The 41,165-nt window shown below is 42.7% G+C and carries 39 protein-coding genes; 11 read left to right on the forward strand and 28 right to left on the reverse strand.

Annotation, left to right across the window (positions count from 1 at the left end):
* Positions 1 to 144: 144 nt before the first annotated feature.
* From ACRBG0_RS00635 to ACRBG0_RS00650, 4 genes are all read right to left on the reverse strand, one after another.
* A complete protein-coding gene (locus ACRBG0_RS00635; RefSeq protein WP_431485000.1) occupies positions 145 to 909 on the reverse strand; it encodes an SDR family NAD(P)-dependent oxidoreductase in 765 nt (254 codons plus the stop codon).
* Positions 910 to 1,015: 106 nt separating this feature from the next.
* Entirely contained in the window at positions 1,016 to 1,735 is a 720-nt protein-coding gene (locus ACRBG0_RS00640) for a FadR/GntR family transcriptional regulator (RefSeq protein WP_431485001.1), read from the reverse strand.
* A 339-nt stretch (positions 1,736 to 2,074) separates the two neighbouring features.
* Entirely contained in the window at positions 2,075 to 3,373 is a 1,299-nt protein-coding gene (locus ACRBG0_RS00645) for a RagB/SusD family nutrient uptake outer membrane protein (protein WP_431485002.1), read from the reverse strand.
* Positions 3,374 to 3,475: 102 nt separating this feature from the next.
* Positions 3,476 to 6,655 carry a SusC/RagA family TonB-linked outer membrane protein gene (locus ACRBG0_RS00650; protein ID WP_431485003.1) on the reverse strand — a complete coding sequence of 1,060 codons (3,180 nt, stop codon included), beginning with the start codon at positions 6,653 to 6,655 and terminating at the stop codon, positions 3,476 to 3,478.
* Between the two features lie 595 nt (positions 6,656 to 7,250).
* Between ACRBG0_RS00650 and ACRBG0_RS00655 the strand changes: the two genes are divergently transcribed.
* Entirely contained in the window at positions 7,251 to 7,811 is a 561-nt protein-coding gene (locus ACRBG0_RS00655; protein ID WP_431485004.1) for a fasciclin domain-containing protein, read from the forward strand.
* A 196-nt stretch (positions 7,812 to 8,007) separates the two neighbouring features.
* Positions 8,008 to 8,652, forward strand: coding sequence for a LysM peptidoglycan-binding domain-containing protein (locus ACRBG0_RS00660; RefSeq protein ID WP_431485005.1), 645 nt, complete (start codon positions 8,008 to 8,010; stop codon positions 8,650 to 8,652).
* Between the two features lie 11 nt (positions 8,653 to 8,663).
* On the opposite strand, the gene ACRBG0_RS00665 is transcribed toward ACRBG0_RS00660, so the two are convergent.
* From ACRBG0_RS00665 to ACRBG0_RS00715, 11 genes are all read right to left on the reverse strand, one after another.
* Positions 8,664 to 10,556 carry a CBS domain-containing protein gene (locus ACRBG0_RS00665; protein ID WP_431485006.1) on the reverse strand — a complete coding sequence of 631 codons (1,893 nt, stop codon included), beginning with the start codon at positions 10,554 to 10,556 and terminating at the stop codon, positions 8,664 to 8,666.
* Positions 10,557 to 10,663: 107 nt separating this feature from the next.
* Positions 10,664 to 10,903: a cytochrome C oxidase subunit IV family protein gene (locus ACRBG0_RS00670; RefSeq protein ID WP_431485007.1), complete on the reverse strand. Its 240-nt coding sequence runs from the start codon at positions 10,901 to 10,903 to the stop codon at positions 10,664 to 10,666.
* A gap of 9 nt (positions 10,904 to 10,912) precedes the next feature.
* The gene (locus ACRBG0_RS00675; protein WP_431485008.1) at positions 10,913 to 11,488 is read right to left on the reverse strand and encodes a cytochrome c oxidase subunit 3; all 576 of its coding nucleotides are present in this window, start codon (positions 11,486 to 11,488) and stop codon (positions 10,913 to 10,915) included.
* Positions 11,489 to 11,496: 8 nt separating this feature from the next.
* Positions 11,497 to 13,248 carry a nitric oxide reductase activation protein NorD gene (locus ACRBG0_RS00680; RefSeq protein ID WP_431485009.1) on the reverse strand — a complete coding sequence of 584 codons (1,752 nt, stop codon included), beginning with the start codon at positions 13,246 to 13,248 and terminating at the stop codon, positions 11,497 to 11,499.
* Positions 13,249 to 13,258: 10 nt separating this feature from the next.
* Positions 13,259 to 14,041, reverse strand: coding sequence for a CbbQ/NirQ/NorQ/GpvN family protein (locus ACRBG0_RS00685; RefSeq protein ID WP_431485010.1), 783 nt, complete (start codon positions 14,039 to 14,041; stop codon positions 13,259 to 13,261).
* Between the two features lie 3 nt (positions 14,042 to 14,044).
* Positions 14,045 to 15,313 (reverse strand): alginate export family protein, encoded by a 1,269-nt coding sequence (locus ACRBG0_RS00690; protein WP_431485011.1) that lies wholly within the window; start codon positions 15,311 to 15,313, stop codon positions 14,045 to 14,047.
* Positions 15,314 to 15,453: 140 nt separating this feature from the next.
* Complete coding sequence (locus tag ACRBG0_RS00695; protein ID WP_431485012.1) at positions 15,454 to 16,173, reverse strand: SCO family protein; 720 nt, start codon at positions 16,171 to 16,173, stop codon at positions 15,454 to 15,456.
* Positions 16,173 to 16,946 (reverse strand): formylglycine-generating enzyme family protein, encoded by a 774-nt coding sequence (locus ACRBG0_RS00700; protein WP_431485013.1) that lies wholly within the window; start codon positions 16,944 to 16,946, stop codon positions 16,173 to 16,175. Before ACRBG0_RS00700 ends, ACRBG0_RS00695 begins: the two co-directional genes overlap by 1 nt.
* Positions 16,946 to 18,400: a copper-containing nitrite reductase gene (gene nirK, locus ACRBG0_RS00705; protein WP_431485014.1), complete on the reverse strand. Its 1,455-nt coding sequence runs from the start codon at positions 18,398 to 18,400 to the stop codon at positions 16,946 to 16,948. The genes ACRBG0_RS00700 and nirK overlap by 1 nt, the downstream gene beginning before the upstream one ends.
* A gap of 46 nt (positions 18,401 to 18,446) precedes the next feature.
* Positions 18,447 to 19,781 carry a cbb3-type cytochrome c oxidase subunit I gene (locus ACRBG0_RS00710; protein ID WP_431485015.1) on the reverse strand — a complete coding sequence of 445 codons (1,335 nt, stop codon included), beginning with the start codon at positions 19,779 to 19,781 and terminating at the stop codon, positions 18,447 to 18,449.
* Between the two features lie 76 nt (positions 19,782 to 19,857).
* A complete protein-coding gene (locus ACRBG0_RS00715) occupies positions 19,858 to 20,298 on the reverse strand; it encodes a c-type cytochrome (RefSeq protein WP_431485016.1) in 441 nt (146 codons plus the stop codon).
* Positions 20,299 to 20,508: 210 nt separating this feature from the next.
* Between ACRBG0_RS00715 and ACRBG0_RS00720 the strand changes: the two genes are divergently transcribed.
* Positions 20,509 to 20,700, forward strand: a complete 192-nt coding sequence (locus tag ACRBG0_RS00720; protein WP_431485017.1) for a hypothetical protein — start codon at positions 20,509 to 20,511, stop codon at positions 20,698 to 20,700.
* 138 nt (positions 20,701 to 20,838) lie between these two features.
* Positions 20,839 to 22,374, forward strand: a complete 1,536-nt coding sequence (locus tag ACRBG0_RS00725; protein WP_431485018.1) for a hypothetical protein — start codon at positions 20,839 to 20,841, stop codon at positions 22,372 to 22,374.
* 169 nt (positions 22,375 to 22,543) lie between these two features.
* Here ACRBG0_RS00725 and ACRBG0_RS00730 read toward each other — a convergent pair whose 3' ends face one another.
* The 9 genes from ACRBG0_RS00730 to ACRBG0_RS00770 all read right to left on the reverse strand — a co-directional run bounded on the left by ACRBG0_RS00730 (position 22,544) and on the right by ACRBG0_RS00770 (position 32,466).
* The gene (locus ACRBG0_RS00730; RefSeq protein ID WP_431485019.1) at positions 22,544 to 23,920 is read right to left on the reverse strand and encodes a vanadium-dependent haloperoxidase; all 1,377 of its coding nucleotides are present in this window, start codon (positions 23,918 to 23,920) and stop codon (positions 22,544 to 22,546) included.
* Between the two features lie 29 nt (positions 23,921 to 23,949).
* Positions 23,950 to 24,468, reverse strand: coding sequence for a hypothetical protein (locus ACRBG0_RS00735; protein WP_431485020.1), 519 nt, complete (start codon positions 24,466 to 24,468; stop codon positions 23,950 to 23,952).
* A gap of 110 nt (positions 24,469 to 24,578) precedes the next feature.
* Complete coding sequence (locus ACRBG0_RS00740) at positions 24,579 to 26,255, reverse strand: SulP family inorganic anion transporter (protein ID WP_431485021.1); 1,677 nt, start codon at positions 26,253 to 26,255, stop codon at positions 24,579 to 24,581.
* A 36-nt stretch (positions 26,256 to 26,291) separates the two neighbouring features.
* Positions 26,292 to 26,774 (reverse strand): hypothetical protein, encoded by a 483-nt coding sequence (locus ACRBG0_RS00745; protein ID WP_431485022.1) that lies wholly within the window; start codon positions 26,772 to 26,774, stop codon positions 26,292 to 26,294.
* Between the two features lie 111 nt (positions 26,775 to 26,885).
* Positions 26,886 to 28,268: a HAMP domain-containing sensor histidine kinase gene (locus ACRBG0_RS00750; RefSeq protein ID WP_431485023.1), complete on the reverse strand. Its 1,383-nt coding sequence runs from the start codon at positions 28,266 to 28,268 to the stop codon at positions 26,886 to 26,888.
* An 8-nt stretch (positions 28,269 to 28,276) separates the two neighbouring features.
* Positions 28,277 to 28,963, reverse strand: coding sequence for a response regulator transcription factor (locus tag ACRBG0_RS00755; RefSeq protein ID WP_431485037.1), 687 nt, complete (start codon positions 28,961 to 28,963; stop codon positions 28,277 to 28,279).
* A gap of 171 nt (positions 28,964 to 29,134) precedes the next feature.
* Positions 29,135 to 29,878 (reverse strand): succinate dehydrogenase/fumarate reductase iron-sulfur subunit, encoded by a 744-nt coding sequence (locus ACRBG0_RS00760; RefSeq protein WP_431485024.1) that lies wholly within the window; start codon positions 29,876 to 29,878, stop codon positions 29,135 to 29,137.
* A 7-nt stretch (positions 29,879 to 29,885) separates the two neighbouring features.
* A complete protein-coding gene (locus tag ACRBG0_RS00765) occupies positions 29,886 to 31,796 on the reverse strand; it encodes a fumarate reductase/succinate dehydrogenase flavoprotein subunit (protein ID WP_431485025.1) in 1,911 nt (636 codons plus the stop codon).
* Positions 31,797 to 31,806: 10 nt separating this feature from the next.
* Complete coding sequence (locus ACRBG0_RS00770) at positions 31,807 to 32,466, reverse strand: succinate dehydrogenase cytochrome b subunit (protein WP_431485026.1); 660 nt, start codon at positions 32,464 to 32,466, stop codon at positions 31,807 to 31,809.
* A gap of 225 nt (positions 32,467 to 32,691) precedes the next feature.
* Between ACRBG0_RS00770 and ACRBG0_RS00775 the strand changes: the two genes are divergently transcribed.
* Together ACRBG0_RS00775 and ACRBG0_RS00780 are read left to right on the forward strand one after the other, a co-directional pair.
* A complete protein-coding gene (locus ACRBG0_RS00775; RefSeq protein ID WP_431485027.1) occupies positions 32,692 to 33,138 on the forward strand; it encodes a hypothetical protein in 447 nt (148 codons plus the stop codon).
* A gap of 102 nt (positions 33,139 to 33,240) precedes the next feature.
* Complete coding sequence (locus ACRBG0_RS00780; RefSeq protein ID WP_431485028.1) at positions 33,241 to 33,939, forward strand: nitroreductase family protein; 699 nt, start codon at positions 33,241 to 33,243, stop codon at positions 33,937 to 33,939.
* A 124-nt stretch (positions 33,940 to 34,063) separates the two neighbouring features.
* On the opposite strand, the gene ACRBG0_RS00785 is transcribed toward ACRBG0_RS00780, so the two are convergent.
* From ACRBG0_RS00785 to ychF, 3 genes are all read right to left on the reverse strand, one after another.
* Entirely contained in the window at positions 34,064 to 34,558 is a 495-nt protein-coding gene (locus ACRBG0_RS00785) for an endonuclease V (protein ID WP_431485029.1), read from the reverse strand.
* Positions 34,555 to 35,148, reverse strand: coding sequence for a pseudouridine synthase (locus ACRBG0_RS00790; RefSeq protein WP_431485030.1), 594 nt, complete (start codon positions 35,146 to 35,148; stop codon positions 34,555 to 34,557). Before ACRBG0_RS00790 ends, ACRBG0_RS00785 begins: the two co-directional genes overlap by 4 nt.
* A gap of 109 nt (positions 35,149 to 35,257) precedes the next feature.
* Positions 35,258 to 36,355 (reverse strand): redox-regulated ATPase YchF, encoded by a 1,098-nt coding sequence (ychF, locus tag ACRBG0_RS00795; protein ID WP_431485031.1) that lies wholly within the window; start codon positions 36,353 to 36,355, stop codon positions 35,258 to 35,260.
* A 77-nt stretch (positions 36,356 to 36,432) separates the two neighbouring features.
* Here ychF and ACRBG0_RS00800 point away from each other — a divergent pair, with 77 nt between their 5' ends.
* Positions 36,433 to 37,014 carry an ACP phosphodiesterase gene (locus tag ACRBG0_RS00800; protein ID WP_431485032.1) on the forward strand — a complete coding sequence of 194 codons (582 nt, stop codon included), beginning with the start codon at positions 36,433 to 36,435 and terminating at the stop codon, positions 37,012 to 37,014.
* A gap of 250 nt (positions 37,015 to 37,264) precedes the next feature.
* Here the strand turns inward: ACRBG0_RS00800 and rseP are convergent, their stop codons facing one another.
* Positions 37,265 to 38,605 (reverse strand): RIP metalloprotease RseP, encoded by a 1,341-nt coding sequence (gene rseP / locus ACRBG0_RS00805; protein WP_431485033.1) that lies wholly within the window; start codon positions 38,603 to 38,605, stop codon positions 37,265 to 37,267.
* A 139-nt stretch (positions 38,606 to 38,744) separates the two neighbouring features.
* Here rseP and ACRBG0_RS00810 point away from each other — a divergent pair, with 139 nt between their 5' ends.
* The 4 genes from ACRBG0_RS00810 to ACRBG0_RS00825 all read left to right on the forward strand — a co-directional run bounded on the left by ACRBG0_RS00810 (position 38,745) and on the right by ACRBG0_RS00825 (position 41,144).
* On the forward strand, positions 38,745 to 39,455 hold the full coding sequence (locus tag ACRBG0_RS00810; protein WP_431485034.1) for a 16S rRNA (uracil(1498)-N(3))-methyltransferase: 711 nt from the start codon (positions 38,745 to 38,747) through the stop codon (positions 39,453 to 39,455).
* A 65-nt stretch (positions 39,456 to 39,520) separates the two neighbouring features.
* Positions 39,521 to 40,174, forward strand: a complete 654-nt coding sequence (locus tag ACRBG0_RS00815) for a DUF4159 domain-containing protein (protein WP_211213978.1) — start codon at positions 39,521 to 39,523, stop codon at positions 40,172 to 40,174.
* 190 nt (positions 40,175 to 40,364) lie between these two features.
* Entirely contained in the window at positions 40,365 to 40,994 is a 630-nt protein-coding gene (locus ACRBG0_RS00820; RefSeq protein WP_431485035.1) for a hypothetical protein, read from the forward strand.
* Between the two features lie 3 nt (positions 40,995 to 40,997).
* Positions 40,998 to 41,144: a hypothetical protein gene (locus ACRBG0_RS00825; protein WP_431485036.1), complete on the forward strand. Its 147-nt coding sequence runs from the start codon at positions 40,998 to 41,000 to the stop codon at positions 41,142 to 41,144.
* Positions 41,145 to 41,165 lie beyond the last annotated feature (21 nt).

Below are 41,165 nucleotides of genomic sequence, written 5' to 3' on the forward strand. Positions count from 1 at the left end.
TTTCACTAATAGAAATCACGGGGTTTCGTACAAAAAGTCAGATAAATCACCTTTTTCAGATGTTTAATGACCCTTTCTAAATTAAAGTCAGGCTGGATTTTGGCTGAGGCCAAAATTCGGGATGACTCATGTTAGATATTAAAATTATATGCCCAATGCCTGGCCACCGCCAACTTGGATTGTTTCTGCGGTTAAGAAGGCTGCATCTTTACTCGCCAAGAAAGAGACAACACCAGCAACATCATCTGGCTGACCTAGTCTTCCAAGCATGATATTATTTGCCCAAGAAGCAAAAACTTCTGGTTTCGTTGATTTGATTTGCTGGTGGAATGGGGTGTCAATAGTACCCGGAGATACTGCATTTACTCTAATGCCGTATTCTGCCAAATCCTTTGCTAATGCTCGGGTAATTGTCTGAACACCAGCTTTTGATGTTCCATAAATCCCAGCTCCAGGCCCTCCTGCGTTCCATGCTGCATTTGAGGTATAGTTAATTATGGTAGGATTATCTCCTTTCTTCAGAAAAGGGATCGCTGCTCTTGATGCGAAAAACACAGAATCCAGATTTAATGCCATCACAAATCTGTAAAACTCTGTTGTCATTTCTTCAAATCTAGACCTTCCACCTAGACCACCTGCGTTATTTACAAGCACATCAATTTTTCCATATTTTTCACCAATTTTGGTGATATTTTCCGTTACGGCTTCTTCTTTTGTAACGTCGAATCCATAATATTCAGCCTTAATTCCTTCTGCTACAAGTTCTTCAACTCTTTTAGCTCCTGCTTCATCTTCAATACCGTTCAATACTACAGTATATCCATCTTTGCCTAATCGTTTAGCTACTGCGAAACCAATACCGCCAGTGGCACCAGTTATTATAGCTACTTTCCCATTTGAGTTACTCATCACGTGAAATTTGTCTTGTTTAATTAATTATTGTTCTGATGTAATCAATAATCGGAGCTTATCCGACTATGATCAAAATGTATTCTTCCGTAAAAAGATGAACAAATTAGTCGTTCAAATTTTCTTCAAAATTGTTGCAAAATTCAAGTAGCTTTTCAAAATGCAACTGCATGCTTTCAATTGCTTTTGCTACATTTTTATTTTTTATAGCCTCAAAAATAGCTTCATGTCGTTGGAGTTCTAAAACAAACTCGTCTTCATCACAAACACGATTATTTTCAAATACTGAAACTATTTTTGGTGTGATCTGCAACATTAATGCGTTCATGGTACTGTTACCACTCGCTCTTGCTATAGCTAAATGAAACAACAAATCTTCCTCCAACGCATCCTCACCATTTAGCTTTTTTACCTTGTAGCTGTTAAGCGCTTCTTCGATCAGCTCCAAATCTTCAGCCGTTCTTCTTTTCGCGGCCAATTCAGTTGTTTTTAACTCTAATAGTATTCTTGTCTCCACCAAAGAATTAAAATCATGCTTTTTCAACCTTAGTATGTCATTAATCATACCGTTCAAGGCAACTTGTCCAATATTGGCCACAAATGTTCCCGATTGGGGAATTGATTTTAGCAGCTCATAAAACTCAAGTTTTTCGATTGCCTCTCTTACATTTCTTCTACTGACGCCAAATCTTTCAGCCAATACCCTTTCTGAGGGCAGCTTGTCTCCTGGTTCCAGGTTCTTATAATTGACCAAATCCCTGATTTTTGATATAATCAGGTTCTGTACTTCGCCATTATCGCTTTTTGCAGGTATATCTAGTTTCATGCGGGGAAAATAACCTATATAAATGAGTTAGCAAAATTGGTTCACCAATTTTGCTGAAATAATTGGTTTCCGAACACTTATCGTGTTGTTACGCGGATCGTAACCCCTTCAAGCTTCTGAAATTTATGAAATTTTGCAGAAGGACTATTACCAGTAGATTAGTTGGATAAATTTGCTCACACTTTCATTTCGCATGAGTATAGAAGCGTTTTATCGACTAAAACAGTCAATAAAACGCTTCCATATTAAATTATCCTTTGCAATTAGTTACTAGACTTCATGCTAGTACTAGGGTTGTGAGTTAAGTTAGGAGATTTCTCACTAACTCTTCGCCACTCTCTAGTAACCAGCATTTTGTGTGATTACACCAAAACTCGCTAGCACTTCTGAGATTGGGATTGGAAACACATAATATTTACTATCAACTGTTTCTCCCATTTCAGCGTTAACAGTACCAGTTCTAACCAAATCAAACCATCTCTGACCTTCAAAAGCCAGCTCAAGTCTTCTTTCGTCAGCAATAGCTGTTCTAACTTCAGCTTGTGAAGTTGCAGTTGAATTAGCTAAACCAGCTCTAGTTCTAATCTTGTTTAATTCTACTAATGCTGCAGGAGTACTTCCGTTCTCATTCAATGTTTCTGCATACAATAGAATAACATCGCCTAATCTCAGTTCGATCCAGTCGTGATCAGGACCTCCTGTTTGTGGATATTTTGGAGACCTCAAAAGTGTCTCGTCAATATTTACCGCTCTTCTCAAATCACCAGGACTTGCATCAAAAGCAGCAATCAAATCTGTATCTAATGGCTCCAAAGATTTTGTATCAAGGCCACCATACCACGACCAAAACTCAGAGTCTCCATATTCATCAGAAATAGAGCTTGAAATTTGGGTGGCGTATATGATTTCTGAATTCAAATCATTGTCTACACCAAAAATGTCAGCATAGTTGTCTTGCAAACTAATTTCTGCAGCGGCAGCTCCGTTTACAACAGCAGCCAGATGTGATTCCGCTTGGCCAAAATCGCCCATTTGGACCAATACCTTACCTAGCAATCCTTGAGCTGCATATTTAGAAGCTCTGCCCTCTACAATTTTAGTGTCCAAAGCCGCTATTGCGTCTTCCAGATCAGGAATGATGACGTTATTGTAAACATCGGCAGCCGGTTGTCTTACTAAAATAGATCCATCTGTAGTACTTGGGGAAGCAGATAAGTTCACTGTAACATCACCAAATACGCGTACTAGTTTGAAGTAAGACAAGGCCCGTAGAAATTGGGCTTCACCTACTTCAGTAGCGACTTTGGAATTTTCAATTACATTGTTCGCACTTAAGATAGACTTATATAAAGCCGTATAGAAAGGGCCGAAAAATTGATCTTCCATAGCCGTTAAATTAGGGCCATAGATATCAAACTCCGTATATGGCGGCTCTAACATTAAAGCATTATCAGCTCTGAAATCACCCATTACTGCCATTGGTGTAGCAGATCCATGCTGGTAGAAATATGCCGCATTCAGAACTCCTTCATAATCTGTCAAAGATCCTGAGCTGGCAATATTTGGGGGGAATTGTTCCAAATCTTCACATGCTGTCAACAGCAGTAATGACCCCAATATGATATATAATGTTTTCATTATTTGTTTCTTTAAAAATTAGCGATTAGTTTGAGTCAAAAATTGACGCCTCTCTTTCAGGTTGAAATCGGGAACTAATTATTTGACCGCTACTTTAATTATTTAGAAATTGACATTTAGCCCCAGCGTTAAGCTTTTTACAACCGGACTTGCACCCACTTGTACACCGTATGTTGTTGGCCCTAAATAATCACTCTGTGTGATTTCTACACCCTCTGGGTTAAGGGAAGTATAGTTATCTCCCATTAGATACAACAAATTGGTACCTGCTGCATATACCCTCACAGAACTTAATCCCGCTTTGCTAGTCAAACCTGAATTAAAGGTATAACCTACCGTGAAGTTTCTCAATGCGATATAAGAAGCATCTTGAATCTGCGCATCCAATTGATTTCTTGACTGCGTGTAATGCTGTCCATTGTGATCTGCAATACCATCACTATCAGCATCAAAGCTAGAGCGCAATCTTCCGCCAAATTCTGATCTCCAGTAGATTTCGTCGATGTTGAAAACATCCCCTCCCTGAGCACCTTGAATCTGCAGCGACAAGTCAAAATCTTTGTAAGTCACTTGGCTATTCAAGCCCCAGTAGAAATCTGGTGTATTTTGTCCGATTTTGACTAAGTCTCCACCATCTTCAACGGTTCTTGTATTATCAATTACACCGTCACCATTCTGATCGACAACATAATATTCAGAACTACTGAGACCAATATTTCTGGTCGGGTCGCTCATGAACTCTGTTTCAACCATGCCATTGGTTTCTAATCCCCACATCTCACCAATTTCTCCACCAACGTAATTTCTAAAGACAGGACCTCTACCAGACTGGCCATAAATTACTTGAGGTAATTCATCCAGACCACCTAGATCGGTAATTTCTGTATTAACGGTAGAGAGGTTAGCGCTAATATTCCAACGAAGCTGCCCCTTGTTGATCACTGTTGCACCTAGCTCAAATTCCACACCAGAACTTGTAACATCACCAGAATTAAGTACGATAGAAGTAGTACCCAATACCTCAGAAACACTTTGGTTAATTAAGATATCTTCAATATCAGAAGTGTAGTAATCAATACCCAACGTGAAACGGCTACCCAGGAAACCTAAGTTAATACCATAGTTGGTCTCTGTATTGGTTTGCCAGGTTAAATCCTTGTTTTCAATATCTGACGGGATTAAGAATCCAGTTCCGAATACCGTTGCTTGAGGATTTAAAAGGCTCAAGGAGCTGTAAGACCCTAAGAACGAAGTCGTTCCTAAAGAACCCGTACTGAAACGGAGTTTCAAATCCGTCAAAAAGTCGGAGTTGTAGAAAGCTTCGTTATGTACATTCCATCCTAAAGAAACCGCTGGGAATACTTCGAACCTTTTATTAGCCCCGAAGCGAGAATCACCGTCTCTTCTGGCGGATACCGATGCTAAATAACGATTGTCATATGCATAGTTGATACGGCCAAAAACGCTCTGTCTTGCAACCGTCTCGTTTCTTTCCGTAACGGCAATATCTGCAGGATCAAGCAGCGCATAGTTTAGCGGCTGACCGTAAGGCACATTGGAAGCATTTAAAGCGATACCGTTGATGTAGAAATTTTGAAACTCCACCCCAGCTACTGCAGACAGGTCATGGTTGCCCAGTACTTTCGCATAGCTCAAAGTCGTTTCACTCAATACAGAAGATCTTTTTACATCTGTTTGATCCAATGCTGTTTGATTGGTACGTGCCCTAGAATCAAACTCAAGTGTTCTGGAAAAGAAATCACGGGTATCTCTAATATCTGCACCCAAAACGGTTTTCAAATTCAACCCTTCCAGGATACTGTATTGCAGGTAGGAACTAATGTTACCGAAAAGCGTCTTTTGAAAACGGTCGGTGTTATCAAGCTTTGTTGCAGGGCCTGCATCGCCTGAGCCACCAATACCATTACCGCTTCTTCCGTAGTGCCAGTCTTGTGCTGTCATGCCAGGTTCTAAGGTATAGATACTGTTATTGAATGGTGCATCTCCTCCTCTATAACCATCATCAAATGGAGCAAGTCCTAAGGACTGCGCTTGCTGATCCAAATCCTGAACAAAAGCAATAGATGCTTCTGTATGGTAAATCGGAGAAATGCTATAAGCTCTCAAAAGATCTCTCATATCATGACCTACGATATCTCTATCAGACACAAATCCGTTGAAATTTACGCCAGTTTTGAAGCGCTCTCCCAACTTAGCATCGACATTCAAACGTGCATTGTATCTTTTGAATCCTTGAGTGATTACGATACCTTCTGCATCCAGGTAACCAACGGAAGCAAAATAATTCACATCATCAGTACCTCCGCTCATGCTGAAGTTATGGCTCATGCTGTTGCCATTCTGGAAAAGCCAGTCTTCTACCGCTAAAACATCAGGTGCATTTTTGTAAGCATTTATTCTGTAGCTCAATAAATCAGGATCTACTTCAGAAACGTCATAAGTGCCATTGGCTATGCCAGCTTCTAATTCATTAGCCCATTCTCCAGCGGTCTTAAGCTGTTCAACGTCTTTTACATACCGACTAGAGGTACTCGCGTAAGCATTGTAGCTAAAAGTAGCTTTACCTGATTTTCCTTTTTTGGTGGTAACCAGAATAACGCCATTCGCGCCTCTAGAACCATAGATAGCAGCAGAAGCCGCATCTTTCAACACTTCCAAGCTTTCAATATCGTTTGGATTAACTGTAGCCAAACTTCCTGAAATCGGGTATCCATCCACAACAATCAGTGGGTTTGAGTCACCTGAAATAGAAGAAGCTGCTCTAATCTGAATCTTTGGATCTGCACCAGGAGCTCCATCTTGATTTTGAATTAGGACACCAGCTAGCTTACCAGCTAAGGCATCATCTACACGAGTAGCCTGAATAGCTGCAACGTCGGCGCCTCCTACCTGTGCAATTGCACCAGTATTGTGCGATTTTTTACGTGTACCGTACCCAACAACAACAACCTCATCTAGTAAGGTAGCATCGCCTGCCATGATAATGTTTAGTGTTGTTTGGTCTCCGACTGCAATTGTTTGGGGTGCGTATCCCGTATAAGAGAATTCGAGTATATCGCCTTTCTTGACTTGCAATTCGTAATATCCATCAAAGTCGGTAACCGTACCTGTTGAGGTACCAGTTACAAGTATATTGACACCGATAAGTGGGATATCATCTGTATCCGTTATCGTACCGGTCAATAAACGTGCATCTTGCGCCATTAATGAAATATTGAGAAACAATATTCCGACTAAAAGCAGTTTGATCCTTAAATTCATTTGTAAATGTATTTCATTAAGAAGTGAGTTGTATAGTCGATGCTCTATCACCTGCTCAAGGGTATAAAGCATACAGACTTATTATTTTGGTGCTTACAGGTTCATTAAACCTGGTCAACCAAACTGGTTCGCTTTTCTGGTGAACCAGTTTGGTGCCCCAAATATATGCTCTTTTTTCAATAAACCTATCTTTTTAAAACTTTTAACAACCCGTATTTGGCAAATTTTATATCAAAACCAGTAATCGTACCCAAAATCAGAAGGTATACACCTGCCTTGTGATGCTTTTCCTAATTAGGGGTACGGCCTATGTTTTTCGTGAATTCGTTAAAAAAGCCATTGGGTTTGGCCAAACGTAAAAGGACTTCAGTAACCTCCGCTAGCGCCTTAGAGATCTAAATACGCAAACCAATTAAGTTCGTTAAAAAATCATCAGTATGATGTGATTTTCGTCACTGGGTGGGTTGATTTTTGATAGTAATAGCGATCAAAAACATACCTATTCTTGTATAAAGCTATCCAAGTAGCAGGAGTATAAACCCTCTTTTATTGCTTCACTTCTAGCTCATTTACCCACTATAAAATTACCTGCAAAATGGCACTACGAATTTCAATTTACACACTGATCATCCTGTTTAGTATTTCCTCTTGTACTTCATCCACGACAGATGCGACTGCCGCTGAAGGTGGAGGCATCGATCAAAATGAACTCACTGGCCAATCTGGGGTTGATGATGGAGTTTCAGAGAAAAACATCCTTCATGTCGCAATGGGTTCTCCGGATCATACAACCTTAGTTGCTGGAGTCAAAGCGGCAGGTTTGCAAGATGTGCTAACCAATGCTGGCCCTTTGACGGTATTTGCGCCAACGAATGAGGCATTCGCTAAATTACCGGAAGGCACACTAGACAACCTATTGAAGCCGGAAAACAAAAGTACGCTTGCTAATATTATCACCTTCCACGCCGCACCAGGCAGCTATGGCGAAGACAATATCAAAGGCGTAATGGGAATTGGGCAAGCAACAGGAGACAAGGTAGTCGTAACCATAGAGGATGGCATTACCTATGTAAATGGAGCCAAAGTATTAGGAACAGTTAAGGCTTCAAACGGATATGTCCATGTCATAGATGCTGTATTACTACCACCAGAATAGTAAATTGGCATAAGCTTTCAATAAGTAACAGACAACCCAAATGGTCCTTGTGATCATTTGGGTTTGTTTTTATACCAAGTCCGAACAACGAGAAAAGCTTCAAATGTATTATTTTGCTGATATTGTAGCCATAAAGGAAAAAGACATCCAGTTTGCAGCGAAGGCAGACGTGCTAATAAATTTGAAAACTAGAGACATGAAATCAAAAACGAGCCTGATAGCTGTATTTCTTTTTAGTTGGCTATTCACCGTACCAGCTTTCGCTCAAACATTGAATAGCACCTACACCATTCAGCAAGGTGATTGGTTGAGTAAGATTGCCCAAAAAGCATACGACAATCCACATTTGTATTATCGTATTATTGAAGGAACCAATAAGAAAGCGGCCTCCGATGATAGTTTTGATAATATCGGAAGTGCCAATGATCTTCAGGTCGGCCAAAAAATCTGGATACCTGCGCTGCCCTCCAATGATAATTTAACCGGTGTTCCGCAAACGAATTGTGAGATTCGCCTCTGGTACAATTTCCAAATAGTAGCAGTTGGGATTATCAATAAAAAGTGGGAGCAAGATGGAATTGACCTGGAAACGCGTGCACACAAGGCCTATGAGATGCGGCACGAAGCTCGCGTCAATGCGCGTTTCATGATGCAAAACAAAGAAGAGGTCCGCGTATTGCAGGCGCGAGACATGGAGAAATACGGCAACCCCAACGGCCCTACTTTTGAATATTTACTGAAAAAGAATATGGATGCAGGCCTTACTTTAGCCGATGCCTACCAATCAATTATTGATAGCAGCAGCAGGACGGATACCCGATACAATGCTGATTGCCAATAAAAGAATCACTTTCACTCCGAATATCCAACACGCGTACCTGGATCAACCTTCGCCAAGTCTGTCAGCGTAAGCATACCCACCAGCTTCTTATCGTATGTTACTGGTAACCCGCTTAGCTTGAATTTTTCAAATACGGACTTTATTTTCTCCATTGAATCTTGCGGCTGAACAGTAACCAGGTCTGTCAACATGATGTCTTTTGCAAAACAGCACAATTTAGCACCTTCTTTCTCCAGCCGCTCTACAGTGCCGTCGGTGATCAACCCTACAAGATCCCCGTCTAAATCTTCTACAGGAAGGTGGTGAATCTTATTCCAGTTGAGTATACTTTTTACTAACTCTACGCTATCACTTTCGCGGACAGAATAAATGTCGGTGCTCATCAGCTGCTCTACCGTAGGATTTTTTTCTGCGAGTGAGTACTCTTTGATCGCAACATCTTCCCAGGCATGCAAAGGCGTGTTTGCCTTTTGATACTTAAGGCTTTGGTTCACCAATTCTTTTTCAGCAATTGCCTCCCCATAATGTTTTGACAGTGACCTGAAGTTTCGGATCGTCCAATCTGATCCGGTCGTTTCAGCAGCTACTCTTTTTTCAATAACGGATAAGTATTTTTCAATATCAGCAGGAAGAACACCGGATTTTTCCAATCCCTGACGAGCCATAGGCAATAGTTGCTCCAGTATTAGCTGTTTGGCCGGAACGTTTTTGCCATACCAATCAAACACCGTATTCAAACCATAACGAGCGGCTCGCAAAAAGTTGTTCTTGGCGGATTTGAAGCTTTGGTTTTTCCAAAACTCGACGCCTCCTTCCGGTTCGCTTTTCATCAAACCGATCCAAAAAGCAAAATTGGCGATCTCATCAATAGCAGTAGGGCCTGCTGGAAGATAGCGGCACTCAATACGGAGGTGTGGCTTCTTTTTTGAAAAACCATAACACATTCTATTCCACGTATAGGTCGTGCCATTGTGTAGTCGGATACCTCGGAGGTCAGGAATCTCACCTTTCCTCAATGCTTCTTTTGAATCTGATAAATCATCCGAAGTCACCACCAGAGGAAAGCGCATAACATCATTTTTCCAAAGTTCGGCAGGGGAGTCTTTTAGCCAGCCTCTGCCAAAATATACCCGAGGCAACTTCATCCTCAAAAACTTCTGAGAGCTACGGGTATCCAGGCTTTGCTTAAACAAAGCAATACGTGTTTCCGCCCACAATTCATTTCCAAATAACAAAGGAGAGTTTACACAAGCAGAGAGCACTGGCCCCGCAATCATTTGTGACCAGTTGTGTTGATCGACAAATTCATCAGGCTTGATTTGGAGGTGCAACTGAAAACTGGTGTTACAAGCTTCAAATAAAACAGAGCCTAAGGACATAATGAGGTCATCTACCCCTTGCATATAAACCTCGAATTTGCTGCCTCGAATGGCCGACAATGCTTGGCTCAGCGTCTCATAACGCTCAATTGGCGTCATATAATCCGCATGGAGATGATGGTAGTTTAAGGTCGGGAGAATACCCGTCATCAGAATGTGCTCATTGTGCTTTTTAGCTACGTTGTAGCCTTTTTGCATCAGGTTAATCAGCGATGATTCCATCTGGGAAAAACATGTCCCGTGAAGGGGTAGGGGATCAAGGTTGATCTCCATATTAAACAATGCCAATTCATTGGTGTAATGCTCATCGTCAATCTTATCCAATAGATCGAGTGCTGATGTAGTGGGATCGTAATGCTTGTCTACAATACACAATTCCTGTTCTGCACCTATCCAGGGGTCACCATCTTCAAACATCTTTTCTTTGAGCATAAACTCAAACGCTTCAATATCATTCAGAGCATGCTGGTACATTCTTCTGCGATCATGCTCATCCGCGATCTTTCGTACATGGAAATCTCCCATAAGTGCAAGGTTTTCAATTTACGAAAGGAAGATATACCGAAAACCATCAATTTCTGTTGACATAAGTTAACGCAAATGATGATAAATGTCAGATTAGCAGACTGTTATCAATTAAGCGAAAAAACAAAGCCTGCGTACACAATCAACATCAAACTCAAAACTGCCAGCCATGCCAGATGTGCTACCTTTAATTCCATAAAATAAATGACGACCAGGAGTACTTTGAGAAGTACAAAAAGGATAAGAAACGCCAAGTTTCCAGAAGCTCCAGATTCTTCAGAAAAGAAGTAGCTGCCTACGGTTAATAGGATGAGTGCAAATAAAACGGAAGCATTATTTATTTTCATAACAAGCGATTATATCAGGTATAGCACGGGGAACAGCAGCAACCATATCAGGTCGCACATGTGCCAAAAAGCGCCACCAGTCTCTATATCCAGAGAATTACTTTGGTGGTAAACACCTTGCCGCATCTTGAGGGTGAGCATCAATAAAATCACCAAACCCGTCAGAACGTGCAAAAAATGGAAACCTGTGAGCAACCAATAATAGGTAAAGAAGGTGTTATGGCTTAAGTCAAATCCATGCTGGATTTTACCTACGTATTCTACACCTTTCAGCACTAGAAAGCCAACACCCAATAGCATGGCTACCCACATCCACTGCTGGCTTTTAATGGTATTTCCTGCTTTCAGAAAACGTACTGCTTCAGCTACAAAGAAACCGCTCGTTAAAAGGAGTAAGGTGTTTACCAAGCCAATTTTGGTATTGAGCATTCCCTGGGAAGCCTCAAATACTTCAGGAGACAAGCTGCCCTCCCAAGCGAAGGCAATGATACCGGCACTAAAAGTGATCACTTCAACCAGGATAATAATCCAGATCAGAATACCCCCCGGAGGATAGAAAAATTGCTTGTGATTAATGGTTTCCATGAGTGTGTTTAACCGTTATTTATTCGACGATAAAGTAGGGCCAGAGAAGGAATCAACATATCTGTATGCGACAAAATATTGTAGTGGTTTTGACCAAACATCTGCGGTAGATAATATCGGGCAATCGATTCAATAGCAATGGCGTAAGTGCTGATGTGTCGTTCGTGCATTTCGCGCAACGCTTGCTTTACATCAGCAACACCATATTTTCCTTCATATTTGTCATAATCGTTTGGCTTGCCATCGGAAAGGAGGATGACCCATTTTTGCCGCGCTTCATGTTTCTCAATCAGGCTTTTCGAGTGGCGCAAAGCAGGCCCAATACGCGTATATCCCTGCGGCTCGATAGCACCGATATTTTGTTTGCCTTTTGTCCAGCTTTCTCCAAATCCCTTTAGGGAGTGATAAACGCAGTTATTTCTTGTTTTGGAGTAAAACCCACTGACGGCAAAATCAACATTATACTCTGACAGTACTTCACCAAATAAGATGACAGCTTCTTTTTCAACATCTAAAACCCTGTTTCCGTCGGCATAACTATCTGTAGACAGACTTAAGTCCAAGAGAAATAAGATGGCCAGATCAGGTTCTCTTTTTCGTTTCGACAGGTAGATATTGTCCGAAGGCGTCCGTCCTGCTTTTAGTTCTGCATACCAGTCTACCAGTGTGTCAATATCGATAGACTCACCATCCTGCAATTTCCTGACTGTTCTTCTTGTTTGGTGAATTTGGGCAAACTTCCGACGTAGGGCGTTCAAATTTTCTGAATGCTCAGCAATACATTTTTGCGCGTAGCTCAGGTCGTCGCCTTGGTTCTTCTTCAGAAAGACTTTGCAGTAATCAGGCTTGTACCTTTTCTTAGAGAAATCCCACTCTTTGTAGCTCACACAAACATCACTTTCTTCTGATGCTTCACTTTCTGCAATGTTAGCGAGGTCTCTAAAATCTGCCTGATAAATGGAGTTGGCGACCTCATCTGTTCGGACAAGGTGCTTGAGGTTGAGTTCGTTTAGTGCATCTTGATCTTCCTGTAAGCTATCATCGCCATCAAAGCCCCGCCAAACACCACTAAACTCCTCGGCCGTTTCCACTTTTTCAAAATTATGGATAAGCATAAAATCTTCCTGTGTTTTCTTATCAACCGTGAGGATTTCAACTTCCTCTACCGCTTTAGACTTTATTTCAGTGGTTGGATTGAGGGATGGGTTTGTAGCAGTATTCTGGTCAAAAGCAGTTCCATTTCCATTTTCAAATACATCCCGATTCGACATGTATTTTCCATACAGCCAAAACGAGGAACCTTCTTCTTCAGGGAAGCGCTCTTCAATCGTTTGATAAAATGCGGCGACAGGAGGGTACTCTTCTTCCATTTTCTGTAAAACAAGCGGTGCGATTGTTTGGGCTTTTTCGCGCGATTCTTCAACAGACGGGGGAGTGTCTTTGGCCTCCCAATTCAAACCTTCTCCCGATTGAATACTTAAATAAGCAATCCTGAAAATATAGAAATTCAGGTTCTCTTCTATGGTGGGTAATAAGGAAAAAGAGGTTGGAAGGTAAAAGATTTGCCCTTTCCAGCCGCCCTCTGTTTCCGCAGGAAAGATATCAATATTTTCTCCTGTCAACGCCCTTGCAATAAGGGTAAGCCGACTACTGATATCTTTCAAATGAATAGTCCTGGAAAGCTCCTCTTCCGAGTTCTTTCCATTCCATTTTTCAAAAAAGACGAACAGCTTCTTAAATAATACTTGATCCAGTTCCAAAACAGTTCTTTTATATCATCAAATCCGCCAGGTCTTTCAACGCGGTAAGGGTTTCTTCATCGTCGCTCAGCGGTTGAATCATGCCTACTTCGACAGACAATCGTTTGGGTAAACCAGATTGTATTAGCTTGGCAGTATCTACAATCAGACGCGTCGAAACAGTTTCCATCAATCCGAGTTCGTTGAGGTTCCTGATCTTGGAAGCAATCCGCACCAGCTTTTTCGAATTGCCAGCATCAATACCTGACTCTTTTTCGATGATTTCCTGCTCCGACTTTTCAACAGGGTAGTCAAAAGCCAGGGAAACAAATCGCTGCCGTGTAGAAGGCTTTAATTCCTTAAATCCTTTTTGGTAGCCTGGGTTGTAAGATGCCACAAGCATAAATGTATCCGCGGCCTTAATTTCTTCTGGAACCTTATCCAAAAACAATTGCCTTCTGTGGTCTGTCAAAGAGTGGATCGCAACAATTACGTCAGGGCGCGCTTCGGCGATCTCATCCAAATAAATAATGCAACCATTTCTCACGGCTGTAGTGAGCGGGCCGTCCTGCCACACTGTCTCTGTTCCTTTAAGGATATAGCGACCGGTCAAATCTGTAGCAGAAGTCTCTTCATGGCACGCTACCGTAATTAGCGGTAAGCCAAGCTTATGGGCCATGTATTCAACAAATCGGGTTTTGCCCGTACCTGTAGGGCCTTTTAAAAGTACGGAAAGCTTATTGTTGTAACAATGGGTGAAGACGTCCTCTTCCTTGCCCATTGCTTTATAATAAGGTTGGTCTTGAATCAGCATAGCCTAATTTTCTTTTTTGTAATTAAAAAGCTCCGGCTTACAAGTGAAGGATAACCAAAACCAGTGATTGGCTTCGTCTTTTGAACCTCCTTTGAGGGCTTCCATGGTGTCTGTAGCAAACATTTTGGAATATCCACTGGTCAGGACAACACTCTTTGAAATTTTGTAAGACAAATTCAGGTCTACTTCCGTACCCAAATTGCTATCCGTCTCTTTACCCACTCCGTCGACAATTACTGCCGGCGCCATGAAGAAGTGGGGCGTCAGTACAAACGCAAAATCATTCTTTTTAAAAGTTAGGCTACCATAAACATCTGTCAAACCGACTGAGTTAGCGTGATTTCCTACATAGAAATAATCCATCAGCCCATTAAACTTATGGTTGGTTCCATATAGAGGAGCGAAGGATTTTAGCTTATTGTCCGTGGCGTTTTCGTCGGTGCCTGAGAGGTATTCAAAGCCAAGTTTGGCCGCCCAGTCTGTATGTAATTTATATTGTAGGCTACCTGCCAGGTAATTTGCACTTAAATCAGTGGTGACAACCTTTCCTCTCTGATGATAGAAGGCAAAATCGGCACTTAGCTTATTTTTTGAAAATGTTATTCTTGGCCCCAGGGTTTGGGAGTAGGCAGTTTCTAACTCTCCTGTGTTGTTCTCAAATTGAACTCCGTTGTTCAATACCAGAAGACTAGTATTGAGGTTGTCATTGGCTTGAACGTTATACCAGAGGTATTGAAATGATTTGTAGTTGTTTACCGTGTATGGTACTTCAAAAAGAGTTTCTCTATTTGCGTTGAGTGCCAGGCCTACATCAAATTTGTGTTGACCGTTCTTAAATTTAGCGATAAGCGCATCATGGCTTCTAGCTTGCTGTGCCCAACCTACAGAGCCAAAAATACGATGGTCATCATAAATGATCTCCTGTCTGCCTGCCTTTAAAGAAAATGATTCATTAAGCAGTATTTCTGCCCATCCTTCATGCAGTGCGTTTCCGTTAATATCTGCTAATGAAAGTGTATTTACATCTCCCCATACCCGAATATTCTGGAGGGACATTCCAAACTTTATCTTTTCTTCTTCATTTTGAAAAGCAAACTTCAGGCGTGATCGTTGAGATACAAAAGCTGCCGCTTCGTTGTTTGGGCTACTTAAAGTCTTGAAACCGTTCCTGACTTCTACCCTTGGCCGAATTTCAGCAGAGAGATTAAACTCTTGCGAGTAGATATAGCTGATACACAAAAGGCACAGCACCGTGATAATTGTCTTTTTCATCTTTAGCTCTTTTAGAGGGAGTATCCCAAATAGTGTGCCTCGCGCAGAGACGCAGAGGCGCAGAGTTTTTTATTGCTGGTTATCAAGTAGATACATTTCGACGATTTTAGTTAGACACCGTTGACTGGATACTCTCCCTATTAGCGGCTTGAGGCGTTTACTGCTTTCGATAATTCCATGATCGTAGATACCGTTTCCTCATTGTCTACACCAAGTCCTTCCTGTTGGTGTACTAAAACTCCTTGTTGATCAAATACAGAAATGATATTGGAGTGAGAGAAATCAAGTGGAGATATCTTTTTGTACTTAACTGCCAAAACATTGGAGAATTCTCGAACATCATCAATTGTTCCCTGTAAGAATGTCCATTGATCATTGTCCATTTCGTTTTCTATGGCAAATGCTTTTAACCGTTCAGGTGTATCGGTTTCAGGGTCAATACTCACCAGAATGTATTTGGTGGTTTCGTCATCTACACTTGCGTGAATATTTCGCATATCTGCTACCAACCTTGGGCAGGCTGCCTTGCAGGTGGTATAGATCATCACGATGACTAAAACATCTCCTTTCAGGTCTTTTAGTTCTATGGTTTCATTGTTTTGGGTATTCCACTTTGAAGTCAGGTTAAAGATGGACGTTTCTAAAATTTCATCATCACTTTCATCTTGCACAACCCGGGTTTCAATTGACTTTAAGTCCATTTTACAAACCGGGCAAGTCCCTATTTCTGCATAGGTCTTTTCACCCTCGCATTTCATTGGACATTGATAGGGTGGGGCACCGTCTACTTCACTACCGCAAGCAACCATGAAGAGTAGAGATGATAGTGTAACAAAGAAAGCTAGTGTGTTGATTTTCATTATTCTTTTAGGTTTTTGGCACACCTGAAACCCAATGTTTGGATACAATAATTTGCCTTTATACTACCACGAAGCGCATAGCGCATAAACGCTGCATAATCCATTAAATCCGATGCGTTAACAGAACCGCCGGCACAGAATAGATTGTTATCTGTATCCACATCTTTTCTGGATTCGCCTGAGATTAATACAGAATTAAAGTCACTTGTCCACTCCCACACCAAGCCATGTAGATCATAAATGCCCCAGTAGTTTTTGAAAGTACTGCCTACTTTATTCTTGTACGTTCGTGGGGTTTCATAGCCCTCTATGATGAGTTGATTAAATAAGCTATCGCCTTGAGCATTGGGTTCTGTTGCACTGGCCATAGCGGCATATTCCCATTCATCCATTGTGGGGAGCCTTTTTCCCTGGCACTCACAGTAGGCTTTTGCTGCATACCAGGAAACATTCGTGATCGGCGCATCAGGAAGCGATTCTGGATTAAACGCTAGGTCATTTTGCCATTTGATTAAATAGTTTCCATCCGCGAATAGCCTGATTACTTTCGACCTCTGCCACTTGGAGAATTTTTCCACGAAAGACAAATATTGCTCATTCGTGACAGGATAAACATCTAGCATAAAATCCGCTACCGAAACGCTCGCAGCATCAGAGCCATAGAGGGGGACAAAGTCCCCCCCCGTGATTTTTTTCATACTAGAATTATCCTGAGCCCCAAGGGCTGCCTGGATAAAAAGAATACTTAATATTATGAGACGAATCTTCATCATTAGTGCTCGCTTCTTACTCTGGTAACATCCATTGCAGTAACCTCTTTCTTGCTGTTACCCCAGTTATTGAGAACGTAGGTCATCACACTAGCTACTTCCTGGTCACTCAATACCTGCTTGGTCATTATGCTGTTATACTTCTCGCCATTTACCGTAATCTCGCCAGATTTCCCAAAAAGGACGATACTGATAGCTCGGTCTATATCTGCATTCAGGTAGTCGGAGTTAGCCAGTGGAGGGAACGCACTTGGAATGCCTTCTCCTTCGGGTTGGTGACAAGCCATACAGGTTTTGCCATAGACTATTTTGCCCAGATCCATTCGCTCCTGAAGACTCATTGCTTGTGCAACAACGGTTTCCGCTTCATCCCCAGGCATTTCCTGAATAGTTCCTCCTTCAGGTTGGTAAATTCCTTCCTGTTCTTTGCCAGAGTAAATCGCTTTAACGTCAGCTCCACCAACTTTTAGCATCCCAAGGGCGCCTTTATTGAAAGCTCTGAAAATAGAGTGGTCGACTAAGATAAATGTACCAGGGACATCTACTTTAAACTCTACAATTGCGGCTCCCCCCGCAGGAATCAACGTCGTTTGAACATTTTCATTGACAAAACTGCCCCCTTCTACGAGTACCTTGTCGAAGATCTCTCCGATTACGTGGAAAGAAGAGACGAGGTTTGGTCCACCATTACCTACATACAATCGAACTGTTTCGCCAACCTCAGCATGAATGGCATTGTCTCCTGTCAAGGCATCAACACTTCCATTGAATACGACATAGTCAGCGTCTTCATCTACCGCTTTCTGCATGTCAAATGGCTGAAGACCTTGGTCTCCGTTTTCTCCTTTGGTATAGAAATCGCCCTGCATGATGTAGAATTCTTTGTCTACTTTAGGAAGACCGCCAGCAGGTTCCACCAAGATCAAACCATACATACCATTAGCAATGTGCATCCCCACAGGTGCCGTAGCACAATGGTAAACATATAAGCCAGGGTTAAGCGTTTTGAACGAGAAGGTAGCCTGATGGCCTGGTGCCACGAATGAAGATGTTGCTCCACCTCCAGGACCGGTCACCGCGTGCAAATCTATGTTATGCGGCAGTTTGTTGTCTGGGTGATTTTTCAACGTAAATTCTACTTCATCCCCGACTCGTGTCCGGATAAAGCTACCAGGAACGCTTCCGCCAAATGTCCAGTAGACATACGTGACACCGTCCGTCATTTCGCCTTCTTTTTCCAGAATCTCCATGTCCACTTTCAGCTTGGTCGCTTGCCGTGAACCAACGGGTTTAGGAACCAGAGGTGGCGCTGTTAGTTCCGCTTCCATTTCGCCTTGAACAGCGATTGTACTTGCATCTTCCTGCGTTGAGTTATCCTCGCCTGCACCTCCACAACCAGAGAGCAGAAGTAACAAAAATGCAAACAGGGAAATTCGTTTTAATGCTGTAATAATCATATTTGAATTTGTTTTAGACTTGTTTAACTGAGGGAGAGCCCATTACTTAAGCAGGCTCTAAGGCCTCATCAGTAGGCATCCCGTATTTGAAGAAATTGATGATGTATAAAATAATTCCAGTGGTAAAGAGCGCTGCTGCTGCTATCAGAATAAGGAAGTGAACCTCCATTTCTTGCTGAACATCGATAAAGTCCATCCCCACTTTTCTTTCCAGATAAACTTGGGTTACCCCTGCAGCGGCAAAAGCGGTTGTCATGCCAATCATACCGATATTGGACAACCAGAAAGCGTAATTGGCACCTGGCTTGGTGTACATTTTTCTTCCCGTCATCAAGGGCATCGCATAGGTGATCATACCTAACACCAACATGCCATAAGCTCCCCAAAAGGCCAAGTGACCGTGCATGGCCGTTACGAAAGTGCCATGCGTCCACATATTTACAGCAGGTAAAGTGTGTGCAACACCTAATAAACCAGCACCAACGAATGAAATAATAGCGGTACCAAGCGTCCATGTCAAGGCCATCTTATTCGGGTGCCTTTTTTCTCCTTTGCGATACATCGCTACTGCAAATAATGCCATTCCTAGAAAAGCAAGCGGCTCCAATGCAGAGAAAATACCGCCAATCATTAGCCAATACTTGGGTGCGCCTATGTAGTAATAATGGTGCCCAGTACCCAGAACGCCTGAAAGGAAAGTCAGCCCCACAATTACATACAGCCACTTTTCAATCACCTCTCTATCTACCCCCGTCAGCTTGATAAGTAAGTAAGCAAGAATACCACCCATGATGAGCTCCCATACTCCTTCTACCCAAAGATGAACTACCCACCAACGAAAAAAGGAATCTGTTGTTTGATTATCAAACCAAACCATCCCTGGCAGATATAGCAATGCCGCAAAGAACAAGCCCATCGAAAGCACTAATGAGGTTGTGGTTCTCCTCTTTCCCTTGTACAAGGTCATCAAGAGGATGTACAAAAACAGTAAAACATTTGCCACTACCAGGTAGTCAAGTGGGCGGGGTATTTCCAAGAATTTTCTTCCTTCCCACCAGCCAACGTGAAACCCAATAACAGCAACTACGCCCACTATAGCTAAACTCCAGAATTGGAGTTTTACCAAAGGAATAGAGATTAATTCATTGTCAGCTTCATCTGGTATGATAAAATAGGCGGCACCCATAAAGCCACTTAATATCCAAACAACCAACAGGTTCTTATGGGTAGCTGTTGCTGCATTGAAAGGTATAAGATCATGCAACCCGTCATAGCCTAAATGAGCGAAAGCCATTATGAAGCCATAGGCGATTTGCAAAACCAGTAGCACCATACTAAGTGCAAAAAACCAATAAGCTACTCGTTGAGATTTATATTTCATTTCGAATTAATTTTAGAGATGTGAAGTCATTTGTATTGACATCCTAAATTTTTAAGCTAAAAATGCGTCCGCATTACTATTCTGTTGGCAACTTGCCTTTCAAGTCTGGCTCCGGAGGAAATCCATTCAAGTCCATTTCTCCAATCCATTTCAAGAATTCGACAACATCATTAGCTTCTTGCTCCGTCATAGCATAAGCAACCATCTTCCTTCCTTTCGGCTGCCAGGGTTCCTTACTCATCAGTACAATTTTGCAATACTCTGCACCTTTCCTGTCAATGACTTTCGTTAATTCGGGAGCATAGTAGGCTCCTTCCCCCAGGATGGTATGGCACCCCATACAGTTGTTTTTGTCAAAAAGTTCTTTGCCTCTTATCACAGACTCAGTCAAATTTTCTTCATGCGTTTGCTTTGGAACTTCCAAGGATAAAGTATGCCAGGAGAGGCCCAAAAAAATGAAGAAAAACACAACCGTTCCTCCTAAAAAGAAAGTCCTTGCTTGATTTTTCGTTAACATATTTGATGGTATTTTGTAAGGAATAAGCACCTGTTGGTAGATCAAAAGGTGGGCATTCAATAAAATAATGGCCAATATACGCAAGAAGAAGATAAAAAGATAGATTTATCTTTTTATTGGTAAAAAAATAAATAACTCTGTTAACAGACGGAATTTATCTGGAGATACCTTCATCGTATTAATCAATGGAACAAGCCTATATTAACCGGGATGCTTACTGATAACGTAGACGCTGAAATTTTGACATCCGTAATCTCCGTCCAGTCGTTTTATCAAACCCTGGTCACTTCTGCACTTGCAATTGGCATTGGTATTGCGGCAGATTACTATGGCATAGGCCTGGTGCTGTTTTCTATTTCGTTGGTACTGATTTTGGGAAACTTGGCGATGTATCGGAAATGAAAGTGCCCTGTTTGCTTTCATCCTGCTCTTTTTGAGTATTGGTATGGAATAATTATGAATGATAAAACGTTACTTCACCGTTTGTGACCCCAATCCAGATAGGACCCAGAATAAACCTATTTTAAACTTCAAACAGCAATGCGAAACAACTGTTATTATTTTCTCCTAGTTATCTGCGCTTTATTTCTTTCCACTACCTCTTTTGCTCAAGGGGGGAACTTTGACGAAACCTGGAAGGAATTCTTGGACAATGACAAGATTTCCAACATGAGCGAATTAGTTAAACCTAATATGGCTTATGAAAAACCGAAATACGCCAAATATTTACTGATGAATACCAACTCCTGCCTGTGCCAAAGCCAGGTAGAAGACGCAGAGAGATTGATGACCGAAGTCCAGGGGATAGATGCAGCAGTACGTAAGTCAATTCCAGGATTTATGGGAAAGATGGACGAGCTGGATTCAAAAATAAAAGCCTACTACAGCGTTGATGAAATTTGGAGAGATTTTCTAGCCACCAAAGAAGTCAAGCTGGAAGAATTAGAGGCTATTAAAGAAACGAAAACGATCTGTGAAAAAAGGACGTTAGCGAAATACTCCTATATGACAGCTTACGCCCAGTTTTGCCGAGGCGATGTGGCGGGATCAAAGGATATTTTCGAAAATCGGACCCTCCGTTTAACAGAAAAAACCACCTTGCGGGTAGAAGATGTTCACGGCTTGGCAGGGGAGGTTGCTCGAATGAAATCCTTCTTTCAGGACATGTCCAAATTGGATGCTGCGTGGAAGACCTATATGACTACTGGCGTATCACCTGGCTTCGACATCGAGCTGCCTCTGTTTCCATGTAACCCTATGCCAAACATGAAGGCATTGGTTTTAAAAGGAGCATTAGACATCTGTAATTTAGCCCCGTTAATGCTGGAGGAAGTCTATCAATTGCAAACCGACAGTGGGGTAAATCCCAACGGAGAGTTGAGGGGCAAGATAAAAGAGCTAGAAGGAGCCATTGCCCTAAAAGAGAGCGATGTTGCTACTTTAAACGAAGCATGGGAAGCCTTTATCCCCGATAACAAGGTGAAGCACATGGGCATGTATGGCTATGAATATTGCGAAAAAGAGCCATTGATCCGAGCCTATATTATGGATGGTTTCGCTTACCTCTGCGAAATGGGAGAAGACATGCTGCAAAGAATTGACGAGCTCCAAAGGTTGGATAGAACGCCCCTCGAAGAAATCACGATGATCAAGATCAATGAATTAGCTGCCTTAAGTGATGAATACAAAGAGAATGGTGGAAAAATTGAGATGATCTGGCGCAAGTTTGTCGCACAAGGGGATGTTCTCCTGGAGAATTATCAATCGGCAGACTTTTACTGTGACAATATTCACCAGGTTAAAGACTGGACCATGAAGGGGCTTTCAGGCACCTGTGAAGAAAGTACTCAATACTTGGAGCAGATTGAATCGTTTCAACGAACTTTTGAGTTCAACTTCCTTCCTGATCTGGAATGCCGGGTTCAGCGTTTACGCATTAAAGTTTGGGAGTGTCGCCATCAGGCATTGCTGAAATTAGCCCAGATAGAAGCTCCCGATGATTACGAAGCAAGATTGGAAGTATTGATGCAGGAATATGGGGTAGGAGCAAGGCCAGATGAATGTTCTGGGAATTAATTTTGAACATGAGTCATCCCGAATTTTGATTGTCATCAAAACTCGGGATGACCAACCGCAAAACTTATAATTACAAACGAAACCCCATGATTTCTAGTGAAATCATGGGGTTTCGTACAAGAGTTAGCTAAAACACTCTTTTCAGATGCTTATTTAGCTCCTGTTTTAGCTATTGCCAAGGTAAATCTACAACCCTGGCACCAATAATATTGCCTAGTTCAATGCCCGCATCGGAGTCTGATATAAAATGCACACCGAGCGGCACACGGCTATAGGCATTTTCTGCCGCCATTTCGCTGAATGAATTGAATGTTCTTGGGCTTCCACGAAACTCTGTCCTTCCTTCGTGGCTACGATCAGTGAAAGTGTAATTGCTTCCAAAAATATCTTCTAAAACAACTGCGGCAGCTCCAGCGAACGTAGCATGCCCAGAAGGATAAGTTGGGAAATTAGGCGTGTAAAATCCACCTGACCCGTCGGGACACATCACCGTATTCCAATTTGGTTCGCCCATATATGCACGGATGTAGTCAATAGGGCGAAGACAATTATAGCGGTATTTTTCACTCCAACACCTGACGCCGGCATCTGACAAGGCCATACCTACTTTGGCATAGGTCACTACCGTCTCCAGCATGTCTAATCGTTCAATAGCAATGAGTTGGTTGGTAATGCTAACCAGCCTCCCAGCTGGCGTAAAAGTAAGAATTGGACAATCGTCGCTCCAAAATTCAGCGATCCAATAATCCTCTTCATTGTTCCCTGCTTTTATCTCGTTGACCAGGTCACGAACCTCTAGCGCTTCCTCATGGAGTTGCGAACCGGGGAAGGTGCTGAATGAAGGAGGGGGAGGAGCTACATCGTTAGGGTTTGCCGCAAAAGTTCTTACTTTACCCCAATGAGGTAACAAGGGAGGCAGGAAATCAGGATAAGTTGGCTTCCATAAATTTGCGCCTGGTGGTACCACGTAGTCAGGATCTGTATTAGACAAGTAGCCTTCGTGGCCCCAATCATCTTCTGTTGACCAGTCGTAGACCGCTTGAGCAACATATTGACCATATTCAACTGACCGCTGATAAACATCGGTTGCAACAAATGACTGCAATTCTGTTCGCAAAATATGGCTGACATCAAGCATTTGAAACTGCTGCTCGGCTGGAGCAATTGGAAAGAACAATTCAAATGCTTTTTCGTAGGCTGCATTGAGGCTTATTTCCCAATTGTATTCTACCCCATATTCAGGAGGAGTAATGGTCAACCCTGAGTAATGGCCGGAAAAACTTTTGTACTTCTCATTACTTCCATGCACTATAGCTTCGTAAGCTATAAGGTTGATATAACCAAAATTCCGAGCAGAAACAGGAGGTCTATAACCAGGCGTATACCTCTCAACCTCCAAGAACAACTGATTCCAAGTCAAAGGAATATTGAAGGAGTACTGCGAGGCCGGACTACTGTTTACAATAATAATGTCATCATCATCCTTTTGGCAGGAACTTACCATTAATAATGATACCGTAAATAATAGGTAAAGATTTTTTTTCATAGGATTATAAAATTTATTGAAGCGTTCTTTTATTCACATTCCCGAGCTAGCACTTCTTCGTTTAGGCCCTTAATTCTAGCGACTTCTTCTACTCCCTTCGTTTGGTTTATCTTTTCAAAGAGTGCTATTTTTTGTAATTCTATTTGGTTAGCCTCTTTTTTCAAAGAAGTGATTCGTTTCGTCATCTCCTGGTCTATCCGCTCTGTTTTGTTTAAGGCCATTTTTACTGTTTCGTCTGTATCATCAAAAGACTGGAACATCCTAATCAAGCTAGCATTCCTTACTTTTAGCATATTTGCTCGCTCCTCTTGGGGCATATCATCAGGGAGGGTCTTTTCCAGTAGATTATTGATGTTATCCCATTCCATTGTAATACTGTCTTTCATCAAAGAGAGATTACAATTCAGATCTTTTTCCTTTTGGAACAACTCCATCAAAACAGCTTCATCACTTGATGATTTTTCGCAACTAAAAATGCCGATCAGAGGAAAAAGTAAAAAACAGAAAACAGGTTTTAGCACACAATGCCCTTTTATTGCTTTGCACATGAAGTCGTTTGTTATTAACGTTTTATACCTGATATGAAGTGACTTTTACGCACTAGAACCGGGTATGTTTTTAGAAGAAATGACAATATAAAACACTAGAAAATAGATAGTTATCCGTTTCTCAATTCTCCGACCTTCAGTATATTCGAAGGTATCTTGATCCCGTTAGCTGCCACATTAGGAGAAATAGGGCTACCTGTATCGGGTATGATCGAAGTTACATATGAAGCAGAATTTTCAATATCATACTCCTTCCGAAAACCAATCGTCTCCACTGCTATGCTTCGATCTACAGCTCCTTCATTTACAAATTCCTTTATTAGCTGAAGGACATCGTAATCAATATATACCGTGCTTGAAGCGTCTATAATGACTTTACTTTCATCAGGTAGATGGGCAAATGTTTGTTTTATAGCTGCTTTGTTCAAAAAAGATACTTCCTGTGCTAGCTCCATCTGTATTGTTTCTCCTTCCTGATGCTTATCCTTTTTAAAGAAATAAGCTAGCTTCACATTTCCACGTAAAATGAAGTAAACACTCACAGCCAGGCCGATGCTTACGCCTACCAATAAGTCAGTCATGACTATTGCTATCACAGTGACCACAAAGGGGATAAACTGGAATTTTTTACTATTGCGCCACATATGAACAAATATGCGAGGACTAGCTAATTTATAACCAATCACCAATAATACTGCTGCAAGTGATGCTAGAGGAATCTTATTCAGCAACGATGGGATTGTTATTACAGCAAGCATCAAAAACACACCGTGTGATATTGCTGCAATTTTGGTTTTTCCACCCGCATTTACATTTGCAGAAGTCCTTACGATTACCGAGGTAACAGGAATGCCACCTATTAAACAGCTAAGCATGTTGCCAACACCCTGGGCTTTTAATTCCCTATTCGTGTTCGTATATCTTTTTAATGGATCCATCTTGTCAGCAGCTTCAATGCATAATAAAGTCTCGATGCTTGCAACTGCAGCAATGGTAAACGCCACAATCCAGATTTCTACATTCGTTATTTGCTTGAAATCCGGCAAACTAAATTGACTCCAAAATTGTCCCATCGTTTCCGGAATAGGAAGGCTTACCAAGTGGTCTTGACTGATTGCAAGTGAAGAGTCTGTTGCTTTAAAAAGCTCATTTAAAGCAATGCCAGCCAATACAGCTACCAATGCACCTGGAATGGATTTTATTTTTTGTAAGACAGGCACTTTCGTAAATGCTATCAAAATAGCTAAAGAGGTCAATACGACAATTACGGCTCCGGGATGAATGTAGTTAATTGCATTGGCCAGGGTTACAAAAATTTGATGTTGCCCATCTGTATTGATGAAAAAGTAATCTCCTTCGTGCATTTCGTCAAAACCTACTGCGTGTGGCAACTGCGATAGAATAATGATAATACCTATTGCGGCAAGCATGCCTTCTATCACATTAGATGGCAAATAATTGGAGAGAACGCCAGCTTTTAAAAAACCAAGAACAATCTGTATAACTCCTGCGAGCACCCCCGCTAAGAGGAAGGCTTCAAACGATCCTAAACTTGCTATTGCAGCCAAAACGATTGCCGTCAACCCTGCTGCGGGGCCAGAAACACTCAATTGCGAACCACTAAGCGTTCCTACGACGATACCCGCGACAACACCAGCGATGATACCCGAAAACAGTGGTGCGCCACTAGCAAGAGCAATCCCCAAGCATAAGGGCAGTGCGACCAAAAAGACAACTAATCCTGATTTGATATCAGACTTCAAATACTTTTTTGTGAAATTTTCCATAAGATTGTATAAACGACCTTTTCTTTTGGTATGAGGTTATAAATTAAACAAGCTGGTTATTGAAAACTTCCTCTTGGGCACTTCTTTGGTACGTTCAATAGGAACTTCAATAACATTTTTTACATTCTCTTTGATAAACGAGGTAGGGTCAAACCATTTTTCACTTCGATAATGCAGCACGCTAGCTGCTGGAACGACAGCATCTTCCACCCCGTGTAGCTCTAAGAAATTTCGAAAAGCATAGGAGTTAATCCCCGTAAATAATTCAAAAGATATATTAACAATACTCTCCTTATGGTCAAGTAACAGACGGCGCTGGAACTCCTTGAACCTAGAATTAAGTTGTCCCCAAATTTCTTTCTTGGGGTTCAAATGGATAAGATCCCAGCGTTTATCTGGCGACCGAAATCCTGCTAATAAGATAATATTCAGTTGAGTGGATGGGTGATTTAAAACGGCATATTCCACAAGCTCTAAAGACTCAGGGGTGAAGTCTGTGGGGATAAATATTTTTTTCACTTTCAAAATTTTCGGTGAAATTAATTATCCGATATTAGAGCTCTATAAGAGCGAAATTAGAATGAGATTAGATTTTTGATCGGCTGATAGAATTATTACCTAAACATGCTTTTAGTGCCGAGTATAGGCATTCTTGTTAGGAAGGCTTATTTTTATTATAGTACCCTTGTTTACTTGAGAGAGGACTCGTATTTCTCCAGAATGCATCTTGATGATACGATAGGCTAGAGGAAGGCCAAAACCAAAACCTTCTATTCCTCTGACATTAGAAGCTCTAAAAAAAGGTTCGTAAATATTCTGTAATTCGTTATTAGGGATTCCTACACCTTGATCTTTGATAGCAAGTAAGATACAATCAGTATCAGCTATTATTTTAAAAACTACTTTTTGGTTATTCGAAAACTTGCAGGCATTTTCCAATATATTGCTCAATGCAACATTTAAAAGAGATTCACTTCCCAAGAGCGTAATGGCTTCTTCGTTTTCGGGTAATCCCTCAAAATCTAATTCAATATTATTATCAGGAATCGCTACATCAAGGTTCTTTTTTATGTCCAGAACCAATTCATCTAAACGTATGACATCAATGACAAGCCCTTGTGAATCAAAATCTGCTTTGGCTAGTTTTAAAAGACCATTCACTAGAAAATCAAGACGAGATGCTTCAAGGTTTATATTCTTGAGAATGGTATGATAATCCTCTGCGCTTCTGTCTTTATTGAGTGTAATTTCGGTTTGACCTAAAATTGCAGTAAGTGGGTTTCGGAGTTCATGAGAGGCGTTGTTTATAAAATTACTTTGTAGGTCAAAAGATATCTGTAGCCTATCCAGCATATTATTAAAAGTGCGTGAAAGTTCACCAAGCTCATCCTTACTATTGTCCGTGTTTAGTCGAAGAGATAAGCTTTCAGCACGTATTGTATTAACCTCTTCGATTATCTTTGTAATGGGGCTTAAGGCTTGCGTTGCATAATATCTTCCCAAGATGAAAATAAAAATAATACTTGCGAAAAATGCAGAGACAAGAATATTTCTCAAATTGTTAAGCTTCCCAAATCCATAGAGATCGGTAGCCGATAGCACCACAATGAAATCTCCCTTATTGTGATGAAACAATAGCCCTGTATAAAAATATTCACCTAGTTTTAACTCTGCATATTTATTCTTAAATATTTTTTCAAAAAAAGACGCAGGTTGCTCTTGGCTGAATTCCGTTAGAGGTCTTTGGTTTTTAATATCTACAGGATAAATCACCTCCTCCTCATTCGGGAGGGTCTGCAAGTGGCGTATCCTGATGTCTTCATAAATATCTGTGTTTAATTCATCTTTATCTAAATAGGCTTGGGCGGCAATGGTCGCCCTTTGGCTCAAGCGTAAATAAAATTCACTTTCTGTATATTCTTTTGACGAGTAAAAAATAATAATAAAAACACCAGTTAGGAACAAACTAGTTAGTACAATGAAAACAGATGTTATTTTTGTTCTTAAATTCATAAAGTGAATTACTCTCTTTTAAGCACATAGCCCATTCCGATTACAGTGTGTATTAATTTCGTGCCATAATTCTTATCTATCTTGTTTCTAAGATAATTGACATAAACATCTACCACGTTCGTTCCCATATTAAAATTAACATCCCATACATTCTCAAGAATATCTATTCGGTTCAAAACCTTGTTCTTGTTTTTCAAAAGATATTCAAGCAAACGAAATTCTGTCGAGGTCAATTTGATTTCTTCACCAGCTCGCTTTACTATTTTAGCATCACTATCCAGCTCTAAATCCTCTATTCTTAATATATGATTCTTGCTTAAAATCTTGTCTTTGTTTCTTGTTCGTGCACGGATTCTAGCCAGTAATTCCTTAAATTTAAATGGTTTAACGAGATAATCATCTGCTCCGGCATCCAATCCTTTTACAATATTTTCCGTTGTTCCCAAAGCCGTGAGCATAATTATAGGAAGATTGTAATAGCCCATTTTCCTGATTTTTTTTGCGACCTCCCGACCATCCATGCCAGGCAAAATAATATCGAGAACCACTAGGCTTATGTTCTTTTGGCTCAATAAGTCCAAACCATTTTGCCCATCATAGGCTACAAATACATTATAACCTGACTCCTGGAGTCCTTGGCTTATAAACGCAGCCACATTGGGTTCGTCCTCTATGACTAATATTTGCTTTGCGATTTTAGCAGATTTATGTATAAATGAGAAAACATAAAGATAGGCGATTGGTGTAACTGCCGCCCTTTGTGGACGTTAGAATTACATTAGAATTTTGCATCAGACAACAAGGCCAAACATAAGAGCATGTTTGGAACCTATTCCTACAGCGATGATCAACACAGGTAAACGCTCTTAGCTAAACAACTTCGCTTTAAGGTACCTCGCATTCATTTCTGCGATGTTGACAATAGAAATTCCTTCTGGGCATTCCACTTCACAAGCCCCGGTAAAAGTACAGTGACCAAATCCTTCTTTCTCCATTTGAGCCGTCATCTCAAGTACCCGCTTATGAGCTTCTGGCTGGCCCTGCGGCAAGGAGTTTAAGTGATTTATTTTTGCGGAAGTAAACAAGGCTGCGGAAGCATTTTTGCACGTTGCTACACAAGCCCCACATCCAATACAAGCGGCAGCATCCATAGCACGGTCGGAAATTTCCTTGCCAATGGGAATAGCATTTGCCTCGGGGGCAGTTCCTGTTTTTGCGCTAATGTAACCACCTTGCTCAATGATCCGGTCAAAGGCAGAACGATCAACAATGAGGTCTTTAATGATGGGGAAAGCATCTGCTCGCCAGGGTTCAATAACAATCGTCCCCCCGTCTTCAAAGCTGCGCATGTGCAACTGGCAAGTAGTGATGTTTTCATGCGGACCGTGAGCCCGGCCATTAATGTATACCCCGCATTGCCCGCAGATGCCTTCGCGGCAGTCGTACTCAAATGCAACGACTTTCTCATTGCGAAGCACCAGTATTTCATTCAAATGATCCAAGGCTTCCAGGAAGGACATATCAGCATTGAGGCCATCAACCTCATAATCTTTGAAACTTCCTTGTTCATCGGGAGTGTTTTGTCGCCAAATTCGAAACGTAACTTTCATAAGGGGCCTATTTATAACTTCTAACAGTGGGTTTAACAAATTCAAATTCCAGTTCCTCTTTGTGTAATTGGAAGCCACTATCCGTGTATTCCCAGGCCGATACGTAGGCGTAGTTGTCATCCACTCGAACAGCTTCTCCATCTTCCGTTTGGTACTCTTCCCGGAAGTGGGCGCCACAGGATTCTTCTCTTTGCAAGGCATCTGTACACATCAAAAGGCCCAGTTCGATAAAATCGGCCAGGCGGAGTGCTTTTTCTAATTCTGTATTCAGTTCCTGACCATGGCCGGTAACTTTTACCGTTTTCCAAAAATCATCCTTGATCTCCTTAAGTTGATTAATAGCTTTTTCCAAGCCGGCCTTGCTGCGGCTCATGGCACATTCTTGCCACATTACTTTCCCAAGCTCCCGATGAAAATGGTCAACCGTTTTGGAGCCGTCGATGGACAATATACGCGCGATGTGTTCCTTCACCTCCTTCTCCGCCTCCGCAAAAGCAGGATGATCGGCAGAGACGGATGCTTCCTTGATCTCCGAGGCCAGATAATTGTTGATTGTATTGGGAAGAATAAAATAACCGTCGACACTGGCCTGAAGCAGTGAGTTTGCGCCAAGGCGATTAGCTCCATGATCCGAAAAATTACATTCACCAATGGCGTATAATCCAGGAATGGTGGTCATCAGCTCATAGTCTACCCAAAGGCCACCCATCGAGAAGTGAGCAGCTGGTGATATCTGCATGGGTTCCTGATAGGCATCTACGCCCGTGATTTTTCTATACATTTTGAAGAGGTTCCTGTAGCGGTCTTTAATCGTTTCCAGTCCCAGGCGTTCTATCGAATGTTTGAAATCGAGGTAGACGGCATTTTTCAGGCGGCCTACACCATGCCCTGCATCAATTCTTTCTTTGGCGGCCCTGGAGGCGATATCACGCGGGGCAAGGTTGCCAAAACTAGGGTAGCGTCTTTCCAGATAATAGTCTCTTTCTTCTTCCGGAATCTCATTTGCTTTTCGCGAATCTCCCTTCGTCTTGGGCACCCATATTCGGCCATCATTGCGTAGCGACTCCGACATCAAGGTCAGCTTCGATTGTGCCTCACTAGACTGGGGTAGGGCAGTGGGGTGTATTTGCGTAAAACTCGGAGCTGCAAAAAGAGCGCCTTTCTTATGTGCTTTCCAAATCGCAGAGCCGTTACAGCCGATGGCCAATGTCGATAATCGGAATACACGGGAATAACCACCGGTAGCCAACACCACTGCGTCTGCAGCGTAGCGTTTAATTTCTCCGCTAACCAAGTCGCGGGCGATAATCCCTTTTGCTTTGCCATCCACGACTACCAAGTCCAACATTTCTGTGCGCGGTAGCATGGTCACTTTTTTAGCGCGGATCATTTTATAAAGCTGCGAGTAGGCCGCCAATAGCAGTTGTTGCCCTGTCTGCCCACGTGCGTAAAAGGTTCTTTGCACTTGCACGCCGCCAAAACTTCGGTTGACCAATACGCCGCCATATTCTCTGGCAAAGGGTACTCCTTGTTGCGTAAAATGATCAATCAAGGGTGCTGATAACTCTGCAAGTCGGTAGGTGTTGGCTTCTCTGGAGCGAAAATCTCCGCCTTTAAGGGTGTCGTGAAACATACGCCAAACACTATCACCATCGTGCTGATAATTCTTAGCCGCGTTGATACCGCCTTGCGCCGCAACAGAGTGCGCACGACGAGCAGAGTCCTGGTAACAAAAGCATTGCACATCGTAACCTAGCTCTGCAAGCGTAGCAGCTGCCCCAGCTCCAGACAAGCCAGAACCGACAACAATGACGTTGAGTTTTTTCTTATTGGCAGGATTTATCAGTTTACTTTTTATCTGATAATTGCGCCACTTCTCCTCGAGTTTTCCTTCCGGGATTTTTGCATCCAATCTCATAAGACAATAGCTATTTGAAGTAAACGATAAAAGGGATTATCCCAAAACCAACAGACATTATCGCAGCATAAACCACTGCGATTTTCGCTAGTAAATTAAGCCCCGATTTATGATAAAAACCAAGTGTCTTAAAGGCTCTTTTTAATCCATGATGAAGATGAAGCCCCAAAGGAATCATTAGTAAAGAATAAAAGATAACGTAGTAGATATTGTGAAATAAACTACTGGTTACTTCATAAACATCTACGTAGCCGAAGGCATCAGTACCTACAGCTTCTCCCATTCCCAGTTTTATCCTTGCCCAGAAATTGGCTAAATGCACAACAATAAAAAGGAGAATAAAAATGCCAATCAACCCCATATTCTGTGAGGCCCAACTACTGTTTTCATTACTATGGTTGACAGCGTACTTTGTTGGCTTTGCTTTCCGATTACGAAGCGTTACCAAGAGAGCATAAACCACATGCAGTATTATAGAAAGGTACAAGGCATAGGCCACCAATTTTATCAGCGGATTTTCCCGTAGGGTAGTAGAGTAGGAGTTGTACAACTCTCTGGCAATATCCTCTGGCAACAGTAAGATGCAATTGGCAGACAGGTGAACAATAAGAAAAATGCAGAGAAACAAGCCAGTGGCGGCAATGATACTCTTTCTGAAAAATAATTCCATACTAGATCGTGTTTGGCGAAGACCTTGTTTTACAGAGCTCTCAAGTTAAGCGCAAAATAGGTGCCGCAAGGGTGACAAATATCACCTTGATGACTGTATTACGTAAGCTGCATACTGAAGAATAAAGCACAGATAAATATTAAGAAAATCAACGGGAGCTTGTTGGAATCAATTGATGGTTATTTGCTAATTTGAGGGATATTAGACAACATTAATATTTACCTAATGCGCACTACTTTAATAATAACAATTTGCCTGTTATCTCTTTTTGCACTGGGTGTTTCTTGCAGCGAAGACAGCAAGGATTGCTCCAGTACAGAGGAGCAAATCCAAAAGCCTTTGAACCCCAATGGAGATAGTGAACTGGCGCTTCTAATGCGAGCCATGTTTGATGAAGCTCAAAGAATTAAAAAACAAATAGCAAACAACGAGCCCGTTACGCTAACCCTCGACCACGATAAAATACTGACCGCTCACGCTACTGAACCCGAAAAGGCGGCTTCTGAAGAATACAAGGCATTTGCGGCAGCCTACTTGCAAACCATCGAAAGCTTGGAAACCGCCAGCCAAGCCCAGATAATAGATGTTTATGATGGTATGATCAACAACTGTATGACTTGTCATAAAGCGCTGTGTCCCGGCCCAATGGCTAGGATTAAGAATTTGCAGTAGGTTTTTCAGCCTACCATTCTACCGCCAACACGACTTTTTCAAAGACGGAAATCTATTACCTTTACCTCCCGACAATTACTGGATCAACAGCCCAACTTTATCATGACCAACAATCACACCATAGAAATAGAAGGACACCGCCACGTCTCTTTTCACCTCGACCGCCTGGAACCTGCAGAAATGGCCGCAAAAAGTGATGCCTTTTACCAGTGGCTGGATACGCGCCGTTCCGTAAGAGAATTCACCAATGAACCCGTAGCCAAATCGGTCATTGAGAATATCATCAAATCGGCTTCCACAGCGCCCTCTGGCGCGCACAAACAACCGTGGACTTTCTGTGCTATCAGTGATCCAGTGTTGAAGAAACAAATTCGCATCGCAGCAGAAGCGGAAGAAAAGGAAAGCTACGAAAGCCGTATGAGCGACCGCTGGAAGGACGACCTCAAACCCATGGCCACCAATATGTACAAGCCCTTCCTGGAGGAAGCTCCCTGGCTCATCATCGTCTGCAAAAGGGCTTTTGAATTGGATACCGATGGCAAAAAGCACAACAATTATTACGTCAACGAATCAGTAGGCATCGCCTGCGGTATGCTGATCACCGCTATCCACAATGCGGGCCTGGTGACGCTTACGCATACCCCCAGTCCTATGAATTTCCTAACCAATATTCTTAAAAGACCTAAGAATGAACGCGCTTATCTGCTATTACCTGTAGGCTACCCCAAGCAACCCGTCTATGTACCAGACTTAGATAGAAAAGGCTTGGACGAAATGGCAGTCTTTTATGAAGGGGAGTAGCCTTTTGGAGACATCACGAGAATGCATCGACATATCAGCTACCTGTCTCAACAAAATGTGTCCCGCTGGCGGGACCGATTCACAGAATCGAAGGTGGTATGCCAAATCTATTCTTTTGTATTACTCACGCCTTACTCAACTGATCCGCCAACTTCACCAAGTTAGGTAAGCGATAATCACCCGCCATGTCTTTGATCCTATCTGTCGCCCAAGCAGCTTCACAACCAATGGCTGTAACAAACAGTGCCTTGCTGCTTTCGCCACGCAGCAGGCGCACTTCTACTTCTTCGGCAGCTCGGAAATGGTTCTTTGCTAAGCCTATGACAGGTACTTTCACGTCCAAGGCATCATAGAGGTAGACGCCTAGACCGGGCTTATCTTTACCTAAATAAACATAACTGTCTACAAGAATAAAATCCAGGGGTTCACTCACTTCTGCGAGGAGGGCCAGCAGCGCAGGAAGCTCTCGTTTGAAAAACTTTCCCGGTTCGTATTCCCCAGCCAGGGGCGTTTTGATGGTGTACGTTTTGTAGGCCTCTTTATCTGTCCAATCGTTGAACAGCACACCTGCCACCTGGGCGAAATCTTCGCGGTAATGAACATCAATACAAATAATCATCCCCGGAGTTTTAGCGCGCGCAGCAATGCGGGGGCCTCCCATTCCCGAACATCACCGGGCTTCATATCGCCGAGCGTCAAATCTTCAATGGCGGCGCGTACCAGTCGCAAAACAGGAAAACCTACGGTGGCACACATTCTGCGAACCTGACGGTTTTTACCCTCCGTGAGACGTAATTCGATCCAACTGTCAGGAACACTTTTCCGAACCCGAATGGGTGGGTCACGATCTGGTAGCGTAGGGAAGGGGACCAGCATTTTAGATTTGGCCGGACGTGTGCGATAATCACGCTTCTTGATACGGATATTCACACCGTTATTCAGTCGTGTAAATGCCTCTTCTGTAGGAACGCCCTCTACTTGCACCCAGTAGTTGCGTTCATGTGCCCATCGTGGGTCAAGCAGCTTACTGTTTAGCCGTTTATCATTCGTAAGAAGGAGCAAGCCTTCACTGTCTTGGTCGAGGCGGCCTACAGGGTAAACATCCTTAGGAAAATTATACAAGTCGGCCAATGTACGATGATGAGGAGCCTCTCGCGTAAATTGCGAAAGCACTCCGAAAGGCTTGTATATCACGAAATATTGGAGCATGAGATTAATTATACGAGGTCAGATAATGGGAAACCACAAAGTAGCCGCGAATCAAATAATGACAAAAGATTCGATTTAGCCCCACGATGACCCCAGTAGAACAAATCTACTACACGTTGAAGCGGAAGTGCATCACGTCTCCATCATTGACCACATACTCTTTACCTTCCACACTCAGTTTTCCAGCTTCTTTTACCGCTTGTTCAGAACCGTACTTAACATAGTCTGCATAAGCAATAACTTCTGCACGGATAAAGCCTTTTTCAAAGTCAGTATGAATCACTCCGGCGGCACCGGGAGCTTTAGTGCCTTCAATGATCGTCCAGGCACGTACTTCCTTTTCACCGGCAGTAAAGTAAGTGATAAGCTTCAATAAAGAATAAGCGCTGCGAATAACGCGGTTTACACCAGGTTCCGGAAGGCCCATTTCTGCGATGAATTCGTCGCGCTCTTCTTTGGTATCCAATTCAGCAATATCTGCCTCAATCGCCGCTGAAATCAAGAGCACTTCTGCATTTTCATCAGCCACTGCAGCCTTGAAACGCTCGGTGTATTCGTTACCACTTTCTACCGAATCCATATCTACATTACAGACGTAAAGGATAGGCTTGGCTGTCAGCAACATCATCTCTTTGAGCAACGCGTAGCCATCTTCTGGCAAAGACACGCTACGGGCAGGCTTACCACTTTCGAGGTGATCCTGAATAACTTTCCCGATCTCAACGATGCGCTTAGCCTCTTTTTCGCCACTTTTGGCAGCTTTGCGCAATTTGTCTACACGTTTTTCAACGGTCTCCAAATCTTTGAAGATCAATTCGGTGTCGATGATTTCCTTGTCGCGAACAGGGTCAACGTTACCGTCGACATGCACAATGTTGTCATCATCAAAACAACGGACAACATGCAAAATAGCATCTACTTCCCTGATGTTTCCCAAAAACTGATTGCCCAAACCTTCTCCCTTACTAGCTCCTTTAATCAAGCCAGCAATATCAACGATATCTACGTTGGTAGGAAGAATCCGCTGAGGGTTGACAAATTCTGCCAATTTATCCAAACGCGGGTCGGGTACGGTAATTACCCCCACATTGGGTTCCTTGGTTGCAAAAGGATAGTTCGCCGCCAGCGCTTTCGCGGAGGTCAAGGCGTTGAAGAGGGTAGATTTACCTACGTTGGGCAAGCCCACAATACCACACTGAAGTCCCATTCGATCGTTTCTTTTTTATCGGGCGCGAAGATACAAGTAATTCTGTTGTTTGGCTTATTATTCCTTACCTTTCCTTCATGAACTTTCTAGCACATCTCCTTCTCTCCTGTGAACAGGAAGAGCTCATGATCGGTAATTTCCTCGGTGACTTTGTCAAAAACAAGGAATTGCCTCAGTTTTCGGAGGCTGTTCAGCAAGGTATAAGGCTGCATCGCTTGATCGATACGTTTACCGATGCTCACCCGCTCGTCCGGCAAGGCACCAAGCGCATCCATCACCGCCATGGCAAATATGCTGGGGTAGTTATTGACGTCCTTTACGATTATGTGCTCGCCAATCATTGGACCAAATTTGGGCCAGGGAGCCTGGAGGCATTTGCCCAAGGTGCTTACCGTACGCTGGAAAAACATCTGTCAATAATGCCAGAGCGCCTGCACTCTATTGTCCCCAGAATGATTGCCGATGATTGGCTCGTCAGGTATGGTACCCTCGATGGCATCGCTTACACCTTTAGCCGCATCCAAAAACGTGTTTCCCGCCCCGAATTCCTGGAAAACATCCTCCTGACCATCAAGGAAGAAGAAGCCGCTTTGACACAAGAATTTACAGCCTTCTTTCCTGAAATTGCCAATGAGGTAAAGGTTTTCTGTGCATGTTAGCTTTTGGGGCCATGCCTTCTCCCGACTGATGCAGTCGGGATCGGCACCGGGCTGTCTGCCGCTCCGGAGCGGCGGCCCATCCCTTGTCCTGCTCCTCCGTCCGCCGAGCTTTAGGCCCTGCCTTCCGCACTAATTTCAAGTCAAAAGCCCCGAGGAACGTCGTTCCTCGGGGCTTTTAAAAAATCTTAAGTGCCTTTGGTGGTTCAAAATCTTAAATGACCTTATAATCCCTCATATGGTTCAAAAAAACCTACCCACCAAAGAAGATACGCTTGATATCCAACCCATTCGCGAAGATCACCAAGCCAATTACGATCACAAAGCCTATGATAGTAGCGTATTCCATGAATTTATCGCTGGGCTTGCGACCAGAGGCCGCCTCGTAAAGCAAAAACATTACGTGACCTCCATCAAGTGCTGGAATAGGCAACAAGTTCATAAAGGCAAGAATCAATGACAACACAGCCGTCATCGTCCAGAAGCGCTCCCAATCCCAAACGGCGCCAAACATGGAACCAATTGAAGCAAAACCGCCCAAGCTTTCGGAAGCCTTGATGCGCCCGCGGAACATTTGCCCGAAAGCTTTCAACTGGTCGTTAAGCGTAGCCATACCCAGTGCAGCACCAGCAGGCATGGCCTCAGCAAAAGTATACTCTTGCCGTTCTGTACCGAAAAAGTAGTTTGGAGCGGCTGGCCTAACGCCTATTTTACCATCCTTTGTAGTAGTGACTTTAATATCTTTTGGCTGGCCATCCCGAATAACACCAACTATAACCTCTTGCGCGACAAAAGGCTCGATCTCATGGACAAAATCGGAAAAGAATGGGGTAGGGGTGCCATTCAAAGAAATGATACTATCCTTCTCTAGAATCCCCGCCACCTTAGCAGGAGATTCTTTCGAAAAATCAGCAGCTATGAAAGGTACACGAGGTACAAAAAGCAATGCTCCTTTGTTTTGGTAGCTAGATAGTTCACCTACAAAACGCTCATCAATCTCAATATTGACCACCTCGCCATTGCGGCGAACCTGCATAGCCTGAGCATTATTGATCACAATCTCCCGTAAAAGGGTCCGACTATTGAATTTTTCAAAATCCTCGCCATTAATAGAGAGTACATGATCGCCATCCTGTAAGCCGATTTCACGACCTAGAGAATCAACGGCAATACCGTACTCGATTCGCTCATTAGGCAAGTATTCCTGACCATAATACCAGAGTACACAGCCGAAAATGAGCAGTCCAAGTATGAAATTGACGGTCACACCACCCAACATAATGATCAATCGTTGCCAAGCCGGTTTAGAGCGAAACTCCCATTCCTGAGGCTCACCCTCCATTTGTTCTTTATCGAAACTCTCGTCGATCATACCACTGATCTTGACATAGCCGCCCAGTGGCAACCAGCCAATGCCGTATTCGGTTTCACCAATCTTCTTTTTAAACAAAGCAAAGCCGGGGTCGAAAAAGAGATAGAATTTCTCTACACGGGTGCCAAAGAAACGGGCGGGGAGGAAGTGACCTCCTTCGTGCAAAACAATCAAAATAGAAAGGCTCAACATCAGTTGGCCAGCCATGATCAAAATATCCATATGTTAGTGGGTAGGTTTACTTTGAAAACCCATTTTTGTTAGTTATAACCGGGAAGTACAACATTATCCGAGAAAGAAATGTTGCCCAGAAAGTTGGCAAAGGTATTCGATTTTGATTAATTCTTTAGTTTTGCGGTCTATGCAATTGTTTTTTATACCACAGATTGACCAGGAATACATCGACCTCCCCGCCGAAGAGGCTCGCCACGCGGTGCAAGTTTTGCGCAAGCGGGTCGGCGATGAGTTGGATATTGTTGACGGAAAAGGAGGCTGGTACAAAGGCCTTATCACCGAAACATCAAAACGCTCCTGCACCGTTCAGCTTACGCAAACACGGAAAGAAACTCAACGAGCTAACTACCATTTAACCATGGCCGTTTCTCCCACCAAAAGTAATGATCGCTTTGAATGGTTTCTGGAAAAAGCTACGGAAATAGGAGTAGACACCATTATCCCTCTGAAATGCAGCCGTACCGAACGCCCCAGGATCAGGATTGATCGTTATGAGAAAGTTCTGGTGTCAGCCATGAAGCAGAGCCTGCAAGCATGGCTACCTGAATTAAAGGAGTTTACATCTTTTGCAGAAGTTGTTGAGCAATTCCATGAAAATCAGGCTACTTATATCGGTTGGTGTAACGAGGATGTAAAAAGCCCGCTCATTGACAACTACCAGGCTCCGACCAACGTTCTTATCCTGATTGGCCCGGAAGGTGATTTTACGGAGGAAGAGGTGCTGTTGGCACAAGCAAATGGCAGCCAGCCAATCACTTTGGGGCCTACCCGGTTACGCACAGAAACTGCCGCCTTGGTGGCCACACAAAGCATTGCTTTACTAAATCAACTTCTCTGACATTTTTTGTGGTCAAAGAAATTAAAGAAAAAATCGTGAAGATTACACAGCGTCTACTTTTTGTAATGATTGTACTGCTTGCGGGCAGTAGTTGGTCTTGGGCCCCGGTGCCACCTGCAACGGCCCCAATGAAGCTGGGCTTACTAAAATATCGGGGTGGGGGAGACTGGTATGCCAACCCGACAGCCCTACCTAATCTGGCTTCGTTTTGCAATACGCTACTCAATACCAATTTCAACGAAAGTGAATATGCGGTCGTCGAAGTAGGCAGTGCCGAGTTGTTCAACTACCCCTGGATTCACATGACAGGACACGGCAACGTCGTCTTTTCTGATACCGAAGCCGACAATCTGCGTAACTACCTACTCGCCGGAGGTTTCCTGCACATTGATGACAACTACGGCATGGACCCTTTCGTACGCACTGCCATGAAGAAAGTGTTCCCCGAATTGGATTTTATAGAACTGCCTTTTGAGCACGCCATCTATCACCAGCGATTTGATTTCAACAACGGCTTGCCTAAAGTGCATGAACACGACGGTGGCGCAGCCCGTGGCTTCGGGCTGATCTTCGAAGACCGTTTGGTTTGCTTCTACACCGCCGAATGTGACCTAGGTGACGGATGGGAAGATCCCGCTGTACACAAAGACCCTGAAGAGCTTCGCCAGTCCGCATTACGGATGGGAGCGAACATTATACAGTTTGCGTTTGAGCAGTAGGTTTATTTGCGAAGATTTGGAGTGGTAGGTGTTTCCAAGAGTAGCCTTTCGATAGCTTAATTAAAAATAACTTAACTTGAGAGACCATAAATGAGGAATTACTCTGCTAGGGAGTAATTCCTCATTTATTAGTTAGCCATTTTTGATTTTCTGTTGAAACCTTTTTGCACCTATTCTAATCCAAAATTCAATGCCTTCTAACAATGCACAAAGTCCAGCTGTCAATTCGCTGGACTTTCGTTCCTACTACAAGCAATTAATCATCAGCGGTAAAACAGATGAGGTGATTAAACAATTGCGACAACAACTCCCCGAGTTTGCTCCTAACCTGGAAGCACTTCAAGCACATTATGATGAAATTAAACGTCAAGCTACAAGAGCAACCATAACTCAAGAGAACGCTCGGGTAGAGATGAATCGGGTCAACATGGCGCTTATTGCCTTTTTAGACGACCTCAGCAAAGGTGAAAAAAGTCTGGCAGCCAGCCATCTGGCCATAGGCGACGAAGCCAACAGTGTATTGGACGAAGTACTTGATAATCAATTAGAGTTTAATAAAAACGCAGTTCGGGAAAACAAGATATTTAGGACTGCGGTAGGTGTGCTTTTTCTTATTGCCATTCTTTTTTCTGCTTATGTCGTTTGGAGCCATAGTGATTTTCTCAGGGATGAGGTCCAGATTATTACGATGCTGGGAGCTACTATTGTCTTGTATGTATGCATTGGAATACTGGCCCTATATGCCCTTTCACTCATCATTAAGGGCAGCCTATTCAACCAGGTGTTCCTGAAATTTTCCAAGAAAACACTAAAACGCTAAGCCATGAATTTTCTTTCCTTTTTAAAAGAACGTGATAATAATCGCCGCAGAAGCAAGCGCATCGCCGGCGGTGTGTCACATGTAATGCTGTTGCTCGAGGTTAAATTGCCAAAAGAACCATTGAATGGCGAGATTATGCCACTTCTCTAATTTTGAAAAAGATAAAGCTTT

This window comes from Lewinella sp. (assembly GCF_050633125.1).
GTDB lineage: Bacteria > Bacteroidota > Bacteroidia > Chitinophagales > Saprospiraceae > Lewinella.

Coding starts and splice junctions, on each gene's coding strand:
- ACRBG0_RS00635 (WP_431485000.1), bottom strand. CDS start 909: ATGAGTAACTCAAATGGGAAAGTAGCTATAATAACTGGTGCCACTGGC.
- ACRBG0_RS00640 (WP_431485001.1), bottom strand. CDS start 1,735: ATGAAACTAGATATACCTGCAAAAAGCGATAATGGCGAAGTACAGAAC.
- ACRBG0_RS00645 (WP_431485002.1), bottom strand. CDS start 3,373: ATGAAAACATTATATATCATATTGGGGTCATTACTGCTGTTGACAGCA.
- ACRBG0_RS00650 (WP_431485003.1), bottom strand. CDS start 6,655: ATGAATTTAAGGATCAAACTGCTTTTAGTCGGAATATTGTTTCTCAAT.
- ACRBG0_RS00655 (WP_431485004.1), top strand. CDS start 7,251: ATGGCACTACGAATTTCAATTTACACACTGATCATCCTGTTTAGTATT.
- ACRBG0_RS00660 (WP_431485005.1), top strand. CDS start 8,008: ATGAAATCAAAAACGAGCCTGATAGCTGTATTTCTTTTTAGTTGGCTA.
- ACRBG0_RS00665 (WP_431485006.1), bottom strand. CDS start 10,556: ATGGGAGATTTCCATGTACGAAAGATCGCGGATGAGCATGATCGCAGA.
- ACRBG0_RS00670 (WP_431485007.1), bottom strand. CDS start 10,903: ATGAAAATAAATAATGCTTCCGTTTTATTTGCACTCATCCTATTAACC.
- ACRBG0_RS00675 (WP_431485008.1), bottom strand. CDS start 11,488: ATGGAAACCATTAATCACAAGCAATTTTTCTATCCTCCGGGGGGTATT.
- ACRBG0_RS00685 (WP_431485010.1), bottom strand. CDS start 14,041: ATGCTGATTCAAGACCAACCTTATTATAAAGCAATGGGCAAGGAAGAG.
- ACRBG0_RS00690 (WP_431485011.1), bottom strand. CDS start 15,313: ATGAAAAAGACAATTATCACGGTGCTGTGCCTTTTGTGTATCAGCTAT.
- ACRBG0_RS00695 (WP_431485012.1), bottom strand. CDS start 16,173: ATGAAAATCAACACACTAGCTTTCTTTGTTACACTATCATCTCTACTC.
- ACRBG0_RS00700 (WP_431485013.1), bottom strand. CDS start 16,946: ATGATGAAGATTCGTCTCATAATATTAAGTATTCTTTTTATCCAGGCA.
- nirK (WP_431485014.1), bottom strand. CDS start 18,400: ATGATTATTACAGCATTAAAACGAATTTCCCTGTTTGCATTTTTGTTA.
- ACRBG0_RS00710 (WP_431485015.1), bottom strand. CDS start 19,781: ATGAAATATAAATCTCAACGAGTAGCTTATTGGTTTTTTGCACTTAGT.
- ACRBG0_RS00715 (WP_431485016.1), bottom strand. CDS start 20,298: ATGTTAACGAAAAATCAAGCAAGGACTTTCTTTTTAGGAGGAACGGTT.
- ACRBG0_RS00720 (WP_431485017.1), top strand. CDS start 20,509: ATGCTTACTGATAACGTAGACGCTGAAATTTTGACATCCGTAATCTCC.
- ACRBG0_RS00725 (WP_431485018.1), top strand. CDS start 20,839: ATGCGAAACAACTGTTATTATTTTCTCCTAGTTATCTGCGCTTTATTT.
- ACRBG0_RS00730 (WP_431485019.1), bottom strand. CDS start 23,920: ATGAAAAAAAATCTTTACCTATTATTTACGGTATCATTATTAATGGTA.
- ACRBG0_RS00735 (WP_431485020.1), bottom strand. CDS start 24,468: ATGTGCAAAGCAATAAAAGGGCATTGTGTGCTAAAACCTGTTTTCTGT.
- ACRBG0_RS00740 (WP_431485021.1), bottom strand. CDS start 26,255: ATGGAAAATTTCACAAAAAAGTATTTGAAGTCTGATATCAAATCAGGA.
- ACRBG0_RS00750 (WP_431485023.1), bottom strand. CDS start 28,268: ATGAATTTAAGAACAAAAATAACATCTGTTTTCATTGTACTAACTAGT.
- ACRBG0_RS00760 (WP_431485024.1), bottom strand. CDS start 29,878: ATGAAAGTTACGTTTCGAATTTGGCGACAAAACACTCCCGATGAACAA.
- ACRBG0_RS00765 (WP_431485025.1), bottom strand. CDS start 31,796: ATGAGATTGGATGCAAAAATCCCGGAAGGAAAACTCGAGGAGAAGTGG.
- ACRBG0_RS00770 (WP_431485026.1), bottom strand. CDS start 32,466: ATGGAATTATTTTTCAGAAAGAGTATCATTGCCGCCACTGGCTTGTTT.
- ACRBG0_RS00775 (WP_431485027.1), top strand. CDS start 32,692: ATGCGCACTACTTTAATAATAACAATTTGCCTGTTATCTCTTTTTGCA.
- ACRBG0_RS00780 (WP_431485028.1), top strand. CDS start 33,241: ATGACCAACAATCACACCATAGAAATAGAAGGACACCGCCACGTCTCT.
- ACRBG0_RS00785 (WP_431485029.1), bottom strand. CDS start 34,558: ATGATTATTTGTATTGATGTTCATTACCGCGAAGATTTCGCCCAGGTG.
- ACRBG0_RS00790 (WP_431485030.1), bottom strand. CDS start 35,148: ATGCTCCAATATTTCGTGATATACAAGCCTTTCGGAGTGCTTTCGCAA.
- ychF (WP_431485031.1), bottom strand. CDS start 36,355: ATGGGACTTCAGTGTGGTATTGTGGGCTTGCCCAACGTAGGTAAATCT.
- ACRBG0_RS00800 (WP_431485032.1), top strand. CDS start 36,433: ATGAACTTTCTAGCACATCTCCTTCTCTCCTGTGAACAGGAAGAGCTC.
- rseP (WP_431485033.1), bottom strand. CDS start 38,605: ATGGATATTTTGATCATGGCTGGCCAACTGATGTTGAGCCTTTCTATT.
- ACRBG0_RS00810 (WP_431485034.1), top strand. CDS start 38,745: ATGCAATTGTTTTTTATACCACAGATTGACCAGGAATACATCGACCTC.
- ACRBG0_RS00815 (WP_211213978.1), top strand. CDS start 39,521: ATGATTGTACTGCTTGCGGGCAGTAGTTGGTCTTGGGCCCCGGTGCCA.
- ACRBG0_RS00820 (WP_431485035.1), top strand. CDS start 40,365: ATGCCTTCTAACAATGCACAAAGTCCAGCTGTCAATTCGCTGGACTTT.
- ACRBG0_RS00825 (WP_431485036.1), top strand. CDS start 40,998: ATGAATTTTCTTTCCTTTTTAAAAGAACGTGATAATAATCGCCGCAGA.